This is a genomic window from Herminiimonas sp. Marseille-P9896 (assembly GCF_903993245.1).
Lineage (GTDB): Bacteria > Pseudomonadota > Gammaproteobacteria > Burkholderiales > Burkholderiaceae_D > Oxalicibacterium > Oxalicibacterium contaminans.
On record NZ_CAJEVT010000003.1, the window covers coordinates 229,666 to 286,782 of the forward strand.

Below are 57,117 nucleotides of genomic sequence, written 5' to 3' on the forward strand. Positions count from 1 at the left end.
GTTCAGCACCAGGCCTTGTTGCCGCCGGGACCAGATGAACAGCGTCAGGAACGGAAAGGTCAGCAGCGTGCGCCAGCCGAAAATTTCCTCGCCGTTCAGTGGCGTCAGCAAGGTCGAATAAAAATAGAGGACCGCAAACAGGACGGAGCTGGTGACGGAAAACGTAATACCTTTGGACACTGAGACTCCATGATAAATTGATACTTTTTTAGCGTTGGCTAGTATATTAGTTTTTTTGTCTGGTCAGCGCGGGAATAGGGGGTAATTCAAACTGCCTTCCCGAGAATTTTCGATCAATTTGCACATTCTTATTTCAACTCCTTTAAAAATTATGCAGAAATTATTTATATGCCTCGTTGCGTTAGCCATTTCAGGATGCGCCACTAAGAAACTGAGTGAAGTTGAAGAGCAAAGGATCAGAAACGTTGGCGTTGTATCGATTATTTCTGAAGATGCGTCTTTCCAAAAAATCGGGCTTACAGTATTTAATAACGAGAAAACTGTAATTGAAATGAATGGGCAGGTCGCTGCAACAGTCTTTAGCATTGCTAACGCTCAATTGACAAAATCACGACCAAATTGGGTAGTGAAGAGAGTCGTGTTTGAGCAATCTGCCATGATTAAAAAGCTCAACGCTTCCGGAATGGTAATGTCATCCCCCGTAGAGAAAATTCAAAAGGATCTGGGGGAGATTGCGAAAAGCAATGGTCTCGACGCGTTGCTCGTTTTTTTCCCTGTCAGATATGAATCTGTGTCTGGGGAGGGTGTCGGGGTAATGTTGAGGACCATGAGTTTGTCGTCTGTTGCTGGCGGATTTGCTTATGCGACCATCGACATGGCCATGATTGATCAGCGCGGTGAGATCGTTGCATACGCTGGTACCGGTTCGATCTTGGCATCTAAAGCAATTGATATCGAGGGATACGGGATCAAGTATTCCTTAAACGCTAATACGACGCCTGAAGTTACGGATAAGCTCAAGACAGATATAAAAGATCTGCTGAAGCAGAACGTTACTATTCGCCTAGGTCAAATTGGTTTGTGAGCCAAGGTAACAATATTTGGTGGGTGGCCGGATATGCACGGTGTTTGGCTGGATATCGCCTATCGCTCGTCCGCTCCCGGCCAGCCCCCGGCTTCACATGCCCAACTTAATGCTTTATGATGAGCGAGGCAATGCGGGAAGGATCTGTTCCCAGAGACATACAGCAGCGCACTGAAGACGGGAAGACATGACAGAGGTGGGCTGCTGAACATTGTTTCCGCAACCAGCATCACACATACAGCAGGCTTCCAGATATGGAAGCCGTTTTATTTTGTAATGTTGCATTGCACACTGAACATCTGTTTTTTGGTTTTCTGCCTTGATTACGCCCGCAAGTTAGGGGCATTTACCTGTGCCGAGCACGAAATTAGCAGGGAGTTGTGATGGATTTTGAAATACCGGAATCGATGGTAAATGTGCTGTTGGAGATGATCGAGTCCGAGTCTCCATTGGCCAAGCGTCTTTCCGAACATGGCGTCTGCCATGGCCGCATGATAGTCAACAGCAAGCTGTTCGACGCGAAAGCGATGAACACGCTGTATAGCCTGTGCAAAGCGCAGGACGACCGTGCGTTGATGTTCCAGATGCTGGCACTGGATAACATCCTGGGCGCGCCGCAGGCACGCAAGATTCCCGACCTCGACAAACTGGTACCAGGCCTCGCCGCGTACTTCTCGCGCGATGTAATCGATGGCTGGCTGTACAAACGCAACAAGGACGGCGTCCTGTTGCCGTGGCTGATCCATCGCCTGCGCCATGTGGTGCCGGACCAGGGCGCGCCGTATGTGGTGATCGACCTGATCGCCAATACCATGCAGGCAGCCGGACGCGAAGAGTCGTCCGACTTGCGCATGCGCCGTGCCGGTATGACGAATGCGATTGTTATCAACTCGCACGACATCGCCAATCGCACGATTCCTGAACTGCTGACCGAGCTCGGCTATTTCAAGGAATGCCCGGAATTCAAGCAAGAATACGAAGTACAGGCCAAGCGTTTCCTGAAATACCAACGCCAGTTCGGCAAGCAATTCATCGCGCGCAATGCCGCCTTCACGATGGATGAAAAATTCCGCATCGGCATGCTGCCTTTCAAGGCAGGTACCACCGCGAAGTGCGTGAATGATGAAGAGATCCTGGATCGTCGCTTTGAAATGATGACCGACGCCGAATTCTGGCGTCAGAACGGTTTCGAGCAAGGCTTCGAAAAGATCCCGCTGCATTGCTATGTACACCTGTTCCATCTGGAACTGCACCAGAACATCTGGGTGCACGTACAAAACCTGACGTCCTACGAATACAAGCCGGAACTGCGCGAAAAGCTGATCCTGCCGACTCAGCATCGTGAGCTGATCGATATCCTGACTGCCGATATGAATGTCTTGATGGAAGACATCGTCGAAGGCAAATCGGGCGGTACCACCATCCTGTGCAAGGGTGCACCCGGTTTGGGTAAAACCCTGACCGCCGAAGTGTATTCGGAAGTAGTGGGTAAACCTTTGTACCGTGTGCATTCCGGCCAGTTGGGCATTACCGCCGCGTCGGTAGAGCAAAACCTGTCGGAAATCCTGCGTCGCGCTGCGCGCTGGGATGCGATTCTGCTGCTGGATGAGGCTGACGTTTACATCCGTTGCCGTGACAATGATTTGCAGCACAATGCCATTGTTGCTGAGTTCCTGCGTACGCTGGAATACTTCAAAGGCTTGTTGTTCATGACGACCAACCGTGTTGGCGATGTGGACGATGCAATCCTGTCGCGCTGCATAGCCACCATCAAGTATGAAGTGCCGCCCAAGGAAGACGCGATGCGTTTGTGGAAGTCGCTGGCGACACAGTTCCACGCTGATTTGTCGGATGAACTGGTCGACTCGTTGAGCAATATCTACGCGAAGTGCAGCGGCCGCGACATCAAGGAACTGTTGAAGCTGACCTCGAAGTACTGCAAGAGCAAGCAGATACCGTTCTCTGAAGACGCCTTCAGGCAATGTGCGGTATTCCGCGGTATTCAGTGAAATAAAGAAGTACATTAAAAAACGCCCGGCATCCTTTAAAGATGCCGGGCGTTTTTATTAGTGCCTTGCTTCAGGCGGCCAGTTCATGCGCAGTTGCGGTGGCAGTGATAGGCGTGTAGCTGGCGATGATGCGGTTGCGCAGCATATTCACTTTCGGGATCATGAATTTCTGACGACTCAGTGCCAGGTTCATAAAGCCAGGCATCACTGCGCCGTGACGATTCGTCGCAGGGGCAACGACATCCAGGTTCCATAGCGGGAAGCCATTCGGCGGCACGATGAAGGAGCCACCAGGATACGGAGCGTCGCTGCGGTTGGCGGCAATCAGGAAGATGCGATTGTCTTCCGCCTTGGGTACGGTCAACAGCGCGCGGTCTTGCGGGCGACGCCATGCGCTGCACCACGCGATCATGTCTGCGCCTTGCAGCGCCAGTACCCGCGTTGCTTCCGGGAACATGCCGTCGTAACCGAGGATGACGCCGAGTCGGCCAAACGGCGTATCGAAGACCGGCAAAGAGCTGCCAGCGACACACCACGATTTCATTTCAGGCTCGACATGGCATTGCTGGTAGCGACCGATCAGTTCGCCATCCGGTCCGATGACGACAGCTGTCGACGCGATCTTGTCCTGACGTTTTTCCAGCAGGGGCAGCACGATGACGCAAGCGTAGCGTTTGGCGATGGTCGCGACGCGCTCGATAGTCGCTTCGCTCTGGCTCGCTGCAAGATGCGCTTCGGCCAGGCTGGGCAGCCAGCTGGAGGAGGCGAAGAATTGCGGCAAGACGATGACTTTGACGCCGAGCTTGGCGGTGTGATCTATCATTTCGTAGGCGTCGTGCAAGCTGTCGGCGGCACTGGTCGCATGGATTTGCACCGCTGCTGCCTTGGCCACACTTTGTTCTGGAACGAGCGGCTGTGCGAGTATTGCTGCCAGTGGGGTATCGCTGACCGGCTTGCCTATGATGCCGTACAGGTCAGGGCGACGATCCAGCATGCGATCACCTTCATGGTGCCAGGATTTGTTTTGCGCTTTGCTGGTATCGATTTCGGCTGTTACCACACCGTGCGTGTCGTACGGGATTTTGGCGACGACTTCACCGCCGGGCGCGACTATCATGCTGCCGCCGGGATAGTAGATGCTGCGCTCCACACCCGCCTTGGTGGCGGCAACAAACCAGACGCCGTTTTCATAAGCGCGTGCCGGTACCCACATATCGGCCTGGTCCATCGCAAAGAAGTTGGCCATGTCGACGATAACTTCGGCACCTTGCAGTGCGAGGTTGCGTGTGATCTCGGGAATGCGGCCATCGAAGCAGATCAGCAAGCCTATGCGTCCCAGTTCCGTATCGACCACCGGGCAGCCGTTTTCACCGAGCTCGAACCAGTTCTGGTCATGTGTGGCGAGGAATTGCTTGTGGTAGTGGACGATGATGTCGCCTTTCGGGTCCAGCAGCAAACCGGTGTTAAAGATTTTGTTTTTCTCTTCATTCATTTCGGTAAAGCCGCTGGCGATGAAGATGTTGTGTTCGCGGCACAGGTCAGCCATCGCCTGCACGAAGCGGCCATCGACTGTTTCTGCCAGCTCGGCGCAGTGCTCGGCAGAGTCGAACAGGTAGCCGGTATTCATGCATTCAGGGAAGACCACCAGGCGTGCGCCCTGACGGACTGCTTCCTCGGTGTAACGACGCAAGAGGCCGATGTTGATATCGAGATCGCCGAGTGCGGCCAGGGTTTGGACGACTGCTGCGCGGAATGGTGCTGTTGCCATGATGTTGCTCCTTCAGAAAATTTAATTAATGCAGCGGCCCGGCGAGGGCCTGGCCATCGCTGCTTGCTGCGTGTGGTATTTGCACCGGAAGTGGAGCGAGAGGTGTGGCAAGAAGCAGCGCCGGGACCGGCGCTGGTCTTAGCCTGGTTTATTTAAGGTCAGTGGGCTTCAACATGATTTTTTGTATATCCATGTGTTCTTTCAGCACGCCTTCTTTTTCAAATACATTGACCAGCGCCTGATACGACTTCACATCGTTGGCAGTCAAATCCTTGTTGGCGCGCAGATAGGGTTGCGCGACGTATTGCACCTGGTCAGGCTGGATTGCAGTGTACTTGGCGATGACGGGACGGTATTTGTCGAAGTTTTCATTCGCCATCTTGGTCGCCTGGTCCAGCACGGCGACGACTTTCTTCGCGACTTCCGGACGCTCTTTCATGAACTTGGTCGAGAGTACCGAGACACCGGAGTAGAAAGGATCAGCGATGAAGGTGGCGACCGGATTAGTCATCGCACGTCGGGCTTCTTTCGAGGTGACGGCGATCGAACCTACTGGTTCCAGCGACAGTGTGGCATCAACGGTACCGGCAACCACGGATGGAATGTGCATAGGCACGGCGATTTCATTGATGCGTACATCCTTATCAGGATCCAGACCGTTTTGACGCAGGATGTAGCGCGTGATGGTTTTCCACTGGATGCCGGGCAGGGTGCCTATGCTCTTGCCCTTGAGATCCTTGAATGAGGAAATGGTCGATGCATTCGAAACGATTAGGCCATCATTGATCATGCCTACCTTGATGCCACCACCTTGCAGGCCAAAGACTTTGAAAGTACCCGGATAGCGCGATTCAGCCAGCGCCGTGATACCGGCTGCCGCACCTGGTGGTCCGAAGTCAGCCTGGCCGGATACCAGTGAATCGATGATCTGGTTCGGGTTCTGGAATTTAACTGAGTTAATTTCTATCCCGGCCTTTTCAAACAGCTTCTCTTCCAGTGCCACGTAGTAAGCCATGGTTTGCATGATGGGCAACCACGACGCAGTGACCTTTTCCATTTTTTCCTGTGCCAGCGCGAGCGATGAATTCAGCAGCAGGGTTCCGACGATAGATGCCAAGACGAACTTTTTCATACCATTCTCCAGAATTGAAAATTAAATTAGCGACCTGCCCAATGCACTACCCATTTCTCGAGTGCGATGAATAAAAGATTGAAGCCGTAACCGACGCCGCCGGTCATCAGGATGGATGCATACATTTGTTGCAGATCGAATACCTGCTGTGCATCGATGATGCGATGGCCCATGCCATCCATCGAGCCGATGAACATCTCGGCCACGATGATGACGACCAGCGCCAGCGAAACTGCCATGCGCAGGCCGACAAAGGTTTGTGGCAGCGATTCAAAGAACAGCACGTCGCGGAATACACGCCATTTCGAAGCACCCATTACGCGTGCTGCGAGGATGCGCGTCTTGCGCGAGTTCATGACGCCATAGGCCACGTTGAACAGCACCACCAGCCAGGCGGAGAAACCGGCGACCGCGATCTTGGCGAAATCACCGATGCCAAAGATCAGCAGGAAGAGCGGGAACATGGCAGTGGCTGGCGTCGAGCGGAAGAAGTCGACCAGCGATTCAATCGAGCGATAAATACGGTCATTCGAACCGAGCGCGATCCCGGCCGGGATACCGAACAGGGCGGCCAGGCCAAATGCATACAGCGTGCGATACAGCGTTGCTGCCAGGTCTTTGGTCATGGAGCCAGAGACCAGGCTGTCCCATAGGGAGCCGAAAGTGGCGAATGGATTCGGCAGCAGTTTGTTGCTGACCCATGCCGAATCATTGGCGATCCACCAGACCGCTATCAATGCGACCGGCCCGATCAGGCTGCGGCCGACGCGCATGCTGTTGTTCATGAAGGGTGGGTATTGTGTGCTTTTCATTTGCGCACCTCGCGTTGGAAGATGTCCAGGCAGCGCGCCTTGGTTTGCACAAAAGCGGCACTGGAAAGGGTGGCTATATCGCGCGGACGCGGCGCATCGAAGCGCACCGTGTCGGCAACGCGGGTCGGTCGTTTGGTCAGCAGCAAGACATGATCGGCGAGGTAGACCGCTTCTTCCAGGTCATGCGAAACGACGATCATGGTGACGCCGGTGGTGTGAAAAATTTCCTGCAGCTTCTCCCGTATGAAGAGAGTCATTTCATAGTCGAGCGCTGAGAAGGGTTCATCGAGGAACAGCACTTCAGGATGCGGTGCCAATGCACGCATGATGGAAATCAACTGCTGCTGGCCGCCGGAGAATTCATACGGGTAACGATTCAAATCAAACTTCACGTCGAAGGACGCGATCAGTTCTTCGACTCGCGCGTCGCAATCGGCCTTGCTCATGCCCTTGATGACGAGTGGATATTTGATGTTGTCTATCGCCCGCATCCACGGGAACAACGCTTCGCGGTAGTTCTGGAATACATAGCCGATGGTGGTTTGCTGCAGGGTTTTGCCGTCGAACAGGATGTCGCCGTCGTCGTATGGAATCAGACCAGCGATCATGTTGATCAGCGTCGACTTGCCGCAACCGTTGGGGCCGAAGACACAGGTCACACGACCTTTCGGAAAGTCGAGATTGAAATCGGAATACACCGGCGCACCGCCAAATGATTTGCTCAGGCCGCGCACTGTAATGTGCGGCCGTGCAGTGGCTTCCGGCGCGGCATCGTCGCGGTAGCTGTGCAAGGAAAAATCAACGACTGAATTCATGTTTCTGGTTTCCTTATAAAACGCTGCTAGTCCAGGCATGCAGATTTGCGTACACATTTGTCTCAACATGACATCGAGTTATGTTCCTTAACGCAATTGATGTGCCAGCACGGAAAATCAGCGCGCTGTGCTGCTTAAAACGCGTGCCTGAATGCAGGTGTAGAAAAGCCGTTAAAAGACATGTCTTCATAGGAGAAATGACTGATACACGGTGAACTTTTAAAGGCCGATTTGGCACAGTCGGGGATGGATAAAAACGGAAGCATGGGCGGGATAACAGAGGTGGATTTCTCGACCATCTTGTTAACCAAATTGTTAACAAGATGACCTGTCCCTGTTTCTTTTTCCTCGGCCAAATACTGATGGAATTGTGTTTTTGCTACGCCTCGCTTTGGCGCATTAAATTGTTGCAGCAGGGCGTATGCGCGAAGACCGTGCATATGGCACATGCGTATTGCTCAAAAACAAGCAAGCAAGAAGGTAAACCGCAGCTTGGTACATGGCAGGGACATTGCTTACACAATGTCCGGGATGTCGATAAGAGGTTGAGTATGGAAATGAAGAGCAAGGAATTCAGTACAGGAATCCGGCCGTATTTGCATTCGACGGCACAGGCAGAGCTGTCGAAGAATGTACATGGCATCGTCGACTGGTCGGAGACACAGCTCTTTGTGACGCGAGAGATATCGAAGCTGATAGGCAAGAGCCTGGATCCGGCTTTTGCGATACGCAATATGTTGCACCTGTTATCCGAATTCCTCGGCTTGAATCGTGGCCGTTTGTTTTTATTCGATGCGCAAAAGCAGCGTCTGGTGATTCGCTATTCATACGGGCTGGATGAAGAGGAGATCAAGCGCGGCGTGTTTCGTCCCGGCGAGGGGATTACAGGCAAAGTGTTCCAGTCGGGCGAAGTGGCGATCATTCAGGATATTGATACCGAACCCAATTACCTGGCGCGCACGGTAGATCGCGATACGCTGCCTAAGGGAACGATCTCCATGTTTGCCTTGCCCATCATCGTCAACGGTACGGTGCGTGGTGTGCTGGCAGTAAATCGCTTTCGCGGTTTGCATCGTCCGCTCAGTGACGATCTGGTGACTGTGCGTCTGGTGGCAGCGCAGATTGCGCAATTGCTGCGCATAGAGCATTTGGTGAACGAGCAAGTCGAGCGGCGTACTGCGGCGTTGACAGTTGAGAACCGTGAACTGAAGAAGGCGCTGGGCAAGCAGGCGCAGCACGGCGGCATCATAGGCGAGTCGGTGGCGTCACGCGCAGCCTTGCGTCAGATCACGCAGGTGGCGAATACGGTGGCTACCGTATTGCTGTTGGGCGAATCAGGTACCGGCAAGGAATTGTTTGCGCGTGCCTTGCATATGGCAAGTGACCGGCGCGATGCACCTTTCATCAAAGTGAATTGTGGTGCCATTCCGGAGAACTTGTTCGAGTCTGAATTGTTCGGCCATGAAAAAGGTTCGTTCACCGGCGCGCACGCCGCCAAGCCCGGACGCTTTGAAGATGCAGACGGCGGCACGTTGTTCCTGGATGAAGTGGGCGACTTGCCATTGCTATTGCAGGTCAAGTTGCTGCGTGCCTTGCAGGAGCAGCAAATCCAGCGTGTCGGCGGACGCAAGGAGATACCGGTCAATGTACGCATCGTCGCGGCGACCAACCGCGACTTGCAGCAGTTGGTGGCGAGCGGACGCTTCCGCCTCGATTTGTTTTATCGCTTGAATGTGGTGCCAGTCAAACTACCGGCGCTGCGTGCGCGGGCCGAAGATATCCCAGCGCTGGCACGTCATTTCATCAGCCTGGCGAATGATACTTTCCAGCGCCATGCCACCCTGACGCCGGGCGCGATGGAACAACTGATACGCTTCCCCTGGCCTGGCAACATCCGTCAACTGCAAAACATTATCGAACGCCTGGTCCTGCTGGCCGAACAACCCGAAATCGAAGCCGCGGATGTCAGCCGGGTACTGGAGTCGGAGCGTGCCGTGGATGCTGTGTTGTCGAGCATGACAGTCGCTGCCGGAACCAATACCGTGACCCGCTCGGTACGGACCAATCAGGCGGTGCGCGGCGATGAGGTCGAGCAGATTGTGTCGGCGCTGACCGAATGCGGTGGCAATAAATCACGCGCGGCACAAATATTGGGGTTGACCTTGCGGCAACTGAATTACCGCATCAAGGTACTGCAAATCACCTTGCAAAGCTGAGGCAGACAAGCAGATATACGCCGCCTCATTTTTGAGCGCGGGAAATTTGTTCTTTGAAATCAAGGGCTTCGACTGCTTACACACAGTTACGCACAATGTTATCCACAGAAAATGTGCACAAGCCATGTGTGCGTTCTCATGATCGCGTTAAAAGGCATAGGCATGTGCTTATCTGCCCGCAAGCAATGTAGGCAAGGCTATGAATGTAACTTGCTCTCGCAGCGTCAAACCGTTACATTCTCCATCCATACTTATTGAATCCCACAGAAGGAGCTTATTTTGCTCGCCATTATTCATGCAGCAGGCTGGCCTATCTGGCTGTTGCTGATTGCCTCCGTTATTGCCCTGACCCTGATTATCGAACGTAGCATGTACTTGCGCCGCAATCGCATATTGCCGCCCAGCTTGCTGGACGAGGTCGTGCGGGTATATCGCAGTGGCCGTATCGATGAGAACGTGGTGACGACACTGGAACAGAATTCGCCTTTGGGCCGCGTACTGGCTGCCGGTTTGCGCAACGTCGATGCGCCGCGTGATGTGATGAAGGAGTCGATCGAAGAAGCAGGGCGCGGCACTGCGCATACGCTGGAACGCTTCCTGACGACGCTGGGTACCATCGCCACGCTGGCACCGCTGATGGGTTTGTTTGGTACCGTGGTCGGCATGATTGAAATCTTTGGTTCACAAAACGCGACCGGTACCGGCGCGAATCCGGCGCAACTGGCACATGGTATTTCGATTGCCCTGTACAACACCGGTTTCGGCCTGGCGATTGCGATGCCGTCGCTGGTGTTCTACCGCCACTTCCGCGCCCTGGTCGATAGCTTCATCATCGATATGGAGCAACAGGCTGTGAAGTTTGTCGACATCGTGCATGGCGCACGCAAGTAACAGTCCGGAAAGAGACACCTGATGAATTTCCGCAAAGGACAAGGCCGCGAAGATCCGGAAATCAATCTGATTGCCTTCATAGATGTATTGCTGGTGATCCTGATTTTCCTGATGGTTTCGACCAGTTACAGCAAATTTCCCGCCTTGCAGATTACGTTGCCGACCGCCGATGCGGAGAAGGCGATGGACCGGCCATTTGAAATCAATGTCGGCGTCGATACGCAAGGTCGCTATTCGATTAATAATGCACGCGTCGCCGTGCAAAATCCGGATGCACTGGCAGCAGAGCTGAGTGCGGCGGTGGCGGCTTCCAGCAAGCCGAATGCCGATCCGGTTATCATCATTGCAGCCGATGCGACCGCTACGCACCAGACTGTGATCAATGTACTGGAAGCGGCGCGTATCGCCGGTTATTCCAAGGTCACGTTTGCTGCGCAAACCAGCGGCAAGAAATAAGTAGTTCTATCATGTGGCGGTACTGACGATGTCGGTACCGTCACCTTCATACGGAATCCACCCTTGAGTCTTCAGCGCTCCAATCTTGAAGAATTCCTGACGCGTACCTGGTCGCAGCGCGGCCTGACGGCTTGCATGCTGCTGCCGGTAGCTGCCCTGTTTGGCGGTTTGTCGGCCGTGCGCCGCGCCGCCTACAGCGCCGGTCTTGCCAAGAGCGAGCGTTTGCCGGTGCCGGTGGTGGTGGTGGGGAATATCTTTGTCGGTGGTACCGGCAAGACGCCGCTGACGATCTGGCTGGTGCAGGCATTGCGCCAGGCTGGTTATACGCCGGGCGTGATTTCGCGCGGCTATGGTGTGCACAATGAAGTGCCGCAGGAAGTTACTGCGCAATCGCTGGCGCACGAAGTTGGCGATGAGCCTTTATTGATTGCGTATCGCGCCGAGTGTCCGGTGATGGTCGGACGTGACCGGGTAGCGGTGGCGACAGCCTTGCTGGCCGCGCATCCGGAAGTCGACGTGCTGGTATCGGATGATGGCTTGCAGCATTACCGTATGCAGCGGGATATCGAAATCGTCCTGTTCGACGGACGCGGTGCCGGTAATGGCTGGCTGCTGCCAGCTGGTCCCTTGCGCGAGCCGACTTCACGCCAGCGCGATTTCACCGTATTGAATGGTGCGGACCATGCGCCGGGTTTGCCGCCGGATGCGATCCGTATGCAACTGGTCGGCAATACCGCAGAAAAACTGAATGATCGTTCTCAAGTCAGCCTGTTAAGCTCCTTCGCTGCGACTGACGGCAAGCATGCGCCGGTGATCCTGGCAGCAGCTGGTATAGGCAATCCGGGGCGATTTTTTGGCTTGCTGCGCAGTGCCGGTTTGCAATTCGAGGAAATGGCTTTGCCCGACCATTATGATTTTTCCGACAATCCGTTTGTGCATGTGCAGGCGGATGTGATCCTGATTACCGAGAAGGATGCAGTAAAATGTCGGCAAAACGAAGGTTTGAGAAACGACACCCGTTTGTGGGTCGTGCCTGTAACAGCGCAGCTTGACGGCGCGCTTGCTGAAAAAATTGTGGAGAAACTCCGTGGACGCTCGATTGCTTGATATTTTGGTCTGCCCGATCTGTAAAGGTCCGCTTGAGCATGACAAAAAAGCGCAAGAACTGATTTGCAAGGCCGATAAACTGGCCTATCCGATACGTGATGGCATTCCTATCATGTGGGCGGATCAGGCACGTGACCTGCAAGTCAACTCCGGCGCAAACTGATCATTACTGATGTCTTTTACCGTCATTATTCCTGCCCGCCTGGCGTCAACCCGCCTGCCGAATAAACCGCTGGCTGACCTCGGTGGCAAGCCGATGATAGTGCGCGTGGCTGAACGTGCGATGCAATCCGGTGCAGCCCAGGTCATCGTCGCTACCGATCATGCCGATATTTTTGCCGCCTGCGCGCAGCACAAGGTAGCGGTGCAGATGACGCGGGCTGACCATCCTTCGGGTACCGATCGTATAGCCGAAGTAGCAGCGTTGATCGGTTTGCCGGATGACGCAGTGGTGGTGAATGTACAAGGCGATGAGCCGTTGATAGACCCGTCGCTGATCGCGGCGACGGCGACACTGATTTCGCGTGATGTGCCGATGGCAACTGCGGCGCATACCATCAGTGATATTGAGGAAATCTTCAATCCGAATGTAGTGAAAGTGGTGCTGGATAAAGCCGGACGTGCGCTGTATTTCTCACGTGCGACTATTCCCTGGCACCGTGATGCTTTTGCCGTGAGTCGGGATGCGATGCCAGCGGGCTATGCGCCGCTGCGCCATATCGGTCTGTATGCTTATCGCAATGCCTTCCTGCAGGAATACCCGCAGCTCAGCGTTTCGCCGCTGGAGCAACTGGAAGCGCTGGAGCAATTACGCGTGTTATGGCATGGCGTTCCTATCGCCGTGCACGTGACGCCGCATGCCCCGGTGACGGGTGTGGACACCCCGGAAGACCTGCAGCGCGTAAGGCAATTTTTCGGCCAATGATGCGCTGCAGCAAGCGCAAAACAGCGCTTTGATATAATTTTGTGGTAAGTTTCGTGCAAAGTTCATAGTTCAAATCTATAAATCACGACTATCCTCCGGTGCCGCATTAGCGCCCTTCGGTAATAGAATTCAAAAACTCGTTTTAGGAAAATTTCATGCGCCTCATCCTTTTAGGAGCGCCTGGTGCCGGTAAGGGCACGCAAGCTGGTTTCATCAAAGATAAATTCAATATCCCGCAAATTTCGACCGGCGACATGTTGCGCGCAGCGGTCAAGGCTGGCACGCCACTCGGCATCGCCGCAAAAAAAATCATGGACGAAGGTGGCCTGGTGTCGGACGACATCATCATCGGTCTGGTCAAGGATCGCTTGAAAGAACCGGACTGCGCCAAAGGTTATTTGTTCGACGGTTTTCCACGTACGATCCCGCAAGCTGACGCGATGAAAGAAGCGGGCGTTGCGATCGACTACGTATTGGAAATCGATGTGCCTGACGAAGCGATCGTTGAGCGCATGAGCGGTCGTCGCGTACACCCGGCATCGGGTCGTACTTACCACGTCAAATTCAATCCCCCTAAAGTGGCAGGCAAGGACGACCTGACTGGTGAAGAATTGATCCAGCGTGATGACGACAAGGAAGAAACCGTGAAGAAGCGTTTGTCCGTGTACCACGAGCAAACCGAAGTGTTGGTTGGTTACTACAACCAATGGGCAGCTTCCGGTCAGCCAGGTGCGCCCAAGTATCGCAAGATCGCAGGCGTAGGCCCGGTCGATCAAATACGTGACAGCGCGTTTGCCGCGTTATCAGGTTAAACAAAAAAAAAGCGGACACCATGTCCGCTTTTTTCTTATTTGCTCAAATTGCCTTATCGCTATAGCATCGGTATTGTATTGATGCTGTAGTAACAGAATCAGGGAAGCAATCCCGCAACAGACTCAGCCAGCCCTGGCATCCAAATAATAAAAAGGGCGACAGAAAGTTTTGCAGTACGCAGCACGGAACATGTTTATGTCTGTTGCATAGTCGTAGTGGTCAACTTGGTCGTGAAAAAACAGGAGGAGTCGATATGGCATCAAGTCTATGGTTCGCCATTGCGTGCGGCGTTGTTGCCGTTATCTATGGCCTGATCTCACGTAGCTGGATACTCAAGCAAGACGCCGGTAATGAACGCATGCAGGACATTGCCGCCGCGATTCAACAAGGTGCTGCTGCCTATCTGGCGCGCCAGTACCGCACGATAGCCATCGTCGGCGTCGTTCTCTTCATCATCATTGCACTGGTGCCCGGACTCGGGCTGATGACTGCGATCGGCTTCCTCGCGGGCGCGGTGTTGTCGGGTGCTTGCGGCTTCATCGGCATGAATGTGTCGGTACGAGCCAATGTACGCACGGCGCAGGCGGCAACCAAAGGTATGAATGAGGCGCTCGATGTGGCGTTCAAGGGCGGGGCGATTACCGGCATGCTGGTGGTCGGCCTCGGTTTGCTTGGCGTGGCCATTTTCTTCCTGATCCTGACCAGCATGGCGCGCGATGGTGGTGTGTATCACGTTACCTTGCACGACATCATTACGCCGCTGATCGGCCTGGCTTTCGGCGCATCGCTGATTTCGATTTTTGCCAGGCTCGGAGGCGGTATCTTCACCAAAGGTGCGGACGTCGGCGCTGACCTGGTGGGCAAGGTGGAAGCAGGCATTCCGGAAGACGATCCACGCAATCCGGCCGTGATCGCAGATAACGTGGGTGACAACGTAGGCGACTGCGCCGGTATGGCGGCAGATTTGTTTGAAACTTATGTGGTGACCCTGATCGCGACCATGTTGCTCGGCACACTGGTGATGCGCGGACTGGAAGTGCAGGCGGCGATTTATCCGCTGCTATTAGGTGGTGTGTCCATCCTCGCGTCGATAGTCGGTTGCTCTATGGTCAAAGCGAAAGAAGGTAAGAAAATCATGTCGGCGCTGTACACCGGTTTATGGTGGGCTGCCGGTTTGTCGCTGATCGGCTTTGCAGTCGTGACCTGGCTGGTGATTCCGCCTGAATTGCGTGTCGCGATGATGGGTTCGGCGGTAGTTGGCATCATCCTGACCGGTTTGATGGTCTACATCACCGAGTACTACACCGGTACCGATTTCAAACCGGTGCAACATGTGGCGCAGGCTTCTACTACAGGCCACGGTACCAACATCATCGCGGGTCTCGGCGTCTCGATGCGCTCGACTGCATGGCCGGTGGTATCGGTGTGTTTCGCTATCCTGGCTTCGTATTGGTTGGGTGGTTTGTACGGGATCGCGATTGCGGCGACCTCCATGTTGTCTATGGCGGGCATCATTGTTGCGCTCGATGCGTATGGCCCGATTACCGATAACGCTGGCGGTATCGCCGAGATGTCCGGCATGCCGGAATCGGTACGTGCGATTACTGATCCGCTGGATGCGGTTGGCAATACCACCAAGGCAGTGACCAAAGGCTATGCGATCGGCTCGGCCGGACTCGCTGCGTTGGTGCTGTTTGCCGATTACACGCATGCACTGGATTCGGTCGGCAAGAGCACGACCTTCGACTTGTCCAATCCCATGGTTATCGTTGGGCTCTTCATCGGTGGCTTGATTCCATACTTGTTTGGCGCGATGGCGATGGAGGCAGTAGGTCGCGCTGCCGGTGCGGTGGTGGTCGAAGTGCGCCGCCAGTTCAGCGAGATCAAGGGCATCATGGATGGCAGCGGCAAGCCGGAATACGACAAGGCGGTCGATATGTTGACCACTGCAGCCATCAAGGAAATGATTATTCCGTCGCTGTTGCCGGTGGTGATACCTATCTTGGTTGGCCTGATCCTCGGACCCGCGGCGCTTGGTGGTTTGCTAATGGGTGCAATCGTGACCGGTATCTTTGTTGCGATTTCGATGACTACCGGTGGTGGCGCCTGGGATAACGCGAAGAAGCATATCGAAGACGGCCATCACGGCGGCAAGGGATCGGATGCGCACAAGGCAGCAGTGACCGGTGATACGGTCGGTGATCCGTACAAGGACACGGCTGGTCCTGCAGTCAATCCCTTGATCAAGATCATCAACATCGTAGCCTTGCTGATTGTGCCTTTGTTGCCAGCAGCAGGTTTGCAAGTGGTGGATACCGTCACCAATGTCACCATCGTCACGCCGGTACAGACCATTGTCGTGCCGGTGGATTCCGCGCCGATTACCCCAACGCGTCCTTGAGTTTTAGATGATGGTTATGCGGAAAAGGCAGCGCAGGCTGCCTTTTCTTTTATCCGCGGCCTGTATTTCCGGCCAGATGCAGCGAACTCAATTGAAAAAACCTCGTCCTAACAAACTGACATCTGCGCCCAAGCGGTTTACACTGGGGACGCACCTTTTGCCTTCTTCTACGTTACTCCGGGATTCTGCATGATTAAAACGACTGTTTTTGTCGCCGTATTATCAGCCTTGCTTACCGGCTGCAGCAGCCCGCCAGTAGTCAAGCCATACATCCCGATAGAGCCGGAAGGCAGTAGCGGCTATACCGAAAAGAGCGGTTGGGTTGCAAAGAAATTCATGGTGGCAGCCGCCAATCCACTGGCGGTGGATGCGGGTTACCAAATGTTGAAGGCCGGTGGTTCTGCAGTTGATGCTGCCATCGCAACGCAAATGGTGCTGGGCCTGGTGGAACCGCAATCGTCCGGCCTGGGCGGTGGTGCGTTCATGTTGCACTTCGATGGCGCGCGTGTACTGGCCTATGATGGCCGCGAAACAGCGCCGCGCAATGTGACGGGTAAATTGTTCCAGAACGCGGAAGGCAAGGCCATGCCTTTCCACGAAGCGGTAGTTGGTGGTCGCGCTGTCGGTGTGCCGGGTGTATTGCGCATGCTGGAGCTGGCGCACAAGCAGAACGGCAAGCTGCCATGGGCAACCCTGTTCAATCCGGCGATCAAGCTGGCGACTGAAGGTTTTGCCGTTAGTCCGCGCCTCGCCATCTTGCTGCAACATGAAACTTATCTGAAGCAGGACCCGGTCGCCGCCGCTTACTTTTACGATGCGCAAGGCAAGCCCAGACCTGTCGGCTACATCCTGAAAAATCCGGCACTGGCTGAAACCATGAAAGCGATAGCGCGCGATGGCGCAAATGCGTTCTACCGCGGCCAGATCGCGCACGATATTGCAGCCAAGGTTGTGCAGCATCCTACCAATCCCGGTGAAATGGGTTTGCACGATATCTCCAGTTACAAGGCCAAGGTACGTGAACCTGTTTGCAGCGATTACAAAGCATGGACTGTGTGCGGTATGCCGCCACCTTCGTCGGGTGGCGTCGCGATAGCGCAAATCCTGGGCATACTCGAAAAGAAAAACATCGCGGCCTATCCACCGGTTAATGGTGCGTGGAATGCGAATGCCGTGCATTTGTTCGCGGAAGCAGGGCGTCTCGCTTATGCGGATCGTGATCGTTATATAGCCGATCCGGATTTTGCACCGCTGCCGGGTGGTAGTGTGCAACCGCTGCTCGATAAAAAATACCTGGCACGCCGCGCCGCGCTGATAGGTGATGAGTCCATGGGTAAGGCGCAGCCTGGTGATCCTTTCAATACGCGCCTGGCCTGGGCCACCAGTACTTCCCCTGAGCTGCCTTCGACTTCGCATATTTCCGTGGTGGATGCGAAGGGCAATGCGGTCGCCATGACGACTACCATTGAAAACGGTTTTGGTTCGCGCCAGATGGTCGATGGCTTTCTGCTGAATAATGAACTGACCGATTTCTCGTTTGACCCCAGCGATGTGAATGGCTTCATCGCCAACCGTGTGCAACCCGGCAAGCGACCACGTAGTTCGATGGCACCGACTTTCGTGTTTGAAAAAGGTACGAAGAAACTGGTGCTGGCGGTAGGCTCACCAGGTGGTGCTTACATCATCAATTACGTCGGCAAGGTATTGGTCGGCATGATGGATTGGGGGCTGACGGTACAGCAGGCTATAGACTTGCCTAACGTCGGCAGCCGTAACGGACCGACTGAGCTGGAGCGCGGTCGTGTGCCGAATACCCTGGTCAGGGCACTGACGGAACGCCAGCATGAGGTGCAACTGGTGGAGCAGACTTCGGGCTTGCAAGGCATCATGCGCTTGAGTATCCATGGTGAAGAAGTCTGGTTTGGTGGGGCAGATCCTCGTCGTGAAGGCATCGCCAAAGGAGACTGATCCTTGGTGTCGTGCCCGCTTGTCTGAAATCCGAAAGGCCTGAATAATTGGTGTCTATGCGAGACAAAAAGAAAATTGGCCTGGTGCTGACGGGAGGCGGAGCGCGCGCGGCCTATCAGGTCGGCGTGCTGGAATCGGTATCGGCCATCCTGTGTGAGGCTGGCTGGGCGCCGGAGAAAAATCCCTACGATATTATTTGCGGCACCTCCGCCGGTGCGATTAATGCGACTGCACTGGCTTGTCACGCCGACGATTTCTGTCCCGGCCTGCAACGCATTGTGCATGTGTGGGAAAACTTCACGGCTGAACAGGTCTACCGCGCGGACTCGCTGGGCGTGCTGCGTTCCGGCGCGAAGTGGCTATCACTGCTGTCGTTTGGCTGGCTGCTGCGCACATGGAAAGCCAATCCACCAAATTCCCTGCTCGACAATACGCCTTTGGTCAGCCTGCTGAATCGCATGCTCAACCTGCCGCGCCTGGATGCGGCACTGGTGGACGGCAAGTTGCACGCGCTGGCCGTAACTGCCTCGTCCTATACGGCGGGCAAGCATATGACGTTTTATCAAAGCGAAGCTGATATCGAACCGTGGGTCAGGACCCAGCGTATCGCGGTACGCAGTCAGATCGGTGTTGAACATTTGCTGGCGTCGGCGGCGATCCCGCTGATTTTTCCGGCGACGCCGATTTTTTGCGAAGGTCGACGCGAGTATTTCGGTGACGGCTCGATGCGGCAGGTGGCACCGATTTCACCGGCCATCCATCTGGGTGCCGACAAGGTGTTGGTGATAGGGGCGGGGCGGTTGATGGAACCGGCGATCGATCAGTCGCGCAATGCGCAGTACCCGAGCCTGGCGCAAATTGCCGGGCATGCCTTGTCGAGTATCTTCCTTGATAGCATCGCCAGCGATATCGAACGCCTGAATCGCATCAATCAAACCTTGTCGGTGCTGACCGACGAACAAAGAACCAAAACTCCGCTGCGGCCGATAGAGATGCTGACCATCGCGCCATCAGAACGACTTGACACAATTGCAAGCCGCCACATCAGCAGCCTGCCACGTCCGGTCCGTATGTTGCTGTCGGGCATAGGTGCGGCTGAAGTGCGTGGTGCAGCGCTGGCTTCTTACCTGTTGTTTGAAAAAAGCTACACCTGCGAACTCATCAATCTGGGACGCAAGGATGCCTTGGCGCACAAGACTGAAATCCTGTCATTTTTCTCTTCGCAAGACACAGGTGTGGCCGAAAACGCCGATATCTAAGCAGCAGCCTATCCCATGCTTGTCAAGCAATTAGTGTTGATTCGGACAACACAACACGTTACTCTCGGGTATTGGACTCGTTAATTCAATAGGCTGCGTTGATAGGGTGCGTCGATAGACGACACCCATTATTAAGAAAAGGTATTTCGGTGAAAGTTAAATTTATCACGCGCTTTTTCCTGCTTTTCGCTACATTCTTACTTTCATTCAACGCTTTTGCTTTCGATTCCGGCGCGCTTGGAGTTGTTTCAGTTAATGAATTACCGCGTGAAGCGCAGGAGACTATCGCCTTGATACGCCAGGGTGGACCTTTCCCTTATGACAAGGATGGTTCCATATTTGGCAATTATGAAAAGGTTTTGCCTCAGCAAAAGCGCGGGTATTACCGCGAATACACTGTAAAGACACCGCGGGCTCGCAATCGTGGTGCGAAACGGATCATTACCGGCGGCGAGAAGACCAGGCCGCGCGAATATTATTACACCGCCGATCACTACAGAAGCTTCAAAAGAGTCATGGAGTGAGCGGGGTGTTATGTTGATAATAAATAGCTGGAGATGAGGGAGAAATGAGTTTGTTTAAAACCGTGCCGCTGAATGTAGTGCAGTCGATCCGGGCCTTCCGGGTCGCCGATTTGCAGGCAGAAGCCGCGCATCTTGGACAGCACTTCCTGTACGCACATTGCGCACATGCGACCACCAAGCAGCAGGTATTGGCCGTGATTGCGGAGGCATTCCAGTTTCCCAAGCATTTTGGCAAGAATTTCGATGCCTTGTCCGATTGCCTGACCAGCCTGGCACACAAAGCAGGCCCGCAGCCTGGTTTCCTGGTGGTGCTGGAGCAACTGCCGAATACACCGAAATTCGACAAGGAAGCACGCGAGACTTTGCTCGACGTATTCCGCGATGCCGCTGATTTCTGGGCTGACAAGAAAATCGCATTCCGGGTGTTTTACTCCTTTCAGTAAGTCGTATTCTCGCAGCCGCTGGTACATCGCGGCTCGCTGCCTCGCCTGAATTCCGGGCACATTTCCTCGGTTTTGCTTCGTCGTCGCTAAGCGTTGGCGCGCTCTGTACTGCGATGATTGTTAATGATCCGGCCGGTTGCCGTCGTTCTGATCGGCCCGCGGTACGGTACAATGCGCGCCATGAGAAGAATCGTCATTTTGATTTCCGGGCGCGGTAGTAATATGCGGGCCATCATCCGCGCTGCGCAAAATGAAGAGTGGCCAGCACAGATCGCGGCCGTTATTAGCAATAAGGCCGATGCATCGGGCCTGGCCTATGCTGCCGAACACGGTATTCCGGCACTGGTTGTGGCCAACAAGGACTATCCGAGCCGGGAGGCCTTTGACGCAGCACTCCAGAGCAAGATCGACTCTTTTGCGCCTGATTTGGTGGTTTTGGCAGGTTTTATGCGTGTGTTGACGACACCTTTCGTCGCACATTACGCCGGACGCATGCTCAATATCCATCCATCGCTGTTACCAAGTTTTGTTGGTTTGGCAACGCACAGACAGGCTTTGGCTGCGGGTGTCAAATTGCATGGCGCAACTGTGCATTTTGTCACTGCCGAGCTGGATCATGGTCCTATCGTGGCGCAGGCGGCGGTGCCGGTACTGGCCGACGATACGGAAGATACCCTGGCCGCCCGTGTGCTGGAACAGGAACACATTATTTATCCACGCGCTATACGCTGCTTCATAGACGGACGATTGTCCGTGCTGGACGGTGTGGTGCGTATTAATCAAGCAGCTTAACGCCCAGAGTCCTGACGAAACTGATGCAGCGGTTCGCTACCCGAACCAGCTTGCCCGGCGACTGTCAGACAAGAATATTTTATGAAGGAATATGCATGAGATTGCCTCCAGCGATCATTAATAACACCGAAGAAGTACTGCGCGAGATCCTGCGTTTCACAGGTCCGGCCGACGGTACCTTATCGCGTTACTTCCGCGAACATCCTAAGCTCGGTTCGCGTGAGCGCGGTGTCGTGGCAGAAGCGGTATACGGTTTGCTGCGCAATAAAGCGGTGTACACCAGCTTTGCCGAATCCGGCAATGGCCCGACCATGCGTCGTATGACTTTGCTTGGTCTGGCTGATGCAGTCGGCGTTGAATCGTTGGGTGGCCTGACCGAAGAAGAAACCGAATGGCTCAAGCACGTGATGCAAATCGATCGCACCTTGTTGCCGTCGCTGTTGCGTTCGAATTTGCCGGAATGGCTGTTCGACAAACTGGTGGCTCGTGATGGCGAAGCAACTGCACTGGAACTGGCGCACGCCGTGAACCAGCCAGCACCGCTGGATCTGCGCGTCAACGCATTGAAGGCGACGCGCGAAGAAGTGATTACATCGCTGGCAGAAGCACCTATCTTGTGTGAGCCTACACCGTACGCACCTTTGGGTATCCGTGTCATCAAGAAGCCTGCATTGCAGAACCTGCCTTTGTTCAAAAACGGTTCGATCGAAGTGCAGGACGAAGGCAGCCAGTTGCTGTCACAAGTGGTCGGTGCCAAGCGTGGCGAAATGGTGGTCGACTTCTGTGCAGGCGCGGGCGGCAAGACTTTGTCACTGGGTGCCGCGATGCGCAACACCGGCCGTCTGTATGCGTTCGATATCTCCGACAAACGCCTGGCCAAACTGAAACCACGTCTCGCGCGTAGCGGACTGTCGAATGTGCATCCGGTACTCATCGCGCATGAAAACGATGCCAAGGTAAAACGTCTGGCAGGCAAGATAGATCGCGTGCTGGTCGATGCTCCATGCAGCGGCCTCGGTACCTTGCGTCGCAATCCTGACGTGAAGTGGCGTCAGACTCCGCAATCGCTGGTAGAGTTGAATGAAAAGCAGGCTTCCATCCTAGCCGGTGCAGCGCGCCTGGTTAAAGCAGGTGGTCGTCTGGTGTATGCAACCTGCAGTATTCTGGATGAAGAAAATGAAGCGATTGTTGCCAGCTTCCTGGCATCGCGCGATGACTTTGTTTTGATCCCCATGAGTGAAGTGCTGGCGGAACAAAAGATAGATTTGAAGATGGGTGATTATCTGAAGCTGTCGCCGGCGCAGCATCATACTGATGGATTTTTCGCGGCGGTACTCGAACGTAAAAAATAAATGAAACAAAACCTGCTAACTACTCTCTGGGCTGATTTGTGGACTGACCTGGGCATACCTGGTCTGCGCTGGCAAATTGTTGCTGTAGTACTGTGTTTTGCATTGGGTTGGGGTATCGCACGTGTGGTGCGCAGCCTGCTGGCGACACAAGAGCCACAGCAAAATGCATTACGCAGGTTGGGAGTAGAAAGTTTCACGCGTGTTTTGTGGCCACTGCTGACCTGGCTGCTGTTGGCTATCTCTAAAGCTGTCCTGGAACGGCTGGATGGTGTCGACGGTGTGGATGTCTTGCGCGTCGTGATGCCGCTGGTCGCATCGTTTGCGTTGATACGCCTGGCTTTCTATGTCATGCGACGCGTGTTTGCGCGCAGCGGCAAGGTCAGTGCATTCGTCCTGCTGTTTGAACGCAGCTTTGCTTCACTGGTGTGGATCATCGTAGCGCTGCATATCACGGGCGTGCTGCCGGAGTTCATCGAATTCCTCGACGACACCTTTGTCCCGCTGGGCAAACATAAAGTCTCCATCATGACGATGCTGCAAGCGATCGTCTCGGTGGGTGTGACGCTGATTTTTGCGCTGTGGGGATCGGCCCTGATCGAAGAACGCCTGATGCGACTCGACGGCATGCATTCGTCGATGCGCGCCGTGCTGTCACGCATGAGCCGTGCAGTCCTGATCCTGATCGCCTTGCTGGTCAGCTTGTCCATGGTCGGTATCGACCTGACCGTACTGTCGGTATTTGGTGGTGCGCTGGGCGTCGGCCTGGGCCTGGGTTTGCAAAAGATAGCCAGCAGTTATGTTTCCGGTTTCATCATCCTGCTCGAACGCAGCATGACCATAGGCGACACGGTGACGATAGATAAATTCACCGGCCGCGTGGCACAGATCAATACCCGCTACACCGTGTTGCGCAATGGCGACGGCAGCGACACCATCGTGCCGAACGAGGTCTTCGTGGCGAATTCGGTGCAGAATTTATCCCTCAGCGACACTGTGATTCAAATGACAACAAAGGTTTCAGTTGATTACCGGACTGATATCGATTTGGCATTGCGATTGCTGGAAGAGGCCGCACTTGGAGTGGATAAAGTGCGCAAGGGGCCGGATCGCGTACCAGCAGCCACCATGGTGGCCTTTGGTGCGGATGGGATCGACCTGCAGCTGGGGTTCTGGGTCAATGAACTGGATGGACGCGGTACGGTTTTGTCTGATGTCAATCGTGCAATATGGCGATCATTTCAGGCGAATGAGATCAATGTACCGTTCCCGCAACGTGAAATAAGGTTGATTGACGAGCAATATCAGCCGGTAAAAGAACGTTTAAATACCGCGAAAAACCCTGCAAAATCGGATATAGGCCCTTAAAAAGGGTACAATTCGTCTCGAAAATTTGCCAGCAACCCTAGCAATTCGATTTAGCGATACCATCTAGGGGATACCATTATCCATGGCATTCATATTGGAGCCACAATGATCGACGCAGTACTTGATTTCCTATCGAACGGCCTGACCCGCGCCAGCGGTTGGGAAGTGTTTTTCTACGCGCTCGCCGTGACACACATCACGATTGCGGCGGTCACTATCTATTTGCATCGCAGCGCCACCCACCGTGGCCTGGACCTGCATCCGATTCCTAGTCATTTCTTCCGTTTCTGGCTGTGGCTGACCACTGGTATGGTCACCAAAGAATGGGTTGCGATCCATCGCAAGCACCACGCCAAATGCGAAACCGAAGAAGATCCGCACAGCCCGGTTACCCGCGGTATCAAGAAAGTGTTTTTCGAAGGTGCTGAGTTGTATCGCGCAGAATCGAAAAACATGGAAACCATGGAAAAGTATGGTTACGGTACGCCGGACGACTGGATCGAACGTAATGTTTACACGCGTCATAGCGCGATGGGTATCGTCCTGATGCTGTTCATCAACGTCGCTTTGTTCGGCGTGATCGGTGTTTCGGTATGGGCCCTGCAAATGGCATGGATACCTATCACTGCGGCTGGCATCATCAACGGTATCGGCCACTACTGGGGTTACCGTAACTACGAATGCAGCGATGCAGCAACCAACATCTTCCCTATCGGTATCCTGATCGGTGGCGAAGAGCTGCACAACAATCACCACACCTTTGGTACTTCGGCCAAGCTGTCGGCCAAGTGGTACGAATTCGACATCGGCTGGATGTACATCCGCATGCTGGAAACAGTAGGTCTGGCCAAGGTCAAGAAAGTCGCACCGCAACCGAAATTCGACACCAGCAAATTGCATCTCGATTTCGACACGCTGCAATCCGTCATCGCCAACCGTTATGACGTGACTGCAAAATACGCGAAGTCGCTGAAGCAAACCTGGCACGATGAAGTTGAGCACCTGAAAGAAAAAGCGCAGCTGGAGTCCGGCTTCTTGCGTTCTGCGAAGAAGCTCCTGCATCGCGAGCCTAACAAGCTGGAAGCACCACATAAAGAACAACTGACGACTTTGTTCGCACACAGCAAGCCGCTCAAAACAATGCATGAAATGCGCGTTGAACTGGGTGCGATCTGGGAGCGTTCACATGCTAGCCGTGATCAGTTGCTGCAGCAGTTGCAGGATTGGTGTGCACGTGCTGAGGCTTCGGGGATTACTGCTTTGCGTGATTTCTCGTTGCGTTTGCGTAGTTACGCTTAAGATTTTTTGAATTTGTTGATTGAAAAAGCCCGCTGATGCGGGCTTTTTTATTGGTGGGTTTGCGTATTGATTGTTGTTGGTTCGGCTTGCTCTCCGTGGAGAGTGGGTTTGCCGGGGGTGGCCCGGCGGCCACTCACTTTCTTTGCTTCGCCAAAGAAAGTAAGCAAAGAAAGGCGACCACGGCGCCGCTGCCCCTGCGGGGTCCCCGTTTGTGCAGGACAAAAAATGGGAAGTGGACGAAACTCGCTACGCTAAAGCTCCGCTCAAACACGTCCACTTCTTTTTCCATTTTCTGCCCAGCACAAACGGCATCGTCACAGTGGGTAAGGGCCACAGCCTCTTGGCTTTACGTCGGTGCGCGACTGGGACGAAGTGATGTGTATAAGTCCTGAAGTTATCCCCGGTTTTTGTGCACAGGCTTGTGGATAACATCAGGGCAAGTCACTTATGTCGTTGATAGATAAGGGATTTCATTTCATGCTCAAATGTGGGCATGCGCTGCTTGATGCAGCTTCTTTTATTTATTTCCGGCTTGCGGTTTGACCCATTCAATCAGCCAGCCACTAGGCGCAACCCAGTCCGGCAGACGCGCATCTTTGCTCGCGATGAGGCTGGCACGCAGTACGATTTTGAGTGTGTACATGTCGATGATTTCGCCCGTCGCCGGATTGCTGAGTGCGCTGACGAAGGTTTGGAATGTCTTTTGGCATTCATCGACTGAACCCATGGTCAGCAAGTCGCCGATACCGCCTTTTTGCTGACCGTTTTCCCACGCGAATAGTGCGTACATAGTGTGCTTTCTGTTTTAGCGCTGTTCACTAAATTGCGTTTGCATGATGATGGCGTCGGCGTCATGCGTTGCGATAGCGGCGAAGAAGTCCTTGATGCGTGCGATTTCGGTGTAGCCGCTGTCCTGGTAGATTTTGTGCGCGCCTGTCCACTCTGCACTCAGTAGCAGGATGGAGCCGCGCAGATGCGTCAGTTCCGTGCGCAGCATGTGGACGGATTGCTGGAAGAATTTTTTGCCGAGTCCGCTGCCACGGTATTCGCGTGCAACTGTCATCGATGAAATGTAGAGCTGGCTGCCGTTGGACCTATGTGTGTCTTTGATGTCATGGCCCAGTGCGAAAGCTGATTCCTGCAAGCTACCGTCGCTGTCCCATAGTTCCGAGCACAGATAGCCGGTCGCTAGGTCACGGTCATTCACCAGTACCAGGAAGCCGGCAGGGAAGTGCTGCATGCGTTTCAGCATCACACTTTGGTCTTCCTGTATGCGTTGATGGAAGCCGCCGTCTTCCAGCTCCATGATGCGGTTTATGTCGTCAGGCCGCGCCGCGCGGATGTTCAGCTTATGCATCTGTGGGACTGCCAATCTGCAGCATGGCTAGCAGGTTTTCCGGCCATACTTGTTCTGTCGTCTGTTCGAGTTCTGCCTGCGACCACCAGTGATGTGCAGTCATGCATTCGACTTCTGTATCGGTCCAGCCGCTTTTGGATAATTGCGTGTCCGTGACGCGGATACGGAAGTAGCGCTCATCTTCATTTACGTATTCGCCATTCGGCAGTTGCAGTATCAACTGACGTTGTGTGATCTGCGAGCCGACTTCGGTTACTTGTATCCCGGTCTCTTCCCATAACTCCCGTATGGCTGCTTCTTCAAAGCTTTCGTCGCCTTCGACGCCGCCGCCAGGCGTGGCCCAGTAGCTTTGTCCGGCCAACGCGCCTTTCTTGTGCTCGAAGTAGAACAACAGGACGCGATCGTCAGGATCGGTAATCAGCAAGCGAGAGGCGGGGCGTAGACGCACGGTTACACGAGTAGTCAGAAATTAAAAACGGAATGCTGAGGGGAGTGCGCAGTGGCAGATGGCTGTGCGTGCTTGCAGGCGATGCAAGTTCCCCCGGCCGGACGCATATTGTATATGTGTCCGGCTTTGCAGGTATCAGGCTTCGCTGGCCAGTTCAGCTAAGGAGGCGATCAGGTCGCTGAAACGCTGACCCTGGATCATGATGTGCTGGCGCAGCAGTTCGGCTGCGAGCTCACCTTTGCCTTCGATGATGGCATCGACTACCGCGCCATGTTCGTCGAACGAAGCGGTGACGCGATTGCGCACACGCAATTGCAGGCGGCGGTATGGACGCAGGCGACGTTGCAGCACGCGTGCCTGTTCCTCCAGGAAGGCATTCTTGCTGCCTATATAAATCTGCTGGTGGAATTCTTCATTCTTGTAAAAGTAGGCGTCGGAATCGGCTTCGTCCCTGGCTTGCTTGCAGGCCAGATGGGTCGCTTTCAAAACAGCGTGTTCTGCCGGACTCATGCGACGGGCGGCCAGGCGTGCGCACATGGCTTCCAGCTCCGCCATGACTTCAAACATTTCTATCAGTTGCTGCGGTCCGATCTCGGCCACGATGGCACCACGGCGCGGGCGGATCACGATGATGCCCATGGAAGCCAGCTGGATCAGGGCTTCGCGTATAGGTGTGCGTGATACGCCGAATTTCTCGGCGAGCACGGTTTCGTCGAGATGCTGCCCGGGTTTGAGGGTCCCGACGGCAATCATTTCTTCGATTTGTTCACGCAAGGTTTCTGATCGCGTTTGAGTGGTGTCGCTCATGTTTTCTGTGTATCTCACAATCTAATCTTGTAGTTTTGAGTACAATTTTACGCTTGACAATGTATGCATATCGTACGATCTTGTATACAAGGATAAACCATAAAAACATTTAGTTGAAAAATATCTCCATTGTAACTACGGGAGAGACATGGCATCACATCACAGGTCCGTCTTTGTTGGGAGAAACGTAAATGCAAGGTAGTAAGCGCGAGTGGGATCATCGCCAGAAGAACCGCGATGCGCGACTGGCAAGAGCCACCGGAAAACTCGGCGCCGCGCTCAGTGGCAAGCTGGTACCGGCCGAGCGCATGGTCGAGTTGCTGCATAGCGTGATCGAATCCGGTGACCGCGTCTGCCTCGAAGGCAATAACCAGAAGCAGGCTGATTTCCTCGCAGCTGCCTTGTGCCAGCTGGATCCGGCGCAGGTACATGACCTGCACATGTTGCAGTCGGTGCTGGCCTTGCCCGAACATCTGGATCTGTTCGAGAAGGGCATCGCCTCCAAGCTGGACTTCTCTTTCTCCGGGCCACAAGGCGCACAACTCGCGCGTCTGGTAGCCGCCGGGAAAATCAATATCGGCGCGATCCATACTTATCTGGAATTGTTTGGTCGTTACTTCATCGACCTGACGCCGCGTGTGGCTTTGATCGCAGCACAGGCAGCGGATCGTCACGGGAATTTATATACCGGGCCGAATACCGAAGACACACCCGCCATCGTCGAAGCAACTGCGTTCAAGAACGGCATAGTGATTGCACAAGTCAATGAAATCGTTGATGTGTTGCCACGCGTGGATGTACCTGCGGATTGGGTGGACTTCGTAGTGCAGGCACCGACACCACATTACATCGAACCTTTGTTTACACGTGATCCTGCATTGATTTCTGAAGTGCAGGTTCTGATGGCGATGATGGCGATCAAGGGCATCTATGCCGAGTACGGTGTGGAGCGCATCAATCACGGCATCGGTTTCGATACTGCAGCGATCGAACTGATCCTGCCGACCTATGCCGAGTCGTTGGGATTGCGCGGCAAGATAGGGCGCAACTGGGCGTTGAATCCGCATCCGGCGCTGATCCCTGCAATCGAAGCGGGCTTTGTCGAATCAGTGCATTCCTTTGGTTCCGAGCTGGGCATGGAGCGTTATATCGAATCGCGTCCGGATGTGTTCTTTGTCGGACGTGACGGTTCCATGCGCAGCAATCGTGCGATGTGCCAGGTGGCCGGACACTATGCGTGCGATATGTTTATCGGTTCCACCTTGCAGATAGATTTGCAGGGTAATTCATCGACTGCGACGCTGGGACGCATCGCTGGTTTTGGTGGTGCGCCGAATATGGGTTCCGATGCGCGTGGCCGCCGTCATTCCAGCCCCGCGTGGCTGAAGGCTGGGCAGCAAGCGCAGCAAGGCAAGAAGAAAATGCCGCGCGGACAAAAGTTGGTGGTGCAAATGGTCGAGACCTTCCGCGAGCATATGCAACCGGCATTCGTCGAAGAACTCGATGCATGGCAACTGGCCGAACAAGCCAAGCTGGATATCCCGCCGGTCATGATTTACGGCGACGATGTCACGCACATCCTGACCGAAGAAGGCATCGCCAATCTGTTGTTGTGCCGGAGCGAAGAAGAACGGGAACAGGCCATACGTGGCGTCGCCGGTTATACCGCAGTCGGCATGGCGCGTGATCGCAAGATGGTGGAAAACCTGCGCGATCGTGGCGTCATCCTGCGTGCTGAAGATATGGGCATAGACAAGCGCATGGCGACCCGTGATTTGCTCGCGGCCAAGAATATGAAAGACCTGGTACGCGCATCCGGTGGTTTGTACGCGCCACCCAAGCGTTTCAGAAACTGGTAGGACTGGATATGGAAACTTTGAATTTTCGTTTTGAAAAAGGCCGCAAGCGCCTGACATCGCAAGCCAATATGGTGGGCGTTGTCAGCTCCGGCAATCTGGAAGTGTTGATCGAATCAGCGGACCTGAATGGTGGCTGTGAAGTTGAAATCAAAACGGCAGCGGTCGGTTTCGGTGCGATCTGGCAGGCGGTGATTTCCGACTTTGATGCGCGCTGGTCGCTGCAGGATGTACGCATACTGATCAACGATGCGGGCGCAACTCCGGCGGTGGTCAGCCTGCGTCTGGATCAGGCGGTGGAATCGGTAATGGGAGCGTCAGCATGATTAGTTATCTGGAAGCGAATGCACGTCAGCGCATACACACATTGCTGGATGCAGCATCGTTTGAAGAAATCCTGCCGCCCAGCTTGCACATCGTCAGTCCGCATCTGGCGCAGCTGGATACACCGGCCTCATTTGATGACGGCATCGTTATCGGTCGCGGTACTTTGCAGGGACGTAAAGTATTGGCCGCAGCGCAGGAAGGCGGCTTCATGGGCGGCGCAGTGGGCGAGGTGCATGGTGCAAAACTGGTGGGCTTGCTGAAGCGTGCTGTGGCTGAAGGTGTGGATGGCGTGATCCTGTTGCTGGAAACCGGTGGCGTACGTTTGCATGAAGCGAATGCCGGTCTGATTGCTGTCTCTGAAGTCATGCGTGCCGTACTGGATACGCGCGCCGCGAATATTCCGGTGATCGTACTGGTCGGGGGCGCCAACGGTTGTTTCGGCGGCATGGGCATTGTTGCTTGCTGTGCGAATGACATCCTGATGTCGGAAGAGGGCAGGCTGGCGATGTCGGGGCCGGAAGTGATAGAAACCACACACGGTGTTGAAGAGTTTGATTCACGTGATCGTGCTTTGGTATGGCGCACTACCGGCGGCAAGCATAGATATTTGCTGGGTGATTGCAGCGCGGTTTTGCCGGATGATATCGGCGCTTTCCGCCAGGCCGCATTGGATACCTTGCTGCGTTATCAAAAAACGTCGGCAGAATTAACTTTGGAAGACCTTGAAGCTGAACACAGCTTGCTGACTCATCGCTTGCAAGACTTTGGCAATTTCTCTGAGCCTATGAATATCTGGTCGCGCCTGGGGGTGACTGAGCCTGAGATCCTGCCCATGCTGGAAGCACCAGCCTTCATGCAGAAAGTTGCGGGCAAGCGCGCGGGAGAACAGCAATGAAATGGCAGACACTCGCATCACAACTCTTCCCGCAAGGGCATGACATCGTTGAGCACGATTACTTCTTGCGCGGTACTGCCAAGGTAGGCGAACAGACTGTTGCTGTCATAGGCACGACCGGACATACACCTATCGGTGTTGAGATTGCTTTGGCTCAGGCGAATGCCATTCTCGACACCATGCGCAATTTCCCAGGACGGCCATTGGTGATCCTGGTGGATACCCAGGGCCAGCGCCTGCGTTATCGCGATGAGATGCTGGGCATCAATCGTTATATGGCGCATCTGGGCAAGTGTATAGACGTTGCACGCAGACGTGGCCACAAAGTAATAGGCCTGGTGTATGACCAGGCGCTGTCGGGTGGTTTCATCACCAGCGGCTTGATGGCGGATGCGTGCTATGCGCTGCCGGAAGCAGAGATACGCGTGATGGGACTGGCGGCGATGGCGCGTATTACCAAGGTGCCGCTGGAACGCCTGACCGAGCTGGCAGTAGCCAATCCGGTGTTTGCGCCGGGCGCAGAGAATTACCTGAACATGGGTGGGGTGGAAGCGATCTGGCAAGGTGATCTGGAGTCTTGCCTGGTGCGGGCACTACAGCAGGCCGACAGCATCGATCATCGCAGCGCACGTGGCCTGGAACGGGGCGGGCGCAAGATGTCATTAGCAGTTACCCAGTTTGTGCTGGGGGAGCGCGATGTTTTACCGACATAACCGGATCTGGTTGAGCAGCCAAGGTTGGCAGCATGCTTGTGCAGCGGTGGATGCTGCGCATCTGTCCGACTTGCAACGCTGGGCAGAGAATGACTGGCCGCTGGTCGTACGTCGCAGCGATGTCGGGCATGAAGTTGAGACCATAGCCGTGGGTCTGGCACTGCCGCCGGCGGTACACGGCGGCAAGAAGATACGGATACCCTTGTCGGTACATCCGACTGATATTGCGCGTCATGAAGCTCCCTTGCTGTTTGCAAATGCAGCCAGCGCCTTGCCTGTTGTATGGCTGCCAGCGTTCACAGCCTTGTCGCATGAGTTGATCACCGCACAACTGGAGTTTCGTTTGTATGGTTCACTCGCTTTGCAGGCAATGACGGGTTTACCTTACCTGACGGCGACATCTGATATCGACGTCCTGTTCTATCCGTCTACCCATGCACAATTGCAGCAAGGTTTGCACCTGCTGACGAAGTACGCGCAAAGTCTGCCACTGGATGGTGAAATCGTTTTCCCGTCCGGACATGCGGTGGCGTGGAAGGAATGGGCAGAAGCGGTCAAGAGCCCCGATAAGGTGAAAGTCATGGTGAAGAGTATGCGTACCGTGAATTTGCTGGATGTGTCAACTTTGTTGTCCGGACTGGAAGAGCTATCGTGAAACGTTCAGCTTTACCAAGATCAAGTGTCTACGGCTCTGCCACGCAAATAGACGAGCCCGTCAGCCCGTCGCTGCGCAATTTTTGCTGGCAGACGGCGATATGTGCGATACGCAGCTTGCATGCGGAACTGGTGCTGTATCCAAAACCTGGTCTGGTCTCGACTATAGACAATGGCAGCCATAGTGATATGGATGCGGACTTATTTATGCGCAGTCTGTTTTCCTTACGACATTACTTCAGGGACATGGCGCATGCGGGTAGTGAGGCAGTGACCTTTGACGGTTTGAAAGACTTGGGCTTGCAAGCGGAGCGTCGTATGCTGGCCGCGACCGGTGGCATCAATACGCATAGAGGTGCGATCTTTTCGCTCGGCATGCTATGTGCGGCAGCAGGATACTGCCATGCGCAGGCTGTCGTGCTGACACCTGAAAATTTGCGGTATGTGATCCGGCAGCAGTGGGGCGTGGCCTTGCATGATCATGCTAGTCCCTCGGTCGCCAAACTCTCCAATGGCATACGGGTGACTCACTTGTATGCAGTCAGTGGTGCACGCAGCGAGGGTGCGCAAGCCTTTCCTGCTGTCTTCGAAATCGGCTTGCCGCAATTGCTACAATCATTGCGGCGGGGACGTGATGCATCGGATGCGCAAGTCGACGCCTTGTTCGCACTGATGGCGCAAATGACGGATACCAATATTTATCATCGCGGCGGCAGAGCGGGGGCCGCACTGGTTCGCCTGGCTGCACAGGACTTCATGCAATTGGGGGGCACCGGACATCCGGACTGGCGCAGCACGGCACTGGCCTGTCATCGCTTATTCGTCGACCGGAATCTGTCACCCGGTGGCGCAGCGGATATGCTGGCTGCGAGCTGGCTGGTGTATCAACTCACGGATACGGTTGTATAGCGATAGCCGGGTTTGTATACTGGGTTCCCATGATGAATCGCGTCGCTATTTTGTGTTCCGGCCAGGCAGGCCAGCATGCCGGTATGTTCGATCTCGCGCGCGAAGATGTGCGTGTCGCGCAATTGCTGCAAGCATGGCCGCTGGAAGACCTATGCAGGCATCCTTTGCAGGAAATCCTGGCGGATGAAAAACTCTTGTTCGCCAACCCGATCGCACAACCGCTGGTTGTCGCCTCCATTCTCGCTACCTGGGAAGCAGTCAAAAACATTATCCCCAAACCTGTCGTCGTCGCTGGCTACAGCATAGGCGAGCTGGCGTCTTGGGCAGTGGCCGGTGCGCTCAGCGCCGAAGAAGCGATCAGGCTGGCCGCCTTGCGTGCGAACTTGCTGCAGGGATGCATCGCAGCCGATCAGCCGCAAGTCATGCTGGCAATCTCTCTCTCGCAATCTCTGGTACAAATGTCGGAGATCCAGCCTTTGCTGGACGCACACGGTTTTTACATGGCGATCGAGGTTGCTGACGATGCGGTAATTGCCGGTGGTTTGCTGAAACAGGTTGATGGGCTGGAAGCGGCAATTAGCAATGCAGGCGGCAAGGTCACGCGCCTGCCGATAGAGATCGCATCACATACTCCGTGGATGCAGGCTGCAGTGCAAGCATTTGAGACCGCAATTGCAAGTAGTGGCATCAAGGCTCCGTTGTTTCCGGTGCTGGCAGGCATTTCCGGTGCACGCTTGCTGGATAAAAATGCCGCGGCCGGTAATTTGTCGCGCCAGCTAGCTGAGCCTATACGCTGGCAGGCAGTGATGGATAGCCTGGAAGAAGCCGGAGTGACGATGGCTCTGGAACTGGGGCCGGGCGCTGCGTTGGCGCGTATGCTGAAGACACGTCATCCACATATTCAATGTCGTTCTGTCGCGGAGTTTCGTTCTTTGTCAGGGATCAGGAAATGGGTCGAGCAATATGCTGATGCATGAGTCGGCTTAATCACCCCAGGAATTTTCAAAACAGATATCGGCGAGCGCCTTGCGCTTATCCCAAGCTTCGATTTCCAGCATAGGTGCCGGATAAAATTCCGTCGTGTGACCCAAACACAAAATGGCGATAGGCTGACTGCCTTCCGGCATCTTGCACAATTGGCGCAATGTTTCCGGATCGAACAGCGATACCCAGCCCATGGCGATCCCTTCAGCTCGCGCTGCCAGCCACATATTCTGTATCGCGCAACTGGCAGAAGCCAGGTCCATCTCCGGCATGGTGCGGCGGCCAAAGATGTATTTCTCGCGATGATCGGTCAGGCCGACGACCAGCACTTCGGCGCAGGACAAAATGCCTTCCACTTTCAGGCGCATGAATTCATTTGAACGTTGTTCGAGCGCATCTGCCGTGGCCAGACGTTCGGTTTCCACATGCTGCTGTATGGCGCGGCGTAATTCTGTGTCCGTGATGCGTATGAAACGCCAGGGTTGCATCAGGCCGACGCTGGGTGCCATGTGCGCCGCCTGGATGAAACGCTCCAGTTGTCCTGCTTCCAGCGGCGTCGGCAGGAAGTGACGCATGTCACGCCGTTCGCGTATCGCTTTGTAGACGGATGCAATCTCTGCATCGGAAAACTTGTTGGGATTCATATCTTCTCTGGAGTGCCGGGTCTGCCCTTAGCTTAACCGGGGATGGCCGCGCGGGGAATAAAAAAAGCCGCTTCATGGAAGCGGCTTTTCTGCGAAACATAAGATCGATTACTTGATCTTGGTTTCTTTGTATTCAACGTGCTTACGAACTTTTGGGTCGAACTTGATGATCGACATTTTTTCCGGAGTTGTACGCTTGTTTTTAGTCGTGGTGTAGAAGTGACCCGTGCCTGCGGTCGATTCCAGCTTGATTTTGTCGCGGCCTGATTTCGCCATGATAATTCCTTTATTCTGCTAGTTAGACTTTTTCGCCACGAGCGCGCATATCAGCCAAAACAGCATCGATGCCGATTTTGTCGATTACACGCAAACCGGCGTTGGACAGACGCAGGGAAACCCAGCGATTCTCGGACTCAACGAAAATACGGCGATTTTGCAAGTTAGGCAAAAAACGACGTTTCGTTTTGTTGTTTGCATGGGAAACATTGTTGCCGACCATCGGCCCCTTCCCAGTGACTTGGCAGACACGTGCCATATTTGTGCTCCTAAAGATTTCCGGAATTGGAAAAAACGAGAGTATAGCCAAAAATTCGCATTTATTCAATGACTTGCGTGAAATAATTGTGTCTTTGTGCATTCTCAATATTTAACAATTTGAGCGCAAGCAAGTAACAAGTCATGTCACCTCTGGGAAATGCGGGTTTACAGAGGGTAAGCGGGTTGTGGCGGGGAGGCTGTTTGGCTGCCTATGATGTTCAGTAGCCAGTTTTATAGCTGCCCATGTTCGGCAAAAGAGTAGATGTTTTTACCACCAATGACGAAATGATCGAGGACCCGTACGTCTATCAGGGCCAGCGCCTGTTTCAGGGCTTGCGTGAGGCTGTGGTCGGCAAGGCTGGGTTCGGGTGAGCCGGATGGATGGTTGTGCGCCAGGAGCACACTGGCGGCGTTATGCGTAAGCGCCTCTTTCACGATTTCGCGGGGATAGACACTGGTGTGGGTGAGGGTGCCACGGAATAATTCTTCGCAGGCGATCAGGCGATTCTTGACGTCGAGGAAGAGAACGACAAAGGCTTCATGTTTCTTGCTGCCCAGAACTAGCTGCAGATATTTCTTTACGGATTGCGGCGAATTCAATGCAATGCCGATTTGCAATTCTTCACTCAGCGCACGACGGGTGAGTTCCAGTACCGCTTGCAACTGAGCGTACTTGGCCGGACCCAGCCCGTTTAGCTTGCAAAAGTCGGTCATGCTGGCGGAAAACAGTTCATGCAGCGAGCCGAAGTGCCAGAGCATGTCACGTGCGAGATCGACGGCACTTTTACCGGCTACGCCTAGTCGCAGGAAGATCGCCAAAAGCTCTGCGTCCGATAAGATAGCCGCGCCGTGCCTGATCAGGCGCTCCCTTGGTCGGTCTTGCTCAGGCCAGTCTGTAATTGCCAAAATTGCCTCCATCTGGAAAGGAATATGGGATTTCAATTATCAGAGGGTCGGAATGCGCAAGGTGGCTTAAAATAGCGCTAGTCGCGTAACCCGGATTTTTCCCATGTCTAAGCAATCACAGCCTGTCGTTACGGAAACTGCATACCTGACTTTGCACTACCGCCTTGCTTCCAGCGAGGGGGAGGATATCGTCAGTACCTTTGCAGAAAACCCGGCGACCTTGCAATTGGGGCAGGGACAACTGGCACCGTTCCTCGAAGCCTGCCTGCTGGGTTTGCCGGAAGGCACCCACCAGACATTTGATTTGCCGCCGGAACGTGCTTTTGGCCCGCGCAATCCGGAATTGCTGCAGCGCCTGTCGCGCAACGTGCTGGATAAGAATTCCTTGCCGGGTGACGATTATGTGATCGGCGACCTGGTTGAGTTTGCAGCGCCCAGCGGTGGCAAGTTTGCCGGGGTCTTGCGTGATATCGATGAAGAAACCGCCTTGTTCGATTTCAATCATCCGCTGGCAGGACAAACGCTGCAGTTTGAAGTGAAGATCATAGGCATACTATAAAGTGAGTCGTTAAGTCCGATATGGGCATGCGATTATTAACCGGTCCTTGCAGGTGCAAAGACCGGGGCATCAAAGGATAAAGATGGATACCGAAATTTTACTGGCGCAGCCCCGCGGTTTTTGCGCAGGTGTTGATCGTGCGATTGAAATCGTGGAGCGTGCACTGACTGAGTTCGGTGCGCCGATTTATGTGCGCCACGAGATTGTGCATAACGCTTATGTGGTGACCGATCTGCGCAACAAGGGCGCGATCTTTATTGAAGAGCTGGATGATGTGCCAGCTGGCAATACCGTCGTTTTTTCCGCGCATGGCGTATCCAAGGCAGTGCAGGCAGAAGCCGAGAAGCGCGGCCTGCGCGTATTCGATGCGACTTGCCCGCTGGTGACCAAGGTTCATATAGAAGTGGAAAAAATGCGTCGTGATGGTCGCGAAATCATCATGATTGGCCACGACGGTCATCCTGAAGTCGAAGGCACCATGGGCCAGATCGAAGACGGTATGCATCTGGTGGAAACTGTTGAAGATGTAGAAAAGTTGCAGGTGCGCAATCCGGACATGATCTCCTATGTCACGCAAACCACCTTGTCGATAGACGATACGGCTGATGTGATTGCTGCATTGAAGGAGCGTTTCCCGAACATCTCGGAACCGAAGAAGGCAGACATTTGCTATGCCACCACCAACCGTCAGGAAGCCGTGAAGTTCATGGCGCCGCAGGTGGACATGGTGCTGGTGGTCGGTAGCCCGAACAGCTCCAACTCCAACCGTCTGCGTGAAGTCGCCGAGAAGCGCGGCGTCCCGGCTTACATGGTCGACAATGCATCGCAGATCGATCCGGACTGGGTACGCGGCAAGCGCCGCATCGGCCTGACCGCCGGTGCTTCGGCGCCGGAAGTACTGGTGCAGGCTGTGATTGATCGCCTGAAAGAGTGTGGCGCGCAAAGCGTGCGTACGCTGGAAGGCGTGGAAGAAAACGTGACCTTCCCGTTGCCCAAGGGCTTGAAGCGTTAATTACTGATTTGTCTTTAGCATCTGCGGATAAATTGGATGATGGCGGCCGGGCATTCGGTATAATCGCCGCCAGCTTCCTCATCGTTTGCAGCCAGCTGCAAACGTTTATCCAGAGACGAACCGGAGACAATAAGATGATGATTCCTGCCCTAATTTCACCGATCATGACGATCATCATTCGTCGTTCCGAATAAACAGCTGTATACCGCGCGGCACCTTCGATTTAAATCAGGGTGCCGTTTTTGTTTTATCTGGAATGATTTTTGCGACGGCTATTTGGTTAGAGCGGGCTGGCACAGTGTCCGGTAGTCGCAAACGATGGAACACCATCCTTTAAGAGAGTAGTCAAAACATGGATATTTTCATCCAGCAAATTATTAATGGCCTGGTGCTGGGCAGCATGTATGCGCTGGTCGCACTCGGCTACACGATGGTGTATGGCGTACTCAACCTGATCAATTTTGCGCATGGTGATGTGCTGATGGTCGGTGCGATGGCAGGACTGACCATCCTGAAGATGCTCAATACCGTGGCACCGGACCTGCCCGGTATCGTCAAACTGATTATCGCCATCCTCGGTGCAATCCCGGTTTGTGTCGCGGTGAATGTGTTGATCGAACGCGTTGCTTACAGACGTTTGCGTAATGCGCCACGTCTGGCGCCGCTGATTACCGCGATCGGTGTCTCCATCCTGCTGCAGACGCTGGCCATGATGATCTGGGGACGTAGCCCGATTCCATTCCCGCAGGAAATGCCGACCGAGCCGTTGCATATCATGGGCGCGCTGATTTCGCCGACCCAGGTCATGTTGCTGATTCTGGCGGCGGTGGCCATGGGCTTGCTGGTCTTATTGATCGAAAAAACCAAGATGGGCAGGGCCATGCGTGCGACTTCTGAAAACCCGCGCGTTGCTGGCTTGATGGGCGTGGATTCCAATCGCGTGATTGTGATGACCTTTGCGATAGGCGCCGTGCTGGCGGCGATCGCTGGCGTGATGTGGGCCGCCAACTATTCATCGGCGCAATTCGCGATGGGTTTTGTGCCGGGCTTGAAAGCATTCTCGGCAGCGGTACTGGGCGGCATCGGCAATATCTATGGTGCGATGCTGGGCGGCATCCTGCTCGGCCTGATAGAAAGCCTGGGCGCTGGTTATATTGGCGACCTGACTGGTGGCTTCCTCGGCAGCCACTACCAGGATATCTTTGCCTTCGTGGTTCTGATTATCGTTCTTACGCTGCGACCGTCCGGCATCATGGGCGAACGTGTGCCTGACCGCGCGTAAGGAGGGCATATGGCAAATTATTTCGATACCAAAAACAATCCGCGCAAAGCCTATACCGGTTTGCTGGTAATACTCGCGATTGCGCTAATCTTCCCCTTCATCGCGCAGAACTTCGGTAACTCGTGGGTACGCATCATGGACTTTGCGCTGCTCTACATCATGCTGGCGCTGGGTCTGAACGTTGTTGTCGGCTTTGCCGGTCTGCTCGATCTGGGTTATATCGCTTTCTATGCGATCGGTGCTTACCTGACTGCGTTGCTGGCGTCGCCGCAGTTCGCGGTCGTGCTCGAATCCTTCGTTAATCAATACCCGCCGATAGGTGAGGCCTTGCTGTGGGTGTTCGGCCCCGAGATTGCACAGAACGGTATCCATCTGTCACTGTGGGCGATCGTGCCGCTGGCGGCGCTGGTTGCTGGTTTCTTTGGTGCCTTGCTGGGTGCGCCTACGCTGAAGCTGCGTGGTGACTATCTCGCGATCGTGACGCTGGGCTTCGGTGAAATCATCCGTATCTTCATGAATAACCTGAACGGTCCGGTGAATATCACCAATGGTCCGCAAGGGATCAACATGATTGACCCGATCCGCATCTTCGGCGTCTCGCTCAATGGCGAAGCGGGTTCGCGTGCGACGGTGATGATAGGCGATTACGCGATGCCTTCGGTGAATGCCTATTACTTCCTGTTTCTATTCCTGTGTATCGCGATTATTTTCATCTCGGTGCGCCTGCAGAATTCACGCCTGGGTCGCGCCTTCGTGGCGATCCGCGAAGATGAAATCGCCGCCAAGGCGATGGGCATCAATACGCGTAACGTGAAGTTGCTGGCCTTTGCGATGGGGGCATCGTTTGGTGGTGTGGCTGGTGCAATGTTCGCAGCCTTCCAGGGCTTTGTTTCGCCTGAGTCCTTCTCTCTGACAGAATCGATAGCGGTACTGGCGATGGTGGTGCTGGGCGGTATGGGACATATTCCGGGCGTGGTATTGGGCGGCATCATCCTTGCCGCTTTGCCTGAAGTCCTGCGCCATGTGGTCGAACCTCTGCAGAAGAGCTTGTTCGGTGAGGTGCTGATCGATGCCGAAGTCTTGCGCCAGTTGTTGTATGGCCTGGCGATGGTTTTGATCATGCTGTATCGTCCTGCCGGTTTGTGGCCTTCTCCCAAGAGCGAAGATAGGCCTACCGCGGATAACGATACTGCGAAAAAATCCACCGATGTCGTGGCGGTTTAAAGAGGGTGCCATGAGCGAACAAATTATTTTAAATATCGCTGGTGTCAGCAAACGCTTCGGTGGTTTGCAGGCATTGTCAGACGTCAACATCAAGATCCTGCAAGGCCAGATCTATGGTTTGATCGGGCCTAACGGTGCCGGTAAAACCACTTTCTTTAACGTGATCACCGGCCTGTATCAGGCCGACACTGGCAGCTTCGAGCTGGCGGGCAAACCGTACTCACCGTCCGCGCCACACAAGGTTGCCAAGGCCGGTATCGCCCGTACCTTTCAAAACATACGCCTGTTTGGTGAAATGACCGCGCTTGAGAACGTCATGATAGGACGCCATGTGCGCACACATCAGGGCTTGTTCGGTGCCGTGTTTCATCACAAGGCGGCGCGTCGTGAAGAAGCGGAGATACGGCAGCGTGCGATGGAGTTGCTGGAGTTTGTTGGCATCGGGCAATTCGCTGAACGCACGGCGCGCAATTTATCGTATGGCGACCAGCGTCGTCTCGAAATTGCACGTGCGCTGGCGACCGATCCGCAATTGCTGGCGCTGGATGAACCTGCTGCAGGCATGAATGCAACCGAGAAGCTGGGCTTGCGTGATTTGCTGGTCAAGATCAAGGCCGAAGGTAAAACCATTTTGCTGATCGAACATGACGTCAAACTGATGATGGGTTTGTGCGACCGCATCACGGTGCTGGATTATGGCAAGCCGATTGCAGAGGGTGTACCGGCTGAGGTGCAAAAAAATCCGGCCGTGATTGAAGCATATCTGGGAGGTTCGCACTGATGGCGGATACCGTACTGAAAATTAGCGGACTCAAGGTTGCCTATGGCGGCATCGAAGCCGTCAAAGGCGTAGACCTCGAAGTTCGTAAAGGTGAGCTGATCACGCTGATCGGTGCAAACGGCGCGGGCAAGACCACGACGCTGAAAGCCATCACCGGCACCTTGCCGAACTGCCGCGTGGAAGGGCATATCGAATACGCCGGTCATCCGATCAAGGGTTTGCATTCGTTTGAACTGGTACGCAAACGACTGGCGATGGTGCCGGAAGGACGTGGTGTATTCACGCGCATGTCTATCCAGGAAAACCTGCTGATGGGTGCGTTCACGCGTGATGACAAGGATGGCATAGCAGCGGATATAGAGCGCTGGTACGGCGTATTCCCGCGCCTGAAGGAGCGTGCCACGCAAATGGCCGGTACCTTGTCCGGTGGCGAGCAGCAAATGCTGGCGATGGCGCGTGCCTTGATGAGCCATCCGGAGCTGCTATTGCTGGATGAACCGTCTATGGGTTTGTCACCTATCATGGTCGAGAAGATCTTTGAAGTCATCCGTACCGTATCGGCACAAGGCATCACCATCCTGTTGGTCGAACAAAACGCCAAGCTGGCCTTGCAGGCAGCGAATCGTGCTTATGTCATGGAGTCCGGCCTGGTGACCATGCAGGGTGATGCACAGCAAATGCTGAATGACCCCAAGGTCAAGGCAGCGTATCTGGGCGAAGGCTGATTTCGGCCTTACGCTTTTCCGTTTTTCTTCCTAATATAAGGCACAGCCAGCGCGTATTAACGCGTGCTGACTGTGCCTGCGCAGTGGCTGTCCGGCTACAAAAATCACAATTGCTTAGAAATCGAAATCCGTAAACATGTTTAAATTTCCTGCTGAGATATCGATGATCTGATCAGGCAAAAACCTGGCTAAAAGCAGCCGTACTGATCTCATCATCCTGCTTCATTATTTTGATTAGGGAGTCGTCATGAAACGATACGGTGCGGAGTTCTTCGGAACCTTTTGGCTGGTATTGGGTGGTTGCGGTAGTGCGGTACTGGCAGCAGCCTTTCCCCATGTCGGTATAGGCTTGCTGGGCGTAGCCGTTGCCTTTGGCCTGACTGTGCTGACCATGGCTTTTGCGATCGGCCATATCTCTGGCTGTCATCTGAATCCGGCAGTTTCCATCGGCCTGTGGGCAGGCGGACGCTTCCCGGCCAATCAACTGCTTCCCTATATCGTTGCGCAAGTGCTGGGTGGCATCGTCGCGGGTGGTGTGCTCTACGTGATTGCCAGTGGCGCTGCCGGTTTTGACGTCGCGCAGGGCTTTGCTTCCAATGGCTACGGCGAGCATTCACCGGGCAAGTACTCGTTGCTGGCAGCACTGGTGTGCGAAGTGGTGATGACGATGTTCTTCCTGCTGGTGATCCTGGGCGCGACGGACAAGCGTGCGCCAACAGGTTTCGCTCCGATTCCTATCGGCCTCGCACTTACCCTGATCCACCTGATTTCAATCCCGGTTACCAATACTTCGGTTAATCCGGCGCGCAGTACCGGTGTTGCACTCTACGTGGGAGACTGGGCGCTCGGTCAGCTCTGGTTGTTCTGGGTTGCTCCCATCATAGGTGCTGTGTTGGGCGCGCTGATCTATCGCTGGATAGGTGACGAGCAGCCTGCCTGAAGATAATCCGGCCGTTTGCATCTGGTCGATATCGAATTAACCCAGCATCCCTCTTTGGGGTGTACAGATTGCCATTTCGGAGCGCTTCGGCTTAGAAGCGCTCTTTTTTTGTGCATTTTCTTTGCGTGCCACGGATGGGCGCACGGAAAAGATGCGTCCTGGCAATGGCAGGGCAGGTTACGTCTTCCAAACTGTTGCCTATCTTATTTGTTGCAAGTGACATGGCACTTATCGGTTACTGCATCTTTCTGCATATTTTTGATAACTGGCACTAAGATTGCTTAAAGGGGAATGATCAGTAAATTTATGCAGGCTCGCTGCTAAGCAGTTTGATCGTTATTTTTCAACCCTTGACAAATGTTTTTATGGGGCTTACCTTACGCCTGAATCTGACATGTCAGTGATAGACATGCGGATTTGAAGGGCCAAGAAGTTCTATAACTACATCGGAGATATTTATGAATCGCATCAGCACAACCAGCTCGAGTTTGTCGAGCAGCACCAGGTGGTGGCAGCTTTGTTTTGGCGTAGTCGCCATGATGGCCATCTCGAGTCCTCAGTATGTATGGGCTTTGTTTACGACCGAGTTGACGACTTTGCTCAATGCGTCGTTGACTGAAGTGCAGGTCACTTTCGCGATCCTGATCGTGGCGCAGACCTTCCTGTCGCCGTTCCAAGGTTTCCTGATCGACAAGTTCGGTCCGCGTATGTTGCTGTCGGCTGGCGCGATTCTGACGGCTTTGAGCTGGGTGCTGGCTGCTTCGGCGACCAGCGTCTGGGGTCTGTACTTTAGCTATGGCCTGTTGGGCGGCGTCGGTACCGGCATTATTTATGTTGGCGTCATCGGCCTGATGGTGCAGTGGTTCCCTGAGAAACGCGGCTTTGCAGTTGGTATGGTGGCAGCTGGTTATGGCTTCGGCGCGATCATGACGACCTTTGCGATTTCCAGCAGCATCAAGAGTTCTGGTGTTTCCAGCACCCTGATGACCTTCGGTCTGATTATTGGTGTCGTGGGCTTCCTGGCAGCGCAAGGTATGCGCCGACCGAAAGCAGATGAAGTTGTGGAGCTGGCCGTCCGTCACAAGGCCAGCGATGCGAACAAGGAATCCAAGTACAGCTATAAATCGAGCCAGATGTTGAAGAAACCAGTGTTCTGGCTGATGTTCATCATGATGACCATGATGTCGACTTCGGGCTTGATGGTGATCTCGCAAATGGGCGCGTTTGCCAAAGATTTCGGTGTGCACGACGCGATGGTATTCGGTATGGCTGCCTTGCCGCTGGCATTGACGATCGATCGTTTTGCGAATGGCTTGACCCGTCCGTTCTTCGGCTGGGTATCGGATCGCATCGGTCGTGAAAACACCATGTTCATCGCCTTCGGTATGGAAGGTGTGGCGATGACCTTGTGGTTGATGACCACTGATAACCCAGTGTTGTTTGTGTTGCTGTCGGGTGTAGTATTTTTTGGTTGGGGTGAAATTTTCTCGCTGTTCCCGTCTATCCTGACGGACACGTTTGGTACCAAACATGCGACCACCAACTATGGTTTTCTGTACATGGCGCAAGGTGTGGGTTCGGTGCTGGGCGGGCCGCTGGCTGCGATGATGCATGAAGCAACCGGTTCCTGGACACCAGTGTTCATGACGGTGATAGGTATGGATTTCCTGACAGCTTTCCTGGCCTTGATCATCCTCAAGCCTATGCGCCGCAAGTTCCTGGCCAATACGCCGCAGGAAATGGAAATGAATAGTGTAGTTGCTCCTGCGGCTGCGCTGAAGTAATACCGGTTTTCCGGAACCTGTGCACTATCGGTTCCGGAAAAACGTTTAGGGATTGCCCGGAGTTCGCCGGGCAATGCTGTTTTTATTTATCGATTCAGAAGGTTTTTATGCTCAATACTACCCACGCAACACGTGGCATGGCAGTTGCGCCGCACTCATTGGCTGCACAGGCAGCACTATCGGTCTTGCAGGATGGCGGTAACGCCATTGAAGCGATGGTCGCGGCAGCGTCGACGATTGCAGTTGTTTATCCCCACATGAACGGCATAGGCGGTGACGGTTTCTGGGTGGTGTCGGAACCGGGCAAACCGGTGGTGGCGATTGAGGCTTGCGGTGTAGTTGGCGCGGGCGTCTCGCTGGACTATTACAAGGAACGTAAGCTGGACACGATTCCTATGCGCGGCCCGGTGGCAGCAAATACCATGGCAGGCACGGTCGGTGGCTGGCAGGAAGCATTGAACATCAGCGCAGGCTGGGGCGGTAAACTGGCTTTGAACCGTTTGCTGGGCGATGCGATTCATTACGCAGAACAAGGCATTCCGGTCACGCCATCGCAATATGCGAGCACTTCCGTCAAGCTGCCGGAACTGGTGAATCAGCCAGGTTTTGCCGATACCTTCCTGGTCGATGGCAAGGCGCCTGCAGCAGGCAGCCGCTTCGTACAAAAACGCATGGGCAAAACCCTGCGTACGCTGGCTGAACAAGGCCTGGATAGTTTCTATCGTGGCGAGCTGGCGAAAGAAATTGCAGCCGATCTGGCAGAAGTGGGTTGCCCGATCACCTTGCAGGATTTGAATAGCTATCACGCACGTACCGGCGTGCCTATGCACCTCAAGCATAGCCTCGGCGATGTCTACAATACTGCACCGCCTACGCAAGGCGTGATTTCGCTGGCGATCATCGGCATCCTCGATCGCCTGAATATCGGCCAGTACAAGGAAGACAGCCTGGAATACATCCACCTGGTGGTGGAAGCAACCAAGCAGGCGTTTGCAATCCGTGATCGTTACGTGATTGATCCGGCGTACATGACCATCGATCCGCAAAGCATCTTGACTGATGAATTCCTTGCACCATACGTTGCCAAGGTTCGTCTCGATAAAGCCTTGCCTTGGGGGCAGGGTAAAGGGCCAGGCGATACGATCTGGATGGGTGTGATCGATGGTGAAGGACGTGCGGTTTCCTTTATCCAGAGTATCTATCACGAGTTCGGCAGCGGCGTGGTTCTGCCACGTACCGGCATCAACTGGCAAAACCGTGGCTGCTCATTCTCGCTGGATCCGCAGCACCTGAACGTACTGGCACCAGGCAAAAAGCCTTTCCATACGCTCAATCCTGCACTGGCGCGTTTGAAGGATGGTCGCACCATGGTGTACGGCACCATGGGTGGCGATGGACAGCCGCAAACACAGGCAGCTGTATTTACCCGTTACGCAGTGTTCGGACAGGCAGTGCAGCAAGCGATTACCGCACCGCGCTGGTTGCTGGGCCGGACCTGGGGGCAGAGCTCGGATTCACTTAAGCTGGAAAGCCGCTTTGCACCGGAAATCATCGATGGCTTGCGCAAGCTCGGCCATGAAGTGGATGTGATCGGTGAGTTCGATGAAATGGTAGGTCACGCTGCTGCCATCGTGCGTGATGCAGACGGCATCTTTGCCGGTGGTTTCGATCCACGCAGCAACGGTACTGCAGCCGGTTTCTAAGCTGGCTGTGATGTAAAAAAGCGCAGGCTGAGCGATCAGCCTGCGCTTTTTTTATGGGCGTTGCGCTTACAGCCCACCCATAAATTGCAGGGTTTTACGTGTGTACTCTTCGACGTAATCGATCAGCTTGTCCGACGCATCACGCGCGCCAGCTTCATCGTTGGCAGCAATCGCACGCGCGATACCCGCGTGTAATTGTGATACGCGTTGCAGGTCGCCGAAGCGTTTGAAGTGCAAATACCAGAAGCGGCGCGTTTGCGCTTCTATCGGGCCTATCGCATACGATACGTATTTGTTTTGCGCAGTCTCTATGCAGAGCGAATTGAATTCACGGTCTGTTTCGATAAAGACATTGCCGTCATTTTGCCGGGCTGCACGGTCGAATTCGTCCGCTAGTTTCAGGAAGACTTCGCGCTGGTCTTCCATCGCCAGACGTGCTGCGCGTCCCGCGATGATTTTTTCCAGTTCGCGCCGCACTTCTATCATGTTCAACTGATCGGACAGGTCGATATCGGAAACGATGACGCCGGAACGTGGCAGGATCTTTACGTTGCCTTCGATGGCGAGGCGCTGCAAGGCTTCGCGCAAGGGCGTGCGGCCAAAACCGAGCGAGCGGTTCAGCGCTTTTTCGGAAATCTTGCTGCCCGGCGGCAGCTTCAGCGTCACGATCATCTCTTCCAGGATGCGGTAGGCCATTTGCGCCTGGTTCTCCCCGTTCCCCTCCATCTCGGACTGTAAGGCTTTTACTTGTTCTTCCGTGATCATTGCTCAACCTTTGAAATAGCGAATATTCGAAGTAAATCAGTATTCTAAAGCGCGCCGCAAAGGCTTATTCCATGCCGCGCTTACGCGGGGATTGAAGCATTTTGCATGCCGGGTTGTGCGAATTATACGATTCGTCCTGCCAGTAATTCCAATTTTCTTTGTTTGCCCCGGAAGAGCATTCCTGGCACTGCACTGCGAAAATGGTCCGGCCATACAAAAAGCCCGCTTCATTTGCATGAAACGGGCTTTTGCCTTGGAAGGAGGTGCTTAGTAGCGGTAAATCTGGTTGTTTTCGATATGGACGCGTTCGCCGACTTGCAGGCCATTCGGATTTTGCAGGTTGAAGGTCTGGAAACCGCCGTTATCAAGACGGACATTTACCTGGAAATACTGCTGTGCTGGCGTGCTATTACGTTCTATCTGGTTACCCAGCAGGGCGCCGCCTATCAGGCCCGCCGCAGTTGCCACTGCGCGACCACCTCCTTTGCCGACCTGGTTACCCAGGACGCCGCCGATGGCACCACCGGCCAGCGCACCGCCGCCGCTGCCTTCACTGCGGACTTGCATCGGCTGGATCGAGTCGACGATGCCAGTGCCTTTGTAATAGCCCTGGTTGTAGCCCTGATTCGGATATTGTTGTTGCGGATAGCTTGCAGCCGGGTAACCCTGCGCCGGGTAAGTCGCTTGCGGATAAGCCGGATATTGGCGCACGTTATCGTTAGGGTAGTAGGTCGTACAGCCGCCGAGCACGGTGGCGGCAAGGATGGCGAGGACGATGGCTGTTTTATTTGTTTTCATGATGACTCCAAGGGTAATTCTGTACTAAAGGACAATATTAGTCGGGAATTAAATATGGCGCTGGCCCTTTGTTGAATTACCTTACGCGCTGCGTCCTACCTGTAAATCCCGATTGCTTCAGTAGACCTCATTCCGGGGTGAAAGTGCTACTGAAACTGTGTAAATGGATGCGCTTATTTGTAACAAATAATGTATGGCTGCTGCCTGTAGACGCTTGTCATCATTTCATTCAAGTCGCGTCATCGCACCAAATCACCGCAGCGAAATTCTCATAATCAAGCGCGTTTTTATTCGTTTGTCGCGTATTTGCTTTCTTATATTCTGATTGCACGAATTCAGACACGGCCATCAATGATGGCTGTAAGCAGTCAAGCAAAGGAAAACGAAATGAGTGCATCGCTCCAATCTGCCGCCGCAGCCCATACATATGAAAAAGAGGATGGTTTAGCACCGGTTTCCGAACTGTTGTCTAAAGACGGCGTGTCGCCGCAACTCGCATGGCAGCTTTTTTCCAGCGGCAAAGCCGTGCTGGTAGATGTGCGTACCGCGGAAGAACGTGCCTTTGTCGGTTATGTGCCTGACAGCGTCCACGTGGCATGGGCCACCGGTACCAGCCTGACACGCAACCCGCGCTTCGTGCGCGAACTCGAAGCCAAAACCGGCAAGGATAAAACCGTACTGTTGCTGTGCCGTAGCGGCAAACGTTCAGCGCTGGCAGCAGAAGCTGCACAGAAAGCAGGCTTCACCCAGGTCTTCAATGTGCTCGAAGGTTTTGAAGGTGACCTGGATGAGCAGCAGCATCGTGGTGGCAGTGATGGCTGGCGCTATCACCAGCTGCCGTGGGTACAAGCTTGATTGCCTGACTCGGTACACGATGAGCAAGTTGTGTGTGTCATTGGGTCTGGCGGTGCGGCAATTGCGTGAAGCACATGGCTGGTCGCAGGAAGCGCTGGCAGAAAAAGCGCAATTGAATCGTTCCTATGTCGGTGAAGTCGAGCGCGGCAAAACAATACCTTCACTGATCACGCTGGACAAACTGGCCAGTGCGCTCGGCCTGAAAGTATCCGATTTGCTGCTGCATTGCGAACGCATCAGCGGCTTGCAGGCGGTCTACAAACTCAACTTGGCGGCTATAGCATGTTGAGGCCAGGTCGAATCCCGCCGACACTCAGCGCCTGAGTCGTGCGGTTTCACTGTTACGTCTAACTCTTACTTTTGCATCACTCCTTATTCATCTCTAATTATCGGAAATTCTTATGGCAGATACTTCTTCATCACAAGTGGCGTTGGGCGACAATGCAGCGCGCCAGTTAGCGAATGCAACCAAAACCGTTCCGCAGTTATCGATCATCTCGCCACGCTGGCTGACGCATTTGCTGCAATGGGTGCCGGTCGAAGCAGGTATCTATCGTGTGAACCAGGTTAAAAATCCTGAGTCGATCAAAGTAACCTGCACCTCGCGTGAAGAAGAAAACCAGTTGCCGCGTACCTTCGTCGATTACGAAGAGGCACCTCGCGAACATTATCTGAATGCCGTCAGCACCATCCTCGACGTGCATACCCGTGTCTCCGATCTGTACAGCAGTCCGCACGACCAGATCAAGGAACAACTGCGCCTGACCATAGAAACCATCAAGGAAAATCAGGAAAGCGAACTCATCAACAATCCGGACTACGGCCTGCTGGCGCAGGTAACGGATGAGCAGCGCATCTTCCCGTTGACTGGCGCACCGACGCCGGATGACCTGGATGAATTGCTGACCAAAGTCTGGAAAGAGCCTGCATTTTTCCTTGCGCATCCATTGACGATTGCCGCCTTTGGTCGCGAAGCGACGCGTCGCGGCACACCTCCACCGACAGTCAGCCTGTTCGGTTCACAATTCATCACATGGCGCGGCGTCCCGCTGATCCCCTCGGACAAAGTGCCGGTCGCGGATGGCAAGAGCAAAATTATCCTGCTGCGCGTAGGCGATAAACGCCAGGGCGTGGTTGGTTTGTTCCAGCCTGGTTTGCCGGGCGAGCAAAGCCCGGGCTTGTCGGTACGCTTCATGGGTATCAACGGCCAGGCCATCGCTTCTTACCTGATCTCCTTGTACTGCTCGCTGGCGGTGTTGACACCTGATGCGCTGGCCGTATTGGATGATGTGGAGATTAATAAATACCATGACTATCCGGACACCTACCGCTAAGTCGCGACCATGAGTAACACATCCCTTCCTGCGCAACTCCAGCCTGGCGGTGAAGCGCCTATAGATCCGGCCGTGCTGGCGCGGATGGCGAGCGCCTTCTTTTCGGCTTTGCCGAATCAGGGTGCACCATCCCTGCCTGGTGTACAGGCCCCGCTCGATCTCGCACCGCCAGGTTCGCCACTCGCCAGTCCGGCAGGCCTGGGGCCGTCGGTGCCGGGTACGCCTATCCCGCAAGGGCAGATCCCGGGCACTAACTTGTTGCCTGCTTCGCCTGCGCAATTGCCATCATTGGCTAATCGTGCGCCTGCATTATTGCCACATGCGAGCGCACCTAACGGTGTGCCGGATACGGTGATCAGCACCTTGCCAGCGTACGAACCACGTCTGGGCGGAGCGGTACTCGGGGTGCCACAAGCGGCAGCTGTGCCGACCGCGGCACCTGATGACAGCGCAGCACCGTACTACTTCCTGCAGCAAGGACAAGCTGTGGCAGGCGGACGCGATAACGGCACAGCGTCGGTAGACATCCTTGATCAGCTGGCGCAGCAGCCTTTTGCTGCACCAGTCGTCAGTGACATACCGAAATCGCAAGCTGCTGTGCCAGTCACTCAGCCTTCAACCGAGCCCAAGTACTACTTCGTTGATTCAGTCGTCTTACCTAGTGGTTACGTCACGCCAGCGAAAGCACATCCACATGGTGGTACGCAAGCGACAGGCATTCCGCAAGCAGATCAGAGTCGCCATCCTGCATTTGATGTACATGCGGTGCGCCGGGACTTTCCGATCTTGCAGGAACGTGTCAACGGTCGGCAACTGGTCTGGTTTGACAATGCCGCGACCACGCACAAACCGCAATCTGTCATAGATCGCATTGCTTACTTCTACGAACACGAGAATTCGAACATTCACCGTGCTGCGCATGAACTGGCAGCACGCGCCACCGATGCTTACGAAGGTGCACGGCAACGTGTGAAAAACTTCATCAATGCGCCGGATGTGAATGAAGTCATTTTCGTGCGTGGAACAACGGAGGCGATCAACCTGGTAGCGAAGAGCTGGGGTGGACAACATGTAGGTGAGGGCGATGAAATCATCGTCAGCAACCTCGAGCATCATGCCAACATCGTGCCGTGGCAACAACTCGCAGCGGCCAAAGGGGCGAAGCTGCGCGTCATCCCGGTGGATGATAATGGTCAGGTCATCCTGTCTGAATATCAGAAGCTGCTGAACGACAGAACCAAGATAGTCGCCGTCACGCAAGTATCGAACGCATTGGGTACCGTGGTCCCGGTGAAAGAGATCGTCGCACTGGCACACCGTGCCGGAGCCAAGGCTCTGGTCGATGGCGCGCAATCGATTTCGCACATGCGGGTAGATGTGCAGGACATCGGGGCTGACTTCTTTGTATTCTCCGGACACAAGGTATTTGGCCCGACCGGCATAGGCGTAGTTTGGGGCAAACGCGAAATCCTGGAAGACATGCCACCATGGCAGGGTGGCGGCAACATGATTGCCGATGTCACCTTTGAAAAAACCGTATTCCAGCCTATACCCAACAAGTTTGAAGCGGGTACCGGCAACATCGCGGATGCGGTTGGTCTGGGTGCAGCGATCGATTACGTCAATAAAATCGGTATTGAAAACATCGCGCGCTACGAACACGAGTTACTGGTCTACGGTATGCAAAAACTGGCAGCCATCCCGGGCGTGCGCCTGATAGGTACGGCAGCGGACAAGGCCAGCCTCATGTCCTTTGTGTTGCAAGGCTACACCACGGAAGAAGTCGGTCATGCGCTCAACGATGAAGGTATCGCAGTGCGTACCGGACATCATTGCGCACAACCGATCCTGCGTCGCTTCGGGGTGGAAACGACAGTGCGTCCATCACTGGCTTTCTACAATACCTATGATGAAATCGACAGGCTGGTCGCGGTGGTAACGCGACTGGCATCGCAGCGCAAACTGGCGACCAAATAGCTTCCAGCTTCGGCGCTGAATGGCGGTTGAGTTATCGGCAGATAGTGTCTTATCTCGTTGGTAATTCGGCTGCCATTTTTATTGGCCGTCGACTTCTGAGGCCGTATATCGCGGCTGTTCCTGATTTTCGCTATCATCTGTCCATAGCTCGTTGATATTTAGCGACGCAGCGTCAGGCATTTTCTCCCATCACAGCGATATCTTCAGGAGCCTATCCTTGGACGGATCAAGCAAAGCACATCAGATTTCAGACCTCGCAGAACTGGAGCGCATCTACGGCCAGCCTATGGCTGCTTCGATACGCAAAGAAATCGACTACATCCATCCGCATTACCAGGCTTTCATCGAAGCCGCGCCGTTCGCAGTGCTGGCAACCAGCGGCCCGGATGGACTGGATGCCTCGCCGCGTGGCGATCCGGCTGGGTTCATCCATGTACAGGATGAGAAAACATTGTTGCTACCGGATCGTCGCGGTAACAATCGCATAGACAGCCTGCGCAACATCATCAGCGACCCTCGTGTGGCAATCATCTTCCTGATCCCGGGCATAGGCGAAACAGTCAGGGTCAACGGCCGTGCCAGTATCCATAACGATCCTGCATTGCTCGAACGTTTCGCAATAGAAGGCAAGACGCCGCACACGGTATTGAAGATAGCAGTCGAAGCTGTCTTCTTCCAATGCTCACGTGCGATCTTGCGTTCCGGCTTATGGAAGGCAGAGCAGCAGATAGAGCGCAGTTCCTTGCCTAGCCTCGGTACTATCTTGAGTGATCTGAGTGGATCGGAGATCGACGGTGAGAAGTACGATGCTGACTTGCCGCAGCGTTTGAAGACGTCGATTTACTGATGAATACTAAGAATGAAGTGGTTTGTGCTCGTATCAGGCTCAAACCGGATAGCCTGCCACTGGTGCGTGAGTGGGCTGCATACATCGCAGCACATAGGGAAGAAGCTTTGCGGACGCTGGAGGCAGAGGGTGTCGTGATCGAATAGGTTTTTCTGGATACGGTTGAGGGCGTTGACTACTTGGTCTACTACATGCGTGCGCCGTCTTTGAAAAAGGCGGAGGTAGTCGCAGTCAAATCATTGGCTGACGTTGATCTATATCATCAGAATTTTAAAAAGACGACATGGGAAAAAGTCTCTCGATTGGAATTGCTGGTTGATCTTGATCGTAGCAATACATAATATTTCTCGTGCTTTTACGAGTTGTGCCTTGCGAATGCACATTCAGTCGGTTCATCGCTTGCATGGTCATGTAACGGATATTTTTTTTCGTAGCCGCGTTATAAGGAAGAAACATATCAGGAGCAGCGTCAGTGGACCTAGTGGGACAAAAAGAGCCATTAAGTGATTTCGAAGGTCCAAGACAGAAAAGACAGAATCAATCAACAAGTAGATGGATAGCATTGCGCCAGCGATTATCCCGATACGCACATGCAAAGGAATTCCAAACGCTGCATATCGTTCTATCCAGAACACCATTAAACCAAGAGTGGTTAAGCCATAGCCACCTCCGACAACAATGGCCCAAAACGGAATGCCTAGTAAGATAGAAGGGTTGCGTAGTAAGGTTTGGATAGCAATAGACGAAAAAATGCCCCAGAGCAGTATCTGAAATGCACAAAGAACAACTGCTGCTGTAATCAGAGCGCCTTTTTGAAGTCCAGAATATCTGTAGTAAGCCATGTCCTGTCAGATCACATTTAGTTAATTAAATACCGCGTATCAATCACCTTCACGCGAGGATAGCAGGATAGAGGTCAGCCACAGAAGATAGCCTTAGCATCTTGCATCGCAGATGCTGGTTTGTCGGTGCCCGTTGAGTTGAAGTGTGAATTCAACATCTCATTTATGTGCTAGCGCTTCGACCTTCTTGGTAGCAATCAGGATGTCTGTAGTACGCGACTTACCCTAGTGAACTTCTTTCTGTAGGTCTCTTGCGGGGTCGTGGGAACGCGTTTAGTGAACTGGTAGACGCCGTCACTGCGTGACAGATGTTTGATCATAATTGTTAGTGATTTTCCAAGTTGAAGTTGCACGATGTAGCCCTATTCGGAATTCGTGTATCACAACTTGTTTCACAGTTTCATGATCAATCTGCATGTATGTCTTTGATTAACAAAGAATCTTCGTCGGTGTTATGGTCCCGCCGACAGGAATCGAACCTGTATCTAGCGCTTAGGAGGCACTCGTTCTATCCATTGAACTACGGCGAGACGCTTGAAAGTGAGCAACACTTTGCCACTTCCGACCGCGATTATAGCTGACGATATGGCAAAGAATAGCGGGAATGCTGCCGCTATCGGTACAATGCGGTCTTCATTCTTTTAATTGGTCGCCCGCAATCGCGCGGCAGACCTTATACCTTCAGGCATTTATGGCAGTCATTTCACTCTCGAACGCGCAGCTCGCGTTCGGTCACGTCCCTTTGCTCGATCACGCGGAGTTTTCCCTTGAAACCACGGAACGCGTAGGTTTGATCGGTCGTAACGGTACCGGCAAGTCTTCGCTGCTGAAAATCATCGCCGGTCGTTCCAAGCTGGACGATGGCTTGTTTGTCATGCAACAAGGGATCAAGATTGCCTACGTTGAGCAGGAGCCGCATTTCTCGCCTGAGATGTCGGTGTTCGATGCGGTGGCGTCGGGCATGGGCGATATGCAGGCTTTGCTGGCGGAGTACGATGCGCTGACCGGCCAATTCGGTGGTGATAACGATGATGCGCTGATGGAGCGCATGCATGAGATCCAGCTGAAGCTGGATGCAGCGGATGCATGGAACCTGACGAATAAGGTCGAAGCGACGCTGGACCGCCTGAATCTGGTGAAAGATGCGTTGATGGGTACGTTGTCCGGCGGTATGCAAAAGCGCGTGGCGCTGGCTTGTGCGCTGGTGAGCGTGCCTGACGTGCTGCTGCTGGATGAGCCGACCAACCATCTGGATTTCACTTCCATCATGTGGCTGGAAGGTTTGCTGCGCGATTTCAAAGGCAGTGTCTTGTTCATCACCCATGATCGTAGTTTCCTGGATAACGTGGCGACCCGTATCATCGAACTGGATCGCGGTCGCTTGCTGTCGTTCCCGGGTAACTTCAGTGCCTATCAGGTGCGTAAAGCAGAGCAACTGGAAATCGAAGAAGTTGAAAACGCCAAGTTCGATAAATTCCTGGCGCAGGAAGAGGTCTGGATACGTAAAGGCGTGCAAGCCCGTCGTACCCGCGATGAAGGTCGCGTGCGTCGTCTGGAAGCTTTGCGTCTGGTGCGTAGTGCGCGTCGTGAACAACAGGGACAGGTCAAGCTGGATGTGTCGTCCGGTGATCGTTCCGGCAAGATCGTCGCCGAGCTGGAAAATATCAACAAGAGCTATGGCGATAAAGTCATTGTGCGCGATTTCAGCGCGACCCTGCTGCGCGGTGACAAGATAGGCCTGATCGGTTTGAACGGTGCGGGCAAGACTACCCTGCTGAAAATGATTTTGGGCGAGGAAGAGCCGGATTCAGGTACCGTCAAACAAGGTACCAAACTGCAGATCGCATATTTCGATCAGATGCGTGCGCAGCTGAATGAAGAAGCCAGCCTGGCTGATACGATCGCGCCTGGTAGCGATTGGGTAGAGATCAATGGTCAGCGTAAACACGTGATGACTTACCTCAATGACTTCCTGTTCGCGCCTGAACGTGCGCGTTCACCGGTCAAGTCCTTGTCTGGTGGTGAGCGTAACCGCTTGCTGCTGGCGCGTTTGTTCGCCAAGCCAGCCAATGTGCTGGTACTGGATGAACCGACCAACGATCTGGATATCGATACGCTGGAGTTGTTGGAAGAATTGTTGGAAGATTACAAAGGCACCGTGTTCCTGGTCAGCCACGATAGAACCTTCCTAGATAACGTCGTGACTGAGGTCATCGTCGCGGAAGGCAATGGCTTGTGGCGCGAATATATCGGTGGCTATAGCGACTGGGAACGTGTGCGTCCGGCTGCTATTCCGGCCGGTGCACCGAAGCCGGTGGCCAAGGCTGAAGTTAAAGTGGAAGCAGCGCCGGTCGCCGCACCTGCCGCCAAGCAAAAGAAACTCAGCTACAAAGAACAGCGCGAGATGGAAGCGTTACCAGCTTTGATCGCGCAACTGGAAGAAGAGCAAAAAGCGATTACCGAGAAACTGGCCGACGCCAGCCTGTACACGCAGCAACCGGATGAAGTGAAACGGCTGAATCAGCGTTTTACTGAAATTGATGGCTTGTTGCTGGAAGCGCTGGAGAAGTGGGAAGCCATCGAAGCGCGTAGCTAATGGCTGAGCTGCCTGTTGTCCGCGTGAGGGGACAACAGGCAGTAGTGTTTGTGATGTTTTAATTCAGGCGACTGATGTCGTCACGCAGTTTCGGGAATTGCGCTCGCAGTTCTGCCGTATCCATCGCATAAGGCCGGTGTTTGACATAGGCTTCCAGGTCCTGCAAGGCTGCTAGCGGACATTCAAGATGCAAGTAGGCTATGCCTCTGTCACGTCGCTCGGCAATTTCATGCGGCAATAAAATCAACAGTCTTTCCTGCACTTCCAGCAAACGTTGCCAGCGCTCTTGTTGCATAAAGAGCGTTTTCAGGTTGCGCAACATGCGCACCAGGATGTCACGCGGGCTGGCGGCATCAAGGTAAGCGGTGAGCTGGAAATCATCAGGGAAGTCTTGCTGCATGATGTAAGGCTCGACCCGTTCTTCCAATTCTTCGCGCGACAGGCTGGCACCGTTGAATGGGTCCAGCACAACCTGGCCGGATTGCACCGCCAGTTTCATCAGGAAGTGACCAGGAAAGGAAATGCCCTGCACATCCAGATCGATTTGTTGCGCCAGTTCCATATACAGAACAGCGAGTGAGATCGGAATGCCGCGTCGCGTATCAATCACGCGGTGCAGATAACTGTTGTCGGGGTTGTAGTAATCGTTGACGTTGCCGCTGAA

Annotated in this window: 58 protein-coding genes, 1 tRNA gene and 1 pseudogene (2 of these 60 cut by a window edge); 41 read left to right on the forward strand and 19 right to left on the reverse strand. The window is 54.2% G+C overall.

Going from position 1 to position 57,117, the window contains the following annotated elements; all coding sequences use genetic code 11:
• Positions 1–180, reverse strand: partial view of an EamA family transporter RarD gene (gene rarD, locus H7U06_RS11435; RefSeq protein WP_175626294.1) — the 5' end (the start) only. It extends 708 nt beyond the left edge of the window; 180 of the gene's 888 nt are visible here — the first part of the coding sequence; the start codon lies at positions 178–180; its stop codon lies beyond the left edge, outside the window.
• 151 nt (positions 181–331) lie between these two features.
• On the opposite strand from rarD, the gene H7U06_RS11440 reads away from it, so the two are divergent.
• Together H7U06_RS11440 and H7U06_RS11445 are read left to right on the forward strand one after the other, a co-directional pair.
• Positions 332–1,045, forward strand: coding sequence for a hypothetical protein (locus H7U06_RS11440; protein WP_175626295.1), 714 nt, complete (start codon positions 332–334; stop codon positions 1,043–1,045).
• Between the two features lie 383 nt (positions 1,046–1,428).
• Positions 1,429–3,054 carry an ATP-binding protein gene (locus H7U06_RS11445; RefSeq protein WP_175626296.1) on the forward strand — a complete coding sequence of 542 codons (1,626 nt, stop codon included), beginning with the start codon at positions 1,429–1,431 and terminating at the stop codon, positions 3,052–3,054.
• 70 nt (positions 3,055–3,124) lie between these two features.
• On the opposite strand, the gene H7U06_RS11450 is transcribed toward H7U06_RS11445, so the two are convergent.
• The 5 genes from H7U06_RS11450 to H7U06_RS11470 all read right to left on the reverse strand — a co-directional run bounded on the left by H7U06_RS11450 (position 3,125) and on the right by H7U06_RS11470 (position 8,021).
• Positions 3,125–4,822: a carbon-nitrogen hydrolase family protein gene (locus H7U06_RS11450; RefSeq protein ID WP_175626297.1), complete on the reverse strand. Its 1,698-nt coding sequence runs from the start codon at positions 4,820–4,822 to the stop codon at positions 3,125–3,127.
• Between the two features lie 148 nt (positions 4,823–4,970).
• The gene (locus H7U06_RS11455; protein ID WP_175626298.1) at positions 4,971–5,954 is read right to left on the reverse strand and encodes an ABC transporter substrate-binding protein; all 984 of its coding nucleotides are present in this window, start codon (positions 5,952–5,954) and stop codon (positions 4,971–4,973) included.
• Positions 5,955–5,980: 26 nt separating this feature from the next.
• On the reverse strand, positions 5,981–6,766 hold the full coding sequence (locus tag H7U06_RS11460) for an ABC transporter permease (RefSeq protein WP_230089588.1): 786 nt from the start codon (positions 6,764–6,766) through the stop codon (positions 5,981–5,983).
• Positions 6,763–7,581 (reverse strand): ABC transporter ATP-binding protein, encoded by an 819-nt coding sequence (locus tag H7U06_RS11465; protein WP_175626299.1) that lies wholly within the window; start codon positions 7,579–7,581, stop codon positions 6,763–6,765. Before H7U06_RS11465 ends, H7U06_RS11460 begins: the two co-directional genes overlap by 4 nt.
• Positions 7,582–7,715: 134 nt before the next feature.
• Complete coding sequence (locus H7U06_RS11470; RefSeq protein WP_175626115.1) at positions 7,716–8,021, reverse strand: hypothetical protein; 306 nt, start codon at positions 8,019–8,021, stop codon at positions 7,716–7,718.
• A gap of 111 nt (positions 8,022–8,132) precedes the next feature.
• On the opposite strand from H7U06_RS11470, the gene H7U06_RS11475 reads away from it, so the two are divergent.
• The 16 genes from H7U06_RS11475 (at position 8,133) to H7U06_RS11550 (ending at position 25,392) form a co-directional block, all read left to right on the forward strand.
• Positions 8,133–9,797 (forward strand): sigma-54-dependent Fis family transcriptional regulator, encoded by a 1,665-nt coding sequence (locus H7U06_RS11475; RefSeq protein WP_255485111.1) that lies wholly within the window; start codon positions 8,133–8,135, stop codon positions 9,795–9,797.
• A 279-nt stretch (positions 9,798–10,076) separates the two neighbouring features.
• A complete protein-coding gene (locus H7U06_RS11480) occupies positions 10,077–10,688 on the forward strand; it encodes a MotA/TolQ/ExbB proton channel family protein (RefSeq protein ID WP_175626301.1) in 612 nt (203 codons plus the stop codon).
• A gap of 21 nt (positions 10,689–10,709) precedes the next feature.
• Positions 10,710–11,144 (forward strand): biopolymer transporter ExbD, encoded by a 435-nt coding sequence (locus H7U06_RS11485; RefSeq protein WP_175626302.1) that lies wholly within the window; start codon positions 10,710–10,712, stop codon positions 11,142–11,144.
• 63 nt (positions 11,145–11,207) lie between these two features.
• Complete coding sequence (gene lpxK / locus H7U06_RS11490) at positions 11,208–12,251, forward strand: tetraacyldisaccharide 4'-kinase (RefSeq protein WP_175626303.1); 1,044 nt, start codon at positions 11,208–11,210, stop codon at positions 12,249–12,251.
• Positions 12,232–12,414, forward strand: coding sequence for a Trm112 family protein (locus H7U06_RS11495; RefSeq protein ID WP_175626304.1), 183 nt, complete (start codon positions 12,232–12,234; stop codon positions 12,412–12,414). The genes lpxK and H7U06_RS11495 overlap by 20 nt, the downstream gene beginning before the upstream one ends.
• 9 nt (positions 12,415–12,423) lie before the next feature.
• Entirely contained in the window at positions 12,424–13,176 is a 753-nt protein-coding gene (gene kdsB, locus H7U06_RS11500; RefSeq protein WP_175626305.1) for a 3-deoxy-manno-octulosonate cytidylyltransferase, read from the forward strand.
• A gap of 155 nt (positions 13,177–13,331) precedes the next feature.
• Positions 13,332–13,988: an adenylate kinase gene (gene adk / locus H7U06_RS11505; protein WP_175626306.1), complete on the forward strand. Its 657-nt coding sequence runs from the start codon at positions 13,332–13,334 to the stop codon at positions 13,986–13,988.
• 254 nt (positions 13,989–14,242) lie between these two features.
• The gene (locus tag H7U06_RS11510) at positions 14,243–16,390 is read left to right on the forward strand and encodes a sodium-translocating pyrophosphatase (protein ID WP_175626307.1); all 2,148 of its coding nucleotides are present in this window, start codon (positions 14,243–14,245) and stop codon (positions 16,388–16,390) included.
• 189 nt (positions 16,391–16,579) lie between these two features.
• Positions 16,580–18,358 carry a gamma-glutamyltransferase gene (gene ggt, locus H7U06_RS11515; RefSeq protein WP_175626308.1) on the forward strand — a complete coding sequence of 593 codons (1,779 nt, stop codon included), beginning with the start codon at positions 16,580–16,582 and terminating at the stop codon, positions 18,356–18,358.
• Between the two features lie 56 nt (positions 18,359–18,414).
• Positions 18,415–19,617, forward strand: coding sequence for a patatin-like phospholipase family protein (locus tag H7U06_RS11520; protein WP_175626309.1), 1,203 nt, complete (start codon positions 18,415–18,417; stop codon positions 19,615–19,617).
• Positions 19,618–19,766: 149 nt separating this feature from the next.
• Entirely contained in the window at positions 19,767–20,141 is a 375-nt protein-coding gene (locus H7U06_RS11525) for a ribonuclease domain-containing protein (RefSeq protein ID WP_175626310.1), read from the forward strand.
• A gap of 44 nt (positions 20,142–20,185) precedes the next feature.
• Complete coding sequence (locus H7U06_RS11530; protein WP_124574954.1) at positions 20,186–20,584, forward strand: barstar family protein; 399 nt, start codon at positions 20,186–20,188, stop codon at positions 20,582–20,584.
• A 180-nt stretch (positions 20,585–20,764) separates the two neighbouring features.
• A complete protein-coding gene (gene purN / locus H7U06_RS11535; protein ID WP_175626311.1) occupies positions 20,765–21,376 on the forward strand; it encodes a phosphoribosylglycinamide formyltransferase in 612 nt (203 codons plus the stop codon).
• A 95-nt stretch (positions 21,377–21,471) separates the two neighbouring features.
• Positions 21,472–22,728: an RsmB/NOP family class I SAM-dependent RNA methyltransferase gene (locus H7U06_RS11540; RefSeq protein ID WP_175626312.1), complete on the forward strand. Its 1,257-nt coding sequence runs from the start codon at positions 21,472–21,474 to the stop codon at positions 22,726–22,728.
• A complete protein-coding gene (locus tag H7U06_RS11545) occupies positions 22,729–24,093 on the forward strand; it encodes a mechanosensitive ion channel family protein (protein WP_175626313.1) in 1,365 nt (454 codons plus the stop codon). It begins immediately after the preceding gene.
• 105 nt (positions 24,094–24,198) lie between these two features.
• Positions 24,199–25,392, forward strand: a complete 1,194-nt coding sequence (locus tag H7U06_RS11550) for a fatty acid desaturase (RefSeq protein ID WP_175626314.1) — start codon at positions 24,199–24,201, stop codon at positions 25,390–25,392.
• A gap of 517 nt (positions 25,393–25,909) precedes the next feature.
• On the opposite strand, the gene H7U06_RS11555 is transcribed toward H7U06_RS11550, so the two are convergent.
• The 4 genes from H7U06_RS11555 to H7U06_RS11570 all read right to left on the reverse strand — a co-directional run bounded on the left by H7U06_RS11555 (position 25,910) and on the right by H7U06_RS11570 (position 28,004).
• Positions 25,910–26,182 carry a hypothetical protein gene (locus tag H7U06_RS11555; protein ID WP_175626315.1) on the reverse strand — a complete coding sequence of 91 codons (273 nt, stop codon included), beginning with the start codon at positions 26,180–26,182 and terminating at the stop codon, positions 25,910–25,912.
• A gap of 15 nt (positions 26,183–26,197) precedes the next feature.
• Positions 26,198–26,749 (reverse strand): GNAT family N-acetyltransferase, encoded by a 552-nt coding sequence (locus tag H7U06_RS11560; RefSeq protein WP_175626316.1) that lies wholly within the window; start codon positions 26,747–26,749, stop codon positions 26,198–26,200.
• On the reverse strand, positions 26,742–27,197 hold the full coding sequence (locus tag H7U06_RS11565; protein ID WP_175626317.1) for an NUDIX hydrolase: 456 nt from the start codon (positions 27,195–27,197) through the stop codon (positions 26,742–26,744). The genes H7U06_RS11560 and H7U06_RS11565 overlap by 8 nt, the downstream gene beginning before the upstream one ends.
• 135 nt (positions 27,198–27,332) lie before the next feature.
• Entirely contained in the window at positions 27,333–28,004 is a 672-nt protein-coding gene (locus tag H7U06_RS11570) for a GntR family transcriptional regulator (RefSeq protein ID WP_175626318.1), read from the reverse strand.
• 191 nt (positions 28,005–28,195) lie between these two features.
• Here H7U06_RS11570 and mdcA point away from each other — a divergent pair, with 191 nt between their 5' ends.
• Genes mdcA through H7U06_RS11605 form a run of 7 tightly spaced genes read left to right on the forward strand, consistent with a single transcriptional unit; the run spans position 28,196 to position 34,335 of the window.
• Positions 28,196–29,863, forward strand: a complete 1,668-nt coding sequence (gene mdcA, locus H7U06_RS11575) for a malonate decarboxylase subunit alpha (protein ID WP_175626319.1) — start codon at positions 28,196–28,198, stop codon at positions 29,861–29,863.
• Between the two features lie 8 nt (positions 29,864–29,871).
• Positions 29,872–30,186 carry a malonate decarboxylase acyl carrier protein gene (gene mdcC, locus H7U06_RS11580; RefSeq protein WP_175626320.1) on the forward strand — a complete coding sequence of 105 codons (315 nt, stop codon included), beginning with the start codon at positions 29,872–29,874 and terminating at the stop codon, positions 30,184–30,186.
• Positions 30,183–31,082: a biotin-independent malonate decarboxylase subunit beta gene (locus H7U06_RS11585; RefSeq protein ID WP_175626321.1), complete on the forward strand. Its 900-nt coding sequence runs from the start codon at positions 30,183–30,185 to the stop codon at positions 31,080–31,082. Before mdcC ends, H7U06_RS11585 begins: the two co-directional genes overlap by 4 nt.
• Positions 31,079–31,795: a biotin-independent malonate decarboxylase subunit gamma gene (locus tag H7U06_RS11590; RefSeq protein ID WP_175626322.1), complete on the forward strand. Its 717-nt coding sequence runs from the start codon at positions 31,079–31,081 to the stop codon at positions 31,793–31,795. The genes H7U06_RS11585 and H7U06_RS11590 overlap by 4 nt, the downstream gene beginning before the upstream one ends.
• A 10-nt stretch (positions 31,796–31,805) precedes the next feature.
• Entirely contained in the window at positions 31,806–32,450 is a 645-nt protein-coding gene (gene mdcG / locus H7U06_RS11595) for a malonate decarboxylase holo-[acyl-carrier-protein] synthase (protein ID WP_254873227.1), read from the forward strand.
• Positions 32,447–33,358 (forward strand): triphosphoribosyl-dephospho-CoA synthase MdcB, encoded by a 912-nt coding sequence (gene mdcB, locus H7U06_RS11600; RefSeq protein ID WP_175626324.1) that lies wholly within the window; start codon positions 32,447–32,449, stop codon positions 33,356–33,358. The genes mdcG and mdcB overlap by 4 nt, the downstream gene beginning before the upstream one ends.
• Positions 33,359–33,387: 29 nt before the next feature.
• Positions 33,388–34,335 carry an ACP S-malonyltransferase gene (locus H7U06_RS11605; protein ID WP_175626325.1) on the forward strand — a complete coding sequence of 316 codons (948 nt, stop codon included), beginning with the start codon at positions 33,388–33,390 and terminating at the stop codon, positions 34,333–34,335.
• Between the two features lie 6 nt (positions 34,336–34,341).
• Here the strand turns inward: H7U06_RS11605 and bluB are convergent, their stop codons facing one another.
• The 4 genes from bluB to radC all read right to left on the reverse strand — a co-directional run bounded on the left by bluB (position 34,342) and on the right by radC (position 36,429).
• The gene (gene bluB / locus H7U06_RS11610) at positions 34,342–34,986 is read right to left on the reverse strand and encodes a 5,6-dimethylbenzimidazole synthase (RefSeq protein ID WP_175626326.1); all 645 of its coding nucleotides are present in this window, start codon (positions 34,984–34,986) and stop codon (positions 34,342–34,344) included.
• Positions 34,987–35,094: 108 nt separating this feature from the next.
• Entirely contained in the window at positions 35,095–35,262 is a 168-nt protein-coding gene (rpmG, locus tag H7U06_RS11615; protein ID WP_011871858.1) for a 50S ribosomal protein L33, read from the reverse strand.
• Positions 35,263–35,284: 22 nt separating this feature from the next.
• On the reverse strand, positions 35,285–35,521 hold the full coding sequence (gene rpmB / locus H7U06_RS11620; RefSeq protein ID WP_041296590.1) for a 50S ribosomal protein L28: 237 nt from the start codon (positions 35,519–35,521) through the stop codon (positions 35,285–35,287).
• A gap of 233 nt (positions 35,522–35,754) precedes the next feature.
• Positions 35,755–36,429, reverse strand: a complete 675-nt coding sequence (gene radC, locus H7U06_RS11625) for a DNA repair protein RadC (protein ID WP_175626327.1) — start codon at positions 36,427–36,429, stop codon at positions 35,755–35,757.
• Between the two features lie 103 nt (positions 36,430–36,532).
• Here radC and H7U06_RS11630 point away from each other — a divergent pair, with 103 nt between their 5' ends.
• The 9 genes from H7U06_RS11630 to H7U06_RS11670 all read left to right on the forward strand — a co-directional run bounded on the left by H7U06_RS11630 (position 36,533) and on the right by H7U06_RS11670 (position 46,439).
• Positions 36,533–36,988 (forward strand): peptidylprolyl isomerase, encoded by a 456-nt coding sequence (locus tag H7U06_RS11630; RefSeq protein ID WP_175626328.1) that lies wholly within the window; start codon positions 36,533–36,535, stop codon positions 36,986–36,988.
• 82 nt (positions 36,989–37,070) lie between these two features.
• Complete coding sequence (ispH, locus tag H7U06_RS11635; RefSeq protein WP_175626329.1) at positions 37,071–38,000, forward strand: 4-hydroxy-3-methylbut-2-enyl diphosphate reductase; 930 nt, start codon at positions 37,071–37,073, stop codon at positions 37,998–38,000.
• A gap of 352 nt (positions 38,001–38,352) precedes the next feature.
• The gene (locus tag H7U06_RS11640; protein WP_175626330.1) at positions 38,353–39,282 is read left to right on the forward strand and encodes a branched-chain amino acid ABC transporter permease; all 930 of its coding nucleotides are present in this window, start codon (positions 38,353–38,355) and stop codon (positions 39,280–39,282) included.
• Between the two features lie 9 nt (positions 39,283–39,291).
• Complete coding sequence (locus H7U06_RS11645) at positions 39,292–40,506, forward strand: ABC transporter ATP-binding protein (RefSeq protein WP_175626331.1); 1,215 nt, start codon at positions 39,292–39,294, stop codon at positions 40,504–40,506.
• A gap of 10 nt (positions 40,507–40,516) precedes the next feature.
• A complete protein-coding gene (locus H7U06_RS11650; protein ID WP_175626332.1) occupies positions 40,517–41,287 on the forward strand; it encodes an ABC transporter ATP-binding protein in 771 nt (256 codons plus the stop codon).
• Positions 41,287–42,012, forward strand: coding sequence for an ABC transporter ATP-binding protein (locus tag H7U06_RS11655; RefSeq protein ID WP_175626333.1), 726 nt, complete (start codon positions 41,287–41,289; stop codon positions 42,010–42,012). Before H7U06_RS11650 ends, H7U06_RS11655 begins: the two co-directional genes overlap by 1 nt.
• Positions 42,013–42,259: 247 nt before the next feature.
• The gene (aqpZ, locus tag H7U06_RS11660; RefSeq protein ID WP_175626334.1) at positions 42,260–42,952 is read left to right on the forward strand and encodes an aquaporin Z; all 693 of its coding nucleotides are present in this window, start codon (positions 42,260–42,262) and stop codon (positions 42,950–42,952) included.
• A gap of 458 nt (positions 42,953–43,410) precedes the next feature.
• Positions 43,411–44,736 carry an oxalate/formate MFS antiporter gene (gene oxlT, locus H7U06_RS11665; protein ID WP_175626335.1) on the forward strand — a complete coding sequence of 442 codons (1,326 nt, stop codon included), beginning with the start codon at positions 43,411–43,413 and terminating at the stop codon, positions 44,734–44,736.
• A gap of 107 nt (positions 44,737–44,843) precedes the next feature.
• Positions 44,844–46,439, forward strand: coding sequence for a gamma-glutamyltransferase family protein (locus tag H7U06_RS11670; RefSeq protein ID WP_175626336.1), 1,596 nt, complete (start codon positions 44,844–44,846; stop codon positions 46,437–46,439).
• Positions 46,440–46,505: 66 nt separating this feature from the next.
• Here H7U06_RS11670 and H7U06_RS11675 read toward each other — a convergent pair whose 3' ends face one another.
• The gene (locus H7U06_RS11675) at positions 46,506–47,204 is read right to left on the reverse strand and encodes a GntR family transcriptional regulator (RefSeq protein WP_175626337.1); all 699 of its coding nucleotides are present in this window, start codon (positions 47,202–47,204) and stop codon (positions 46,506–46,508) included.
• 267 nt (positions 47,205–47,471) lie between these two features.
• Positions 47,472–48,002 carry a glycine zipper 2TM domain-containing protein gene (locus H7U06_RS11680; RefSeq protein ID WP_175626338.1) on the reverse strand — a complete coding sequence of 177 codons (531 nt, stop codon included), beginning with the start codon at positions 48,000–48,002 and terminating at the stop codon, positions 47,472–47,474.
• A 387-nt stretch (positions 48,003–48,389) separates the two neighbouring features.
• Between H7U06_RS11680 and H7U06_RS11685 the strand changes: the two genes are divergently transcribed.
• From H7U06_RS11685 to H7U06_RS11710, 6 genes and pseudogenes are all read left to right on the forward strand, one after another.
• Entirely contained in the window at positions 48,390–48,857 is a 468-nt protein-coding gene (locus H7U06_RS11685) for a rhodanese-like domain-containing protein (protein ID WP_175626339.1), read from the forward strand.
• Between the two features lie 19 nt (positions 48,858–48,876).
• Positions 48,877–49,146: a helix-turn-helix domain-containing protein gene (locus tag H7U06_RS11690; RefSeq protein ID WP_175626340.1), complete on the forward strand. Its 270-nt coding sequence runs from the start codon at positions 48,877–48,879 to the stop codon at positions 49,144–49,146.
• A 112-nt stretch (positions 49,147–49,258) separates the two neighbouring features.
• Complete coding sequence (locus H7U06_RS11695) at positions 49,259–50,191, forward strand: family 2A encapsulin nanocompartment shell protein (RefSeq protein WP_175626341.1); 933 nt, start codon at positions 49,259–49,261, stop codon at positions 50,189–50,191.
• A gap of 9 nt (positions 50,192–50,200) precedes the next feature.
• Entirely contained in the window at positions 50,201–52,168 is a 1,968-nt protein-coding gene (locus tag H7U06_RS11700) for a family 2A encapsulin nanocompartment cargo protein cysteine desulfurase (protein ID WP_175626342.1), read from the forward strand.
• Positions 52,169–52,385: 217 nt separating this feature from the next.
• Positions 52,386–53,015 carry a pyridoxamine 5'-phosphate oxidase family protein gene (locus H7U06_RS11705; RefSeq protein WP_175626343.1) on the forward strand — a complete coding sequence of 210 codons (630 nt, stop codon included), beginning with the start codon at positions 52,386–52,388 and terminating at the stop codon, positions 53,013–53,015.
• Positions 53,015–53,356 (forward strand): annotated as a pseudogene (locus tag H7U06_RS11710) (DUF6176 family protein). The gene H7U06_RS11705 and the pseudogene H7U06_RS11710 overlap by 1 nt, the downstream one beginning before the upstream one ends.
• Before the next feature lie 66 nt (positions 53,357–53,422).
• Here H7U06_RS11710 and H7U06_RS11715 read toward each other — a convergent pair.
• Positions 53,423–53,857: a hypothetical protein gene (locus H7U06_RS11715; protein ID WP_175626344.1), complete on the reverse strand. Its 435-nt coding sequence runs from the start codon at positions 53,855–53,857 to the stop codon at positions 53,423–53,425.
• A 455-nt stretch (positions 53,858–54,312) separates the two neighbouring features.
• Positions 54,313–54,387 (reverse strand) — tRNA-Arg (locus H7U06_RS11720).
• 161 nt (positions 54,388–54,548) lie between these two features.
• On the opposite strand from H7U06_RS11720, the gene H7U06_RS11725 reads away from it, so the two are divergent.
• A complete protein-coding gene (locus tag H7U06_RS11725; protein ID WP_175626345.1) occupies positions 54,549–56,453 on the forward strand; it encodes an ATP-binding cassette domain-containing protein in 1,905 nt (634 codons plus the stop codon).
• A 58-nt stretch (positions 56,454–56,511) separates the two neighbouring features.
• On the opposite strand, the gene H7U06_RS11730 is transcribed toward H7U06_RS11725, so the two are convergent.
• Positions 56,512–57,117, reverse strand: partial view of a SirB1 family protein gene (locus tag H7U06_RS11730; RefSeq protein WP_175626346.1) — the 3' portion only. The gene runs 234 nt beyond the window's last position; 606 of the gene's 840 nt are visible here — the last part of the coding sequence; its start codon lies beyond the right edge, outside the window; it ends in the stop codon at positions 56,512–56,514.

Coding starts and splice junctions, on each gene's coding strand:
- H7U06_RS11715 (WP_175626344.1), bottom strand. CDS start 53,857: ATGGCTTACTACAGATATTCTGGACTTCAAAAAGGCGCTCTGATTACA.
- H7U06_RS11675 (WP_175626337.1), bottom strand. CDS start 47,204: ATGATCACGGAAGAACAAGTAAAAGCCTTACAGTCCGAGATGGAGGGG.
- H7U06_RS11590 (WP_175626322.1), top strand. CDS start 31,079: ATGAAATGGCAGACACTCGCATCACAACTCTTCCCGCAAGGGCATGAC.
- H7U06_RS11690 (WP_175626340.1), top strand. CDS start 48,877: ATGAGCAAGTTGTGTGTGTCATTGGGTCTGGCGGTGCGGCAATTGCGT.
- rpmB (WP_041296590.1), bottom strand. CDS start 35,521: ATGGCACGTGTCTGCCAAGTCACTGGGAAGGGGCCGATGGTCGGCAAC.
- H7U06_RS11465 (WP_175626299.1), bottom strand. CDS start 7,581: ATGAATTCAGTCGTTGATTTTTCCTTGCACAGCTACCGCGACGATGCC.
- H7U06_RS11545 (WP_175626313.1), top strand. CDS start 22,729: ATGAAACAAAACCTGCTAACTACTCTCTGGGCTGATTTGTGGACTGAC.
- H7U06_RS11470 (WP_175626115.1), bottom strand. CDS start 8,021: ATGCACGGTCTTCGCGCATACGCCCTGCTGCAACAATTTAATGCGCCA.
- H7U06_RS11700 (WP_175626342.1), top strand. CDS start 50,201: ATGAGTAACACATCCCTTCCTGCGCAACTCCAGCCTGGCGGTGAAGCG.
- adk (WP_175626306.1), top strand. CDS start 13,332: ATGCGCCTCATCCTTTTAGGAGCGCCTGGTGCCGGTAAGGGCACGCAA.
- H7U06_RS11450 (WP_175626297.1), bottom strand. CDS start 4,822: ATGGCAACAGCACCATTCCGCGCAGCAGTCGTCCAAACCCTGGCCGCA.
- H7U06_RS11685 (WP_175626339.1), top strand. CDS start 48,390: ATGAGTGCATCGCTCCAATCTGCCGCCGCAGCCCATACATATGAAAAA.
- H7U06_RS11550 (WP_175626314.1), top strand. CDS start 24,199: ATGATCGACGCAGTACTTGATTTCCTATCGAACGGCCTGACCCGCGCC.
- H7U06_RS11560 (WP_175626316.1), bottom strand. CDS start 26,749: ATGCATAAGCTGAACATCCGCGCGGCGCGGCCTGACGACATAAACCGC.
- H7U06_RS11650 (WP_175626332.1), top strand. CDS start 40,517: ATGAGCGAACAAATTATTTTAAATATCGCTGGTGTCAGCAAACGCTTC.
- H7U06_RS11670 (WP_175626336.1), top strand. CDS start 44,844: ATGCTCAATACTACCCACGCAACACGTGGCATGGCAGTTGCGCCGCAC.
- aqpZ (WP_175626334.1), top strand. CDS start 42,260: ATGAAACGATACGGTGCGGAGTTCTTCGGAACCTTTTGGCTGGTATTG.
- H7U06_RS11725 (WP_175626345.1), top strand. CDS start 54,549: ATGGCAGTCATTTCACTCTCGAACGCGCAGCTCGCGTTCGGTCACGTC.
- H7U06_RS11440 (WP_175626295.1), top strand. CDS start 332: ATGCAGAAATTATTTATATGCCTCGTTGCGTTAGCCATTTCAGGATGC.
- H7U06_RS11585 (WP_175626321.1), top strand. CDS start 30,183: ATGATTAGTTATCTGGAAGCGAATGCACGTCAGCGCATACACACATTG.
- ggt (WP_175626308.1), top strand. CDS start 16,580: ATGATTAAAACGACTGTTTTTGTCGCCGTATTATCAGCCTTGCTTACC.
- H7U06_RS11570 (WP_175626318.1), bottom strand. CDS start 28,004: ATGAGCGACACCACTCAAACGCGATCAGAAACCTTGCGTGAACAAATC.
- oxlT (WP_175626335.1), top strand. CDS start 43,411: ATGAATCGCATCAGCACAACCAGCTCGAGTTTGTCGAGCAGCACCAGG.
- H7U06_RS11640 (WP_175626330.1), top strand. CDS start 38,353: ATGGATATTTTCATCCAGCAAATTATTAATGGCCTGGTGCTGGGCAGC.
- rpmG (WP_011871858.1), bottom strand. CDS start 35,262: ATGGCGAAATCAGGCCGCGACAAAATCAAGCTGGAATCGACCGCAGGC.
- H7U06_RS11605 (WP_175626325.1), top strand. CDS start 33,388: ATGATGAATCGCGTCGCTATTTTGTGTTCCGGCCAGGCAGGCCAGCAT.
- H7U06_RS11695 (WP_175626341.1), top strand. CDS start 49,259: ATGGCAGATACTTCTTCATCACAAGTGGCGTTGGGCGACAATGCAGCG.
- H7U06_RS11460 (WP_230089588.1), bottom strand. CDS start 6,766: ATGAAAAGCACACAATACCCACCCTTCATGAACAACAGCATGCGCGTC.
- H7U06_RS11455 (WP_175626298.1), bottom strand. CDS start 5,954: ATGAAAAAGTTCGTCTTGGCATCTATCGTCGGAACCCTGCTGCTGAAT.
- bluB (WP_175626326.1), bottom strand. CDS start 34,986: ATGAATCCCAACAAGTTTTCCGATGCAGAGATTGCATCCGTCTACAAA.
- H7U06_RS11485 (WP_175626302.1), top strand. CDS start 10,710: ATGAATTTCCGCAAAGGACAAGGCCGCGAAGATCCGGAAATCAATCTG.
- H7U06_RS11555 (WP_175626315.1), bottom strand. CDS start 26,182: ATGTACGCACTATTCGCGTGGGAAAACGGTCAGCAAAAAGGCGGTATC.
- H7U06_RS11680 (WP_175626338.1), bottom strand. CDS start 48,002: ATGAAAACAAATAAAACAGCCATCGTCCTCGCCATCCTTGCCGCCACC.
- kdsB (WP_175626305.1), top strand. CDS start 12,424: ATGTCTTTTACCGTCATTATTCCTGCCCGCCTGGCGTCAACCCGCCTG.
- H7U06_RS11645 (WP_175626331.1), top strand. CDS start 39,292: ATGGCAAATTATTTCGATACCAAAAACAATCCGCGCAAAGCCTATACC.
- ispH (WP_175626329.1), top strand. CDS start 37,071: ATGGATACCGAAATTTTACTGGCGCAGCCCCGCGGTTTTTGCGCAGGT.
- H7U06_RS11630 (WP_175626328.1), top strand. CDS start 36,533: ATGTCTAAGCAATCACAGCCTGTCGTTACGGAAACTGCATACCTGACT.
- mdcA (WP_175626319.1), top strand. CDS start 28,196: ATGCAAGGTAGTAAGCGCGAGTGGGATCATCGCCAGAAGAACCGCGAT.
- H7U06_RS11475 (WP_255485111.1), top strand. CDS start 8,133: ATGGAAATGAAGAGCAAGGAATTCAGTACAGGAATCCGGCCGTATTTG.
- mdcC (WP_175626320.1), top strand. CDS start 29,872: ATGGAAACTTTGAATTTTCGTTTTGAAAAAGGCCGCAAGCGCCTGACA.
- H7U06_RS11540 (WP_175626312.1), top strand. CDS start 21,472: ATGAGATTGCCTCCAGCGATCATTAATAACACCGAAGAAGTACTGCGC.
- H7U06_RS11520 (WP_175626309.1), top strand. CDS start 18,415: ATGCGAGACAAAAAGAAAATTGGCCTGGTGCTGACGGGAGGCGGAGCG.
- H7U06_RS11655 (WP_175626333.1), top strand. CDS start 41,287: ATGGCGGATACCGTACTGAAAATTAGCGGACTCAAGGTTGCCTATGGC.
- H7U06_RS11510 (WP_175626307.1), top strand. CDS start 14,243: ATGGCATCAAGTCTATGGTTCGCCATTGCGTGCGGCGTTGTTGCCGTT.
- purN (WP_175626311.1), top strand. CDS start 20,765: ATGAGAAGAATCGTCATTTTGATTTCCGGGCGCGGTAGTAATATGCGG.
- H7U06_RS11530 (WP_124574954.1), top strand. CDS start 20,186: ATGAGTTTGTTTAAAACCGTGCCGCTGAATGTAGTGCAGTCGATCCGG.
- H7U06_RS11445 (WP_175626296.1), top strand. CDS start 1,429: ATGGATTTTGAAATACCGGAATCGATGGTAAATGTGCTGTTGGAGATG.